The sequence below is a fragment of the Rhodococcus sp. IEGM 1307 genome (assembly GCF_030056915.1).
In the GTDB taxonomy this organism is placed as follows: Bacteria; Actinomycetota; Actinomycetes; order Mycobacteriales; family Mycobacteriaceae; genus Rhodococcus_F; species Rhodococcus_F opacus_D.
In genome coordinates this window covers 57,672-115,342 of record NZ_JASHKW010000016.1, presented here as the reverse complement: position 1 = coordinate 115,342, position 57,671 = coordinate 57,672, and the positions used below count along the sequence as shown (strand labels likewise).

Below are 57,671 nucleotides of genomic sequence, written 5' to 3'. Positions count from 1 at the left end.
TCTCATCGATATACCTCAGAAGGTAGTCCGACATCTCGCTGAGGCGCCTTCCCGCGTCAGTCGGCCTCACCCCCTCGGGAACCCGGATGAGAAGCTCGACGCCCAGCTCATGTTCGAGGGCCTGGATCTGCTTGCTCAGCGCTGGCTGGCTGATGTGGAGCCGGCGCGCCGCGCGACTGATGCCACCCTCGCGGACGATCGCCGCGAAGTACTCAAACTGTCTTATTTCCATGGTCGGCAATCTGCTCGGAGTTCAACGACGTTGATTGGAAAGCGCAAGCTGGCCACCGATCTCCCTAAAATATATGTGCTTGCGTTCGATCGGCCATGACCTCATGAGGATCCGCCACGCTCGACGCACATTAGATTGTCCCCGGAAATTCAGCAAAAGCGAATCCTCCAGCCATACACCCGAAGAATGCCGAACATACGAAAACGGCATTAGCGTGACCCGGGCCACGCTAGTAGGTTTCGAAGCTGTTAAGCGCGGCAGATGGCGTGGTTCCGATGCCCCGGGCGACCGTCTCACCGCAGCCACACCGAGAGGACCACATCTTTCATGACGGCTGACGTAACCCGCGGTACCACCCGGGCGATCCGGAGTCTCCCATCGCTCCTCGACCAGCACTCGTCGACCGCTCGGGGTACCGATCCCGAGCAGCAGATCCTGCTGCAGGGTGGAACCATCTTGTCGATGGACGATACTGTCGGCGACTTCGCGACTGGCGACGTGCTGATCGTTGGTGACCGCATCGCCGAAATCAGCCGCTCCATCTCTGCGCCCCAAGCTACCGTTATCGACGCCACGGGCCGGATCGTGATGCCCGGCTTCTGCGACCCACACATTCACTGCTGGGAAGGCACACTCGGGAGGCTCATTCCCGAGAATATTCCGCAAACGACCGACGACCCGATCAGCGGAGCTCCGACGTCGAGTCGCAGCTACATGCACGCGGCCCACCGTCTACTCGCTCCAGCACATCGCCCGGAGGACATCTACGCCGGGACCCTGATCTCGATGCTGAGCGCGCTCGATGGCGGCATCACGACAGTAGTCGACAACATGCACAACGCCCGCTCGCCTGAGCACTCCGATGCTGCCGTCGAGGCGATGTTCGCATCAGGTGTGCGAGGGGTGCACGCTCTGGGACGCCCCCGGTCGGGCGTTTGGGCCGAGCAGCTGCCGAGTGATGCGTTTCGGCTGCGTGACACCTACTTCAGCAGTGACGAACAACTCCACACGATGCGCCTGTACGGCGTCGGACTCGACGATTTGACCGAGCTCCTCGCTGTGCGAAAGGAACTGGACGTCTGGATTTCCTTCGATAGCGGCGTCGAGCGTCAACCGGTCGAGCAGTTCTATCGTGATGGCTTGTTCGACGGCCGCGAGGCGTTCAATCATGCCAACTTCATGTCCCGCGATCAACGCCGGTCGATCATCGATAACGGGGGACAAGTCAACGTCTGCCCGCGCATCGAGACCCAGTTCCGCTATGGCGAGATTCCATACACCGAGTGGGTAGATCAAGGTCTGCGTCCCGGGATCAGCAACGACAACCCAATGACGTTCGGGATCGACATGTTCAGCGAGATGAAGTCGCTCTACATGACGCAGCGCATTGACGAGCACCGAGGCGGACCAAAAGCCGCCTCCCTTCGTGACGTTCTGCGATCCGCGACTCAGAAAGGCGCGGACAATTCCGGACTGTCCGATGTTGTGGGGTCTCTGACTCCGAACAAGAAGGCCGACATCGTGTTGTTGAATGCTGGCAACGTGCGACTCTTCCCGCTCAACAACGTGGTTTCCTCCATCGTGCAGGGTGCCGACATCGGTTCGGTCGAATCGGTGATCGTCAATGGGCGAATCCGAAAGTGGGCGGGACAGCTGCTTGGGGTCGATATCGAAAGTGTTCGTCGCCAAGTCGAGAAGTCCCGCGACTACCTGCTGGATCAGGTCGCCTGGCCGCACGATCGCATCGACTTCGATGACTGACCGCCTTCGCCATTATGGATAACACGACCCCCGTCACTGCCGTCGACATTCACGCGCACTTTGTCTCCATTGACCCGCTGCCGGACGACGGCACTGCGCCACTCTGCGTCGTGGACCCAGCGGGCGGGCGAGTCGTCCGCGGCGGATCGGTGCTGCGAGCTTTGACATCGGCGGCGTGGGACGTAGGCGATCGGCTTCGAATCATGGATAACGCTCTCGTATCCCATCAAGTGATCTCCACGCTCCCAGTCATGATGGAGCACGCGTGGCAAGCTGACCCGGCTTATGCGCGAGCGCTCAACGACTCGTTAGCCGCTGCCTGCAATTCGGGTGGAGGACGCTTGTGGGGCCTGGGCTGTCTTGCGGCCGCCGCCCCACTGTCGGAGTTGGAGCGCTGCCTCGAGCTCGGATTGCGCGGCATAATGGTGGGTACACGCATGGGGTCATCGGATCTCGACGATCCCGAACTCCAGAACCTTTGGGCTGCATGTGACGAGGCCGGTGCCTGCGTCTTCGTTCATCCTGTCGATGGTGGACGCCGTGTTCTAAGGCGAGCCGCCGCGCCGCTCGACACAGGTCTAGGGATGATTACCGACACCGCTATGGCGGCGTATGCGCTGGTCTTCGGCGGGGTGCTCCAGAACCACCCGACTTTGCGTGTGGCCCTCGCTCACGGATGCGGCACCTTCGCATGGGCGGCGCCCCGCCTGCACCACGTCGTCGCAGCAGCAGGCGACGACCGCGTCCGGAACGGGGACTGGGAGACACTGACTCGCCGGTTGTACGCCGACACGCTGGTTCTTGACCCTTCACTCCTGGCGCTGCTGGAGCGACGGCTTGGGCCCAACCGGCTCCTCCTGGGCAGCGACAGTCCTTTGTTGCCGCTCGATGACGCTGTCCGAGTCCTTGACCGCGCCTTCAACTCAGGTGACCTGTCCACTACGTCCAGACGCGACCTCATGGCGAGCAATGCGTTGGAATTTCTGGGGTTGACAACCGAGCGCGGCGCCGCGGCCGATGCAGCGTTGATAAGTACTAGGAGAGGCACATGACCGAATTTTCCATTATTTTGGAGGACGCATGTTTCCTTGAGGGCTCTCGGTGGGTCGACGGCCGACTCTGGGTGAGTGACTGTTACACCCAGCGCGTCATCAGTGTCGCTGAGGACGGGTCCGACCCGCGTGTCGAAGCCATGATCCGTGGACAGCCGTCAGGGCTCGGCTTTCTGCCCGATGGCCGCCTGCTCGCCGTGTCGATGCGGGACCAGCACATCAAGCGGCGTGAGTCCGACGGAAGCATTGTGACCCACGCCGATCTCCGTGGAATCGCCAACAGTCAGATCAACGACATGGCCGTCGATCCCCAGGGCCGATGCTGGGTCGGCTGCTTCGGCTTCGACATCGCCGCGGGCGAACCCATGAAACCGGCAGTTCTGGTGCGCGTGGATCCTGACGGGTCGGCGGAGGTCGTCGCCGAGGACGTGTGGTTCCCGAACGGTGCCGTGTGCGACGGCAGGACGTTGATCGTGGCTGAGACATTTATGAACCGTGTGACCGCCTTCGACGTGGACGCCGACGGCTCACTGCTCGACCGCAGGGACTGGGCACGCTTCGGCGACCAGCCAGGCGCGCTCAAACTCGATGAGGTCATTCCGCTTCTCGACATGGCGGCAGACGGAATGTCCGAGCCTGACGCCGAAGGGGCGATCTGGGTCGCTGACGCGTTCCATGGACGTGCCCTGCGGGTTCGGGAAGGCGGCGAGGTCCTCCAGGAGATCGACCTGCCCGAGGGTCAGATCTACGACGTGACCCTCGGCGGCGCCGACGGGCGGACTCTTTTCCTCGCGACCTCGCTTAACGGCCCGGTCGAGGCCGAACGAGACGATACCCGCTTGGCGACACTCTTCTCGACGCGCGTAGACGTTGCCCTCGGTTGAATCCATCCACATCGGTGCGAAGCCAGGTGAAGGGCCGATCGGTGGCTACGCGCCCAATTGTCACAGGCTGTGTGCCGATCGCTCCGCAGGGTTCCGCCTACTGCACCGCCAACCACATCTGAAATCCCCATGACCCCGATGGCGGAGCCCTCTCCCCTCAGCCAACTAAGGAGTAAGCAACCATGGAGTTTCCACTCACGGTAAAGGACTTTCTGGATCGGGCGGTGACCGTCTATCCCGATCGGGTAGCAATCGTTGATGAGCCGGACCAACCCGCTCCGTCATGGGGCACCCTCACCTACACAGAGGTCGATCGGCTTGCGCGGGCACAGGCCGCCAACATCGAGCGGCTGGGAGTACCCGTTGGTGGCCGCGTCGCGATCATGTCGCAGAACAGCGCCCGTCTGCTCGTGTCGTTCTTTGGCGTCTCGGGATACGGCCGAATCCTCGTGCCCATCAACTTTCGACTCGCAAGTGAAGAGGTCCAGTACATCGTCGATCACAGCGGTGCCGAGATCTTGATGCTGGACCCCTCTCTCAAGCACCTCGCCAATGAGCTGACCGGTACGCGCGTCTTCGTGATTGGCGAGGACGACGATGAAATCTGGGCCAACGCCGATGCGCCCACCGAGTGGGTGGCAGACGAGTCCGCCACGGCAACCATCAACTTCACGTCCGGCACGACTGCGCGACCCAAGGGCGTGGAGCTGACTCATCGCAATCTGTGGCTGAATGCCACGACGTTCGGTTGGCAGGCTGGGGTCAACGATGATGACGTTTACCTCCACACGCTCGCGACATTCCACTGCAACGGCTGGGGCATGCCTTACGCGATCACCGGCATGGGGGGTAAGCACGTAATCCTTCGTCAGGTCGATGGCCGAGAGATCCTTGAGCGAGTTCGCCAGCGTGGCGTGACGTTCATGTGCGCTGCCCCTGCGGTCATGCACATGGTTCTCGATGCGCTCGCGGACTGGGAAGGTCCTATCCCCGGACGGGACATCGTCCGCGTGGTCGTGGCGGGCGCACCACCGCCGACACGGACCATCGAAAGAATCCGTGACGAGCTGGGGTGGGAATTCATTCAAATCTATGGCATGACCGAAACGTCGCCGCTCCTGACAATGTCGCGGATGCGAAGCGAATGGCGGGATTCGTCCTCGATGGAACAGGCACAACTTCTTAGTCGCGCGGGAGCACCGGCTCTGGGCGTGCGAGTGCGGATCGACAATGAAGGCGAAATTCTGGCTCGGTCCAATCATGTGCTGGCCCGCTACTGGGACGACCCGGAAGGAACGGCGCGTGTTCAGGTCGACGGGTGGATGCACACGGGAGATGGCGGAATGATTGAGCACGGGTACTTGACGATCGTGGACAGGAAGAAGGACGTCATCGTCTCGGGCGGTGAAAATGTGTCGTCCATCGAGGTCGAAGATGCCCTGATCTCGCACCCGGGAGTTCGCGAGGCAGCAGTCATTGGCACCCCCGACGCTACATGGGGGGAGGCGGTGACCGCACTGGTGGTCCTCGCCGACGCCACCGTCACCGAGGCGGACTTAATCGCCCACTGCCGCACGCGATTGGCTGGTTACAAGTGCCCCAAGAAAATCGAGCTACGTCAGGCACTAGAGCGGACGTCAACTGGGAAGCTCCAAAAGTTCAAGCTTCGCGAGCCCTACTGGCGAGGCAGCAGTCGCGCCGTCAACTGATGGCGTCCGGGCCGGGGCGATGCATATTCCTACGTGATAGACACACGGATCGAGAATCGCTGATCCGGAATCGGAGAAACTTGGCCTGACGGATACCGCCTGCCCTATAGCGCAATCCCAACGTTGATCTATCGTGATGCGTTACCAAAGTTATTGACTGCCAAACTGAGTCGCATTCTTCCTGCCTCAAGCCTGGGTGCGTCGCGAGTGGGGCTCCAGGCAGATCGTGTCGGCATGCCCATATCGGCGATGGGTTGGGAACGTTGAAATGGCGGTTCGTTTGGGTTTTCTGATTACCGGGAGTGCCCGCCTGCCGTTACTGTGTGCGTCGACGGTTGCCCGGCGACGAAGGAGACACATGGTGGTATCACCGAGGGGTTCAGACGGTTCGGCGAAGAAAACGACCAGGGAGATTCGTGAGTGGGCGATCGGGAAGGGGCTGGAGGTGTCCTTACGTGGCCGGATTTCGGCCGAGATCGAGCAAGCCTTCCACGACGCTCAGCCGAAGAAGACTCAGGCTAAAGCGACGCCGGTGAGGAAGACGGCCGCGACGAAGAACGCCGCGACAAAGACGGCCGTAAGGAAGACCGTAAAGAAGACCGTCGTTAAGAAGCCGGTCACGGCGAAGCCGTCTGCGGAAAAGCAGGTCGCGGCGACAGCGAGCAAGGTTCCGGCGAAGACGTCGTCCAGAGAGATCCGTGAGTGGGCGATCGAGGAGGGGTTGGAGGTGTCCTTACGCGGCCGGATTTCGGCCGAGATCGAACAAGCCTTCCACGACGCTCACGCGAAGGAGGCTCAGGCTAAACCGGCGCCGGTAAAGAAGATGGCCGCAGAGAAGACAGCTGCGAAGAATGCGGCGGCGGCTCCGGTCAAGCGGGTAGCGACGAGCAACGCTCCGGCGGAGAAGAAGGACACGAAGAAGGCGGCTGCGCAGAAGACACCGGTAAGGAAGGAATCCGCGACGAAGACGGCCGCGACGAAGAAGGCTGTGGAGACGTATTCGGTGACGAGTGCGCCGGTGAGTAAGGCTCCGGCGAAGAAGACGACCAGGGAGATTCGTGAGTGGGCGATCGGAGAGGGTCACGTAGTGTCCTCCCGCGGCCGAATTTCCGCAGATCTCGAGCGGGCCTTCCATGACGCTCAAGCAGCGAAGGTTCGGACAAAGACCGCGAAGGCCAGGAAAGCTTCTGCGACGAAAGCGGCCGGGAAGAAGACGTCCGCGTCGACGTCTCCGGTGAAGAAGTCGGCGGCGAGCAAAGCCCCGGCAACGAAGGCCGCCGCGAAAAAGACGCCTGCGGAGAAACTTCGGTGAAGAGTGCATCAGCAAGTAAGGCCTCGGCGACGAGGACGTCCAGGGAGATTCGTGAATGGGCGATCGGGGAGGGCTTGGAGGTGTCCTCGCGCGGCCGGATTCCGGCTGAGATCGAGCGAGCCTTCCATGACGCTCACGCTGATATGCCGGTTGCGTGAATTATCACGCTACCCAGATGGATTCGGCGGTCTACGTGCCGCGAAGGCTATGAGCCTGTGGGCATCCCGATCTTCGGGGCCATGCGCTGGGGTGGTTGGCCGGCGCCAGTGGTGCCGGCTCTGGGTCCGAGGTTCCCCTGGCGGCACCTGAGGTGAGGACTCCGGCGCGGGAGTGGAGTGGGTGCAGGAGTTCCGGTCCAGGGCAAGCCTGAGAGTGGTGTGCGTCGCGCTTCGGGTGTGCGGCGGAAAACTTGTATGCCGTGGTGGGTGTGACCGGGCGCCGGCACATGCGGGACAATCGCGCACACTGACGGGTCGCCGGGTCGTCTCGGACAACTGCCGAGGTGATCGCCGATCCTCGCTCTGGGGAACCGCCGGTGGCCGCGGTTGCCGCCATTTTGAGCGGCGACCGATGACACGATGGGCGGGTGGGGAGACAGAGCGGGATCTTCGGGGTCGTGGGCACTTGATCGTCGGGCTGGTGGCGGCGGTGGTGTTCGCCGCGTTTACATCCCGGCCGTACACAATGGCGACGTCGTTCCAGTCGGCGTGGACCGATCCATCGATTGTGGTGGCGATCGTGCTCGGCGGCGCGCGGCGGCCGGGGCCGGTTGTGGGATGGTCCTGTGGCTATTCAGGCCCGTCTCGAAGGCGCCGCCAATGAGGAGTGCTTGCCAAAGACGTGGATCGAGGTCACTCCAACGCTTCGTGGTCATGGGATCATCGTTCGCCTGATCCCCGACCAGGAGCAAGGCCGAAGGCCGGTCGCTGCGCGTCTAGTTCAATGCCCACCTGAGGGGTTTCTTCTGGCAGCGGTTACGGCCGAGCGGTCCCCTGTGCGCACTGGCAGGGTGGTGACCATGCAGACTGCCGACAAGGATGTGCTGGACCTGCTCGACCACGCTTGGGAACGGTTGTGGAACCGTATGGCCGGCCTGACCGATGGGGAGTGGTCGTGGCGGCCGGTTGACGCGGACGACAAGATCACCATTCGGTGGCGGTTGTTTCACATCGCTGAAGTCCTGACCCAATTACGCAATTGGACGTGGCTCGCAGTCACGCCGCCGGAGGCAAAGGTCGATAGCGGCGGCGCGGACTGCGCGCAGGATGCCCTGGCCTCGATGGACTTGGCGTACGCCGCCTTCCGCGAGCTCGTCACCTTCGAATCCGTCGACCTGACCGCGGCGATCGGTCCGGCCGCCGGGCCATACGGTTCGGCAACCCGAAGGTCGTTTGTCCTGCGCATCGCGGACGAACTGATCCATCATGGCGCCGAGGCCGCGCTCTTGCGCGATCTTTATGCCAGCCGTACGTGTCACTGACTGAGCGACCCGAATTGGAGCGCTTTGATTCAGATCAGCGTGGGTGTCACGCAACGGTCAGTCAGTACACCCCGCCGCCCCCGCCCCCGTATACACCGCTCAACCTCTGCTGAATCGGTCACACGCCCGCTCCTCAGCGCGCACCCTCCGGGTGCTGGGGCGCACCGCATTTCGCAGCCACCGGCTCGCCCGGGCGCGCAGTGACCGATTGTGGTGGCGACCGGTGCCGTGGGGTGCGAATCGAGGTCCCCGGCCCTACCGGAACAATGGCCGGTGATGAGCGAGACAAACATGGGCCGCGTACCAGTGGGGGATCCGATCCCGCTCCGGTTCGACCCGACCACCAAACAACGCCTCGAGGAGTTGGCCGCCGACATCGGCCCGCGCCGCTTCGGGGCACTGGTGCGGGTGGCCGCGCGGCGACTGCTCGCCGACCCCGACCGGGTGCCGCAGGCACTGGTCCAGGCCAGGCGCGCCTCCGCCGACGCCCGCCGCATCCCCTGGGCGGAGCGACCCCTCGACCTCGACCCCGCCACCAGCACTCGCCTCCACCAACTCGCCCACGAGTTCCACACCGACCGCAGCGCGATCGTCCGCGTCGCTCTGCACCGCTTTCTCACCGCGGCGGGCCGATTCCGCCACCCGGTGCTCCGCGAAGACGCCCGCACCGATCTGACCTGCCGCACCCGCGTGTACCTCAACCGCTCCGCGCTGGTCCGCCTCGAGAAGCTGCTTAGCCGCAACGGCGACGCCCCCACCGCCGCGGCCATTCGGGTCGCGGTCCACCGACTCCTCGACGACCCCGGAGACCTCACCGCCGACCTGGCCACGATCGGCGCCGCCCGCGACCTGACCCCGGAAACCCTCGGCCCGCGCACAAATGTGCACTTCGACGACGACCTGCGCGACCAGCTCGACGCCCTCGCCGAACGGCTCGACTCCGACCGCGCCGAACTCATGCGCCTGGCCGCCCGCCAGCTCCTGGCGAACCCGCGGGACCTCGATCAGGCGGTAACCGAGGAGATCTACCGCGGCGACGCCAACCGGGACCTGCTGATCGCCCGGAACACCCGCCGCCGGCAGACCGCGGACCAGGCCACCGCCGTGCCCCCTGTCCGCAAGGCGCCGAGCCCGCAAGGGAACCCGTTCGGGAAACGGCATGTCTTCCGGTTCGATGAGGACACCAAACGCCGCCTGGAGGAGCTGGCGGACGAGTACGGTCCCCGCCGGATGTCCGCGCTGCTGCGGGTTGGGATTCGCAGACTTATCGAGAACCCGTCGGCCGATGAGGCCCTGGCGCAGGCGCGCCGCGTCGCCACCCCGCCGCGCACAGCCCGGGTCGACGTCGCCCTCGACGACGAACTCCTCGCGCACCTCGACGCCCTCGCCGAACGGCTCGGCTCGAACCGTCAGGAGTTGGTGCATCTGGCGGCCACACGCATCCTCCGCTTCCATCACAACATCGAGAACCGGATGCTCGACGAGATGTTCCGCGCCCAGAACAACCGGAAACACCTGCTCGCCAAGCATGCCCGCCGTGAGCGGATTCGTCGGACAGGCCGCGGCAGCGGCACCTGACCTGCGAGAATGGGCGGTGGGTCGGGCCCCGCACCACCGGAGGACCCATGTCTTTCGTTTCTGCGCCTCGCCCTCGTCGCGTCCACCGCGGCCGCCGCCCTGTCCCTGACCGCGGCGCCCGCACACGCCGCCCCAGCTCCGAGTGGGTGCGACATGCAGTTCTTCGCGGTCGGTGCCATGTCGACCTGTGCACCCGGATCGGTGAATACCCACCAATTGGAACTGGTGTGCGTCCCGTTTACCAATCTGACTTATCCCATCAACACCATCACCGTGTGGGGGCCAGAGGTGCCCACCTTCCTGCCCTCCATCGCACTGTGTCCGCCGCCCATCTACTTCGCGCTCGTCCCCCTGAGGGACACACGGGTGCACACCCGATAGGACCAGCCCCCGGCTACTCGTGCGCCGTACAACCGGCAAGTGACCTGCGGATATGACACGTCCCCGGGGTCGGTTGCCCCGATCGGCCGCCGCCGCCAGTAGGGTTCTGCCTGCTGTATCGAGAAGACGTGAGAGATCGGGGAACTGTGGCGCGCAAGGTAGTTGTCGAACTCGTCGACGACATCGACGGAACCGTCTTCGGCGAGGACGGGGAGAGCATCACCTTTTCCGTCAACGGGGTGGACTACGAAATCGATCTGAAAGACAAGCACGCCAGCAAGTTTCACAAGCAGATCGGATTCTTCATCGAACACGCCACCCGGGTCGGTGGCCGCAAACGACGTTCCGATCGCCCCGTCGCCCCGGACGCCCCGGTGCGGCGGCGCGGGAACTCCAAGGAGATCCGCGCCTGGGCGGCCCAACAGGGCTACGAAATCTCCTCGCACGGGCGCATTCCCACCGAGGTGGAGCAGGCATACCAGGACGCCCACTGAACGCGAAGGAGCGTTGATGCGATCGCTGCGTAATCCCTGGTACCGGGCCTCGGTGCGCCGAGCGGCGAGCGAGCATTGGCTGACCACCGGCAGCCGCGGTTTACGTGGCATGACCGGTGAGCCGGTGGAACTCAGCGACACCGAGGCGGCCACCCTCCTCGCTGCCCTGGTCGAAACCACCGGTGGTCGGTGGCCGGCCCACCCCGCGCGTATCGCCCGCACGCTCCGCCGGCTCGGCATCGACGGCAACACCGAGCAGATGGCCACTGCCATCACCGCTCTGGTCAGCGACCCGGACTGGCCCCACCGCGCCCGCGAGATCACGTCCAGCGCATCGGACTGGTAAGCCGGATTGGCTCATTCACCTGGGGAGATGACACGTCCCCATCGACCGCAGTCCGGGCCCGGCTATTGCACAGGGAAGCTCTCTAGTCAGGCGTCCTCGCTCTGCTTGTTCGCCACTTCGCTCACTGCACTCTTGAGCCACCACCGGAGATTCCGCCTTCCGACCAATCGCGCGCCATCCCCGAACCGGCTTCGCTCCTGCGAAATGAACGGAACCGAATTGCCCTCGACCACAGGCTCTTGTGTCCAACGGTGCGGCGACCCGTAGATCGCATTGAGGGCGTCGCGGTCATGTCCCAGCTCTACCAGCTCATCTTCGGAGATTTCATGATGATGGAGCGGATCGGGAGCACCATCATTTCCTACTCGACGATTGAGCTCCTCGTAGAGCCTGACCAGCTCGCCAGCAGCCTCTCCCACCTCGGAATGTCCGCGCAGACGTTCGATAAGGAAGGGCAGTACAGGAATGAGGGCCCTTCCTTCTGCGCGGTCGATCCAATCATCTTCCCAACCGAGGGTTCCATCGGGGCCTGTCCTTGGCTCCCCGAAGAGCTGACGTGCTCCATCGACCGTATATCCCTGGTCGTACAGTTCTTGGGCAGCGATCCACGACTGCTCAGGCATTTCATCCACTCCTGTTCACTCTTGTTACGAGCTTCTCAGTCGGACAGTTGCGCGGTGCTTGGCGCGAAGACAGTGAATCCGCTAGGTGACGGTTTCTCCAAGGACCCCCGCACGCGCTCGGGCGTGTCGCTTGAGGTTCCCCCCCGAACGGTGGACAAGGGGGTTACCTGCTTCAGGCGACTGCCGCCCGAAGTGGACTTCTCGTAGCTGTCGGGGCTTTGCATTCCCACTGCCGAGTGTCGGCGAACAGTGTTGTAGAAGATGATCCAGCTGTCAACTGCGGCAACGAGATCAGACTTCGTCGCAAAGACGTGCCGATAGTATTCCTCGTGCTTGAAGGTCGACCAGAACGATTCGGAAGGACTGTTGTCCCAGCAGATCCCGGTCGCACCCATCGACCGACGCAACCCGTGCCGGAAACAGGCGGCCGCGGTCAGGTGAGCCGTGTATTCCCCACCCCGGTCCGAGTGCAGGATCGTCTGACGACACCACCCACCGCGCGCAGCCACGGCGCGGTCGATGGCTGTCGTGACCATCTCGGCACCGATGTGATCAGTAATGCTGTATCCCAACACTTTCCGCGAATGGCCGTCCCGGATTGCACACAAGAACATGTCACCTTCACCGGAGGTGAGATAGGTGACGTCGGTGAGCCAGACGGCATCGAGTCGGCCCTGGTCGAAGTGCCGCTCGATCAGATCCGGCGGGAACGACGCCTGCGGATCGGCCACCGTCGTCTTGACCTTGAACGTGCGCGGACTGATGCCCTCCATGCCTATCGAGGCCATGATCTTGGCCACCGTCTTCTTGTTCACCACCTCGCCGTGAGCACGCAACTCGGCCGTGACCCGCGGAGACCCGTAGGTTCCCTTCGAATCTTTGTGGATCTCGACGATCTTGACTTCGAGGTCGGAGCGACGATGCTGCCTCGGCGTCAGCACCGTGGTAGCTCTACGTTTGATGTACTGGTAGTAGCCAGATGTGGACACTGTCAGCAGTCGCGCCATCCGCGTGATCGAAAAGCGCTCACCTTCCGGTGCGGTGGTACCGGCGGTCGCCGCAATGTCGTCGGGGCCGGCGTACTTCACCATCAGATCGAACCGGGTCGATTCTTCTGCATCGCAGCAAAGTACGCATGGATATGCTGGTGATCCGCACGACCCGCCTCGAGGTCTCCGACGTCGAAGGGCATGCACTCACACGAAAGGCTTCGATGCCTCCGTTCACCCCGACCATCACCCGACTCGACCTCGGCGACACCGCCGTCGCAGTCGCAGCAACTCGGCGCGTTCGGCCGTGTCCAGAGGTTTTTCTCCATGGACCTCGGCGGCAGCGATCCTGCGGCGTTCGACTTTGACCCACTCACCCAACAGGCTCTCGTTCAGGCCCAGCTCCCGGGCCACTTCTGCGATGGTACGGCCGGAATCGATCACACGATGGGCGGCCTCGACCTTGTACTCGGCCGTGAACGACCGACGCTTGCGAGGAGGCATGCGGACATCCTTCCAGCGGGACTGGAGTCCCGCTAACTCGGTGTCCACTTTTCGGGGGGAACCTCAGCTCAGCCGGCGACGGACGGGCGGTGACGGCCGTGTGGTTGTCGCGATTCTGAAAATCGGCGACGAGTTCGGCAGAATTGGGTTTGACCTGCGATGACGACAGGTCTCCGAGGAAGGATGAGCGTTTACCGGAGTGTGAGCGGGTTCATTCAGATCGCTGGATGAGGGTAAGGGTCGATTCCAGCTGGTCGTGGCGTTGCGCCGAGCCGCACACCATTGTTCCGATTTCTCTCGAAACTGATGGATTCCACGAGTTACGCGTGCAATCCGCGAGTTGCTAGCGGATTTCGATACTCGCCTGTCGGAACCCCGCGCTTCCCGGTTCAGCTGCACCCGAGTCGGTCCGGGACTGTCTATTTCCACTGCAGGAGACGTTGGGCGTTGGCGGGAAGGGTGGCGGTGAAGGTTGCTTCCCCGAGCTGCTTCCGGGCCCATGCCGTTAGTGCACTGGTGGAGCAGTTGGTCTCGTGGCCGGTGAAGGGCCAGTCGCTGCCGAAGAGCATGCGCGCGGGACCGGTTGTGTCGAGTAGTTCCGCGAGTGCCCGTTCCGGTACTTCACTGCGATAGGGGGCGGAGACTTTCACCCAGACATGTTCGAGCGCCGCCAGCGTGGCCACGGTCTTCCTCGCCTGGAAGTCGTTGCGGGCTGGTAGGCCGAGGTGATCGATAACCACGGATGACGACCACCGGGTGAGGCTGTCGGTGAGTTCGTCCCACTGTCGCCCTCGTGCCTGGACCTCGAGATGCCAACCCAGTTCGCCCATCCGTTTTTCCAGAGCCCGCCAGACCCGACTGTCCAGATCCGGCGGGGTGACGCCGATGAGATTGAGCCGGATGCCCCGGACTCCCTGTGCGTTCAGCTTTTCGAGATCGTGATCCTCCCGGGGATCGAGGACCACGACGCCCCGGAGTCGTTCCGGATGCTGCGCGAGCGCACCGAGGAGATAGCTGTTGTCGGTTCCCAGAAAACTCGGCTGGATCAATACACCCCGTGCGACACCATGGCGGTCGAGTTGGGCCAGGTAGTCGGACGTGTCGGCGTCGTAGGTCGGGGTATACCGCCTGCTGTCCGACAGCGCCAATCCGCGGTGGAAGACGTGCGCGTGGGTGTCGATGGACGGAGACAGCTGGCGGAGAGTCACAGGCCAACCGTAAAAGATTCCTTCAAACCTGTAAAGGACTAGATATTTAGTTGTCTATATGGCAGCCTGTGAGGCATGACACAGCAGACCGACAGCCGGTTACCGCTGCACGCCCGGCTGAAAGACGATCTGAGTCGGCGGATCAGCACCGGCGAATGGGGACCGGAGAGGGCGTTGCCTTCCGAAGCGGAGCTCGCAACCGCGTACGACGTTTCCGTGGGGACGATGCGCCGTGTGCTCGGTGAGTTCGTCGCTGAAGGCATCCTGGTGCGCCGCCAGGGGCGCGGGACATTCGTCCGGCGGCCCAGCTTCGACAACGCGCTCTTTCGCTTCTTCCGGGCGCGCGGCGACGACAACCGTGTGCCCAACGCCCGCATCCTCGGCCGGGACCCGGAACAGCCGACAGCCCAGGTCGCGCAGGCGCTGGGTAAGCCGGCGCAGGTTCTGCATCTGCAGCGCCTGAGATTGTGGGACTCGACTCCCTTCCTCGTCGAAGACATCTGGGTGCCGTTGCCGCAATTCGACCCCCTCGCCGACATCGACATCGACGACATCGGGGCTTTGCTCTACCCGGCATACGAACGTCTCACCGGACTGGTCGTCGGGGCCGCCAGCGAGGAGCTGTCCGTGGACGCGGCCGATCCTGCCACCGCGGCGCTACTCGGATGCGAACCCGGGGAGGCGTTGATGCGGATCGAACGACTGGCCCGCACCTACGCGGGCGAGGTCATCGAGTACCGCGTCTCGCACGGTGTCGCCTCCGCATTCCGCTATCGATTGGAACTTCAGTGATCACTCCCGAACTCGTCGCCGTCGCGGGGCTGGTCGCAATCTTCGCAATCGCGATGTGGCGCTCGCTGAACATGGGCGCCGTCGCCCTGGTGGCCGCCTTCGTCATCGGCGTGGGCTACTTCCACGTCGGGCCAGCCGAGATCGCCGAGGGATTCCCGGGCAGTCTCTTCGTCACCCTGCTCGGGGTGACGTACCTCTTCGGTATCGCCCGCGCGAATGGCACCGTCGACGCTATCGTGGGCAGCGCCGTGGGACTGGTGCGAGGACGCGTCGCCCTGATCCCCTGGATCTTCTTCCTGTTGGCGGCCATCATCACCGGCGCCGGCGCACTCAGTGCTGCCACCAACGCAATTCTGATCCCCGTCGCCCTCGCCTTCGCCTACCGTTACCGCATCAATCCCTTGCTCGTTGGACTGTGTGTGCTCAACGGGACGAACGCCGGCGGTTTCTCACCGATCTCCGTCTACTTCAATATCGTCGACAACGTCTTCGCCCAGAGCGGAGTGTCGATCCCGCCGGCACCAATTTTCCTGTTCACTTTCCTCGCCAACCTCGCTCTCAACACCGCAGCATTCTTCCTCCTGGGCGGCCGAGAACTTCTTCGCCGCGGTGCAGCCGACGACGAGACGGGCCAACCGGACCCGTATCCGGATACTCCCGGCGAACCATCGGGCGCTGGTGGGACGGCACTGGCTACGAAAGCGACGACGTGGACAACCGCCAATATCCTGACCATCGCCCTGCTCGTGGGGATCGTCGTCATCGCACTCGGATTCTCCATGGACGTCGGCTTCCTGGCCCTCTCGGCAGCAGTCGTGCTGGCGGCTCTCTACCCGCAGGACTCCAAGCGCGGGTTCGAGCAGATCGGCTGGGGTGTCATCCTCCTGATCGGCGGCATCGTCACCTACATCTCCGTGCTCCAGGGTGCCGGCGTGATCGACGACCTCGCCCACTCCGTCAGCACCATCGGCTCCCCGATGATCGCAGCGCTGACCATCCTCTTCGTCGCCGGTATCGTCTCGGCCTTCGCGTCGACGAACGCGATGTTCGTCGTCCTCGTCCCGCTCGCCGCTCCACTCGTCCTCACCGGAGACGTGAGCACCGTCGGATTCGTCACGGCTCTGTGCGTCGCGGCCTCGGCCGTCGACTCCAGCCCCTTCTCCACCGGCGGCGCACTGATCATCGCCAACACCGAAGAACACCTGCGCGACAAAACCTTCCGCGGACTCCTGATCTGGGGAATGTCGATGATCGTCGTCGCCCCGGTACTCGCCTGGCTGATCTTCGTCCTTCCCACCTAACCGCACCTGCCCCCAATCATGTGCGTGAAGGGCGACAGGCCCGTTCCAGAATAGCGGCGTCTTGTACACCGAACCATGGGTCTGGCCTTCTACACCCGCTCGTTGTGGCCGACGATCATGACGCACGGCATCTACGACCTGTTCGTCTTCTGGGTGATGATTCGGATGTGACGGCCGGGGCCCTGGCCTGCGTGGGCCACCACTCTCGGACGGGTTGTGCCATGCTGGGGGCACAGTGTCGAAGTCGCGGGGGTGACATGACTGTTCATACGTTGGTGCGATCCACAGGCAGGCGTGGATGGACGGTGCGGTGCGATCTGTGTGAGCACACCTTCGCCGCTGCCGTCGCCGGCCGGCCCGAGGCGATGGCCTTCGCCGAGACGAACGGGTGGATCGTCGGCGAGCGCACGTGGTGCCCGATGTGCGCGGCGGCCCACACCTCCCGCCGCACAGCCTGAAATCGCCGATCCACAGCCCTGACCCGGAACTCCGGGGCGGTTGTTGGGCTGTGAGGATGGACTCGAAGGTTTCGTCTTGCATTGAAGGGAACAGGGTCTGATGGGGGAGCTGGCCGCGGCGAGCAAGGTACATGTGATGGTGTCGTACTGGTGGAGCCGCGGCGACGGTCTCGCCAACCACCAGCTCGGCCAGATCCTCACCCGCGCAGCAGGTGTGGGTGAGGTTGATCTCACCGATCCGCAGTCGCTCGACCGGGCCTTACGTGTCGCGGTCGCCGATCCCGCGGTGCTGGCCGAGCTGGACCAGTGGTGGCAGATGGTCGAAACCCGCAGGGCCGGAAACGGCACCCGCAACCCGGGTCTGGGCCTGGATCAGTCGATTCGGTACCTCACCGACCGGCTCGACGCCGTCACCGTCACACCGGAGGCGCTCGGCGAGTGCCGCCGGCAGGTCGCCGCGGTCGATCAGACGATCATCAGCGCGAAGAACCTCCCCGAACTCGCGCACCCGGACGCCGAGATGCTCGACCTCCTCGGCCGCTACCTGGAGGCACGTTCCCGAGTGCTGGCCCTGACATGACGACCCCACCGGGGTGAGCCGACGCCAAGGCGCGGGCCACAGGGTTGGACGGCGAGCCGCCACCCCCGGAAGCGACCTGCCAGCATTGCCATTAATGCTTGCATTGCCTGGCGATGCTGGCGATTCGGTGACTAGTGGGGACGTGTCGTTCCCTCTGGTCATGCCGCGTATTGGCCGCGGTGGTTCAGAGGTTCCAGAGTTGGAGCGGAGCGGTCCGCAGGCTGGGGGAGGCGATCCGGTGATCGGACCGGAGCCGGGGGCCCGGGTGCCCGAGGTCGGCGAGGGTCTGCTCGGCCTCCGAAACTGGGATCGGGTGCAGGTCCGCTCGGCTTCGCAGGAGGTGACCGACGGCGCCGCGGCTGTGGAGGATCGCGATCGCCTCGGAATCCACGACCGCTGGGGGGTAAATCCACTCGTTGTCGGCGGTGACGAAGATCAGGACGTCACCGCGCTCTAGGCGGGTGTCGGACTTGTCGTGGTGGAACCATTCGAGATGGTACTTCGCTGCCGGCCCGGCAGGGCCGCGATGCCGGCGCGCCTGCGTTGCCCACGTGTGCTGCTCGGTAGGACCGGGCGTGTAGTCGACGGTGTGCCGCAGAAACATCCGGGGGATCGTTGCGGGCAGGAACCCGGGGTCGGCGCGCCCGCGGCTCGTGACCCCGGGCAGTGGTACCGCCCGACCGATCTGCCACTGCGCGGTGGCGTTGTCGAGGAACGCCTGATCGACCTCGGTGATCTCCTCGATCCCGTCGATGAACGCCCGCACGGCGGCGACAATGTCGGGGTCGTCGGTGATGACGACGGCCTCCTCGGCGAGGGTGGAGCTGTGGGAGGCGTTGGCGGAGCCGATGACCGCCCGCCGATCGGTGGCGATGACATTGGCGTGCAGGTTCGGTGACGACAGCACCCGCACCCCCGCGTCCACGTAATGGGCGAGCGCGACCGGGGAGGTCGCATGGGCGCGCACCGCGGCGCGGGAGGCGTTGACGACAAGAACATCCCCGGCCCGCAGCGGCAGCAAGGTGGGCGCGTCCTGGCCGAGGTGCGCGATCGCAGCACGGCGGGGACCGCGCGTGCGGATCGCGCGGGTGATGTGCGGCCACGGACTCGGCCCATGGAAGCTGGTCCCCATAGTCAAAACGGTAGCGGGGGCGAACACCCGGTTGGGTGGATCCGCGATCGGCGGGCTCACAGACAGAACAGTGGATTCAGGCCGCTGACCTGTGAAGATGACACGTCCCCTTTCCCGCGGGGACCGATTCGCACAGCCCGCTACTGGTGTGAGGCGGTCGCCGTCACGGGCGCGGCCATCGGTTGATTCGGTGCGGCTGCTCGGTACCACCGATGCATGCCGAGGCCGAATACGTCGAGGTTGACCTGTGTCGGGGTGGGGGTGCGTCCACGCCTGGGGTGGGTGAACGGGCCCCCTGGGGTTGCTTCAGTTCGGGCGCTGGAGTGGGCAGAGTTGTCTCTGTCACCGACGCACTTCCCCGACATCCTCAGGAGCGAATGAATGATCAACGCCCGCCGAACCTTTACCGCCATCGCCTTCACTGCCTTGACGGTCCTGAGTGCGGCCGGGGCAGCGTCCGTCGCTCAGGCCGAGCCGATCGGCCCGAACGGTCCCACCGGTGGTCCGTGCCCGATCGTGAACACGGACTCGAACGGAAATGAGACGGTGACATACGGCAAGCCCGGCGACCGCAATGGTGCCCTGGTGTGTGGTGCGGACGGCGAGTGGGCGGTCGGCAAGACCAAGGCCAACCCCGGGCAGATCCAGATCCAGCCCGGTCTCTCCCGCGGGTAACCGACAGCAGCCTCCGCCATCCCCTACTCGAGGGTGAGTGCCCCGCATCGATGCCGATGCGGGGCACGACCGGTTCCGGGCCGGTGCGTCAACAGTCTCGAACGATCACCGTGGGATGCGAGATGACTCCGCACGCGCACGGCCCAGCGGCCCGCGGCGGATCGTGCACGGTGGGTTAAGGGCTGTATTCCGACTTGCTTAGGTGGCATGAGCGACTGCTGTACGTGCTCGGGCGAAGTTAGGGCTTGATCCACGACTCAAGCCAACGGAACCCGTGCTGCGGATCAAGGACCACAGTCCAGTCCCCCGATCCTTCCGTCAGCCCCGTCGTCCTCCACAAGCGCGGCAGCCTTGGCGAACTGCTGCTTGATCGCATCATGTACCAGGTTCTCGTGGGTTGTCAGAAAGATCACCACACCTGATGTACTTCGTCGAGCACCACGACAATCTGTGGAATGAGCAACGTCTCACAGCGGATCAGCTGATTCCGATGGCCCTGCGGCTCTTCGTTCTTCTGTTCCTGTCTGCTGTCGGCTACGTGGTAGTCACTGCGATGTCGCCATCGGCATCACGTCGCTAGGAGAGGGCAGTATCAGGCCGTCGTCGGAATGGTGAATAGTGCGGGCAGGAGACGACCTGTCGAGGCACGGGATACTTCGCGTGCCGAGTCCTGTCCGATCCGTCATTCACCAGCGTTCCTCAGCCGGTCTCACGGCAACACCTCGAGACCCAGGGCCTGGGGCGGGCCTTCATCGACTACCTCGAAAACGACTGGGACGACTTCGTCGCTTGATTACACCCCGAGCCGCGGTGCCGGGCTGTCGATGCGGCCGGCCACCGTGGCCGAGGACGCCCGGACCACCAGGACGGGTTCGAGCGCGACACTCGAAACGTCCTCTCCTTCGATCAACGACACCAGCCGCTGTGCGGCGGTCCGACCCATCAACCCGAGGTCTGTCCGGACGCTGCTGAGGGGTGGCTCGAGATATGCAGCCTGCGGAATGTCGTTGTATCCCACCAACGCAACGTCGTGTCCGACTCGCATGCCGTGATCGCCGAGGGCGCGGCCCGCGCCTATCGCAGTGTGGTCGTTGGCGCAGAACAGGGCCGAAGGGCGTTCGCGCTGAGCGAGCAGGGACGTGACGTACCGGTGCCCGTCCTCAACGCCGAACCCCCCGGCTTCGGGGCTCGACAGCACGGTGACCTGCGGGTGCCCTGCCATGACCTCCATGAATCCGGCTACTCGATCGATCGAGGTACTTGCCGCGGCCGGACCCGGCACCACGGCCACCCGCTCGTGTCCCATTGTGACGAAGTGCTCTGCCACCAGAGAGCCGCCGCGTCGGTCGTCGGCTGTCACCGATACCGCATCGTCGGACCGGCGCATCGCGAAGACGTACGGCACCGAGCTCGATTCGAGCTGGTGTGGAACCTCACGCCCCACCTCGGTGTCGCACAGTACGAATCCGTCGACTTTCCTGCTGAGGAGATGATCGATAGCCTCGGACCGCACCTCCGGATCGCCGTGGGTGGCGATGACCGCTGACAGGTATCCGAGTTCTCGCGACGCTTCCTCGATGGCGGTCGCCAGTATTGCCATCACGATGTCGCTGAGGACCGGAACGACGACACCGAGCATGCGCGAGCGCCCGCTCCGCAAGCTGGACGCAACCGGGTTGGGAACGTATCCCGCCTCGCGAGCCAACTCTTGGACCCGTTTGATCGTGGACGCGGCCACTCGTCGGTTGTCACCGCGCAACGCACGGGACACGGTCGAGACGTCGACGCCGGCAAGTTCCGCCAGTTGCTTCATGTTCATGGTGGACAATCTTGTTCCCTCCCCGTAGACCCATCGTCGCGGCATATCGTTGCGAAGACGAAAGACCGATTGGGCCCATCGAGCCGGGCCCGCAGCACTGCCTGAACGGTCCATCCTACGCCAATCGATTGTTATGCCGCATCGCCCACGCCGCCGAGATCGAGGTCGAACCGCGTGGGCGCTGTCGGTCTCGGTGCCCCTGAGTGCGTCGATGAACTCGGGGCAGCGGACTGGCAGCAGGTCGGGGCTCGTAGAGTCGGTGAGCCGATCTGTCTTAAATGGCGGCAGCGGTCATCGGCACGAAAATCGTCGCCTGGCTGTCTGGATTCCGGGTGCTGACATCAATGGGGAAACTAGAACTAGGCATCGTGACGGGTAACGGCTCGAGTCGCCGATGATCAATGGCTCAGGCTGGAGGTTTCCGCCAGGCTCATATTGCGGGTCTCCGGCGCCCAGATTGCCGAGATCACCAATCCGACGACAGTAATCGCGAAGGCCCCGTACATCGTCGTTGAGATGCCGAAATTCTCGAGGGAGATAGGCACCAGGAACGTGCCCACGGCCGCCCCGAATCGGCTCAGCGCGGTCACAATACCCATTGCAGATCCGCGTAGCTCGGTGGGAAAGAGTTCGTTGGGGTAGACAAACGACATGACTTCCATCCCCCCGCTGAACAGTGCATAGGCGGCGAAGAAGACAGCTGCCCAGATTGCGGGGGCGTCCGAGAAGATAGCGAGGAGCAGCATCGGGATGGCCGCCCAAGCGAAGCTTTGAATCGTCATGGTACGGCGTCCCACGCGGTTGACCAGGAGGAGCGCGATGACGCAGCCAACCGCGAAGAAGAGCTCAATGGCGGCCGAGCCCAGAGTGCTCGCGCGTCCCTCCAAGTGCATTGCGCCCACCAACTGAGGTCCGAAGGCGAAGATCGCATACACCGGAATGATGAGACAGATCCATATCGCGGTGACGAACAGCAGCCGACCAACGTACCCGGCTTTCACGACTGCGAAGAGGCCCCCGCCTGCGCGCGCTTCTGCCGGCGATTCATCGACTCTGACGCCGGGTCCGAACACCTTGGCCATGACCGAGTTGGCCTCCTCGACTCGCCCATTCCGTGCCAGCCACAGGGGGGACTCCGGAGTGCCGATCCGCATGACGGCGATGATGACAGCGGGGACGGCAGTACTTGCTAGCATCCATCGCCACGCTCCGTCCCCGATCGTGGACAACATGATTTCCCCTGTGACGTAGGCGGCCGCGCCTCCGACGAAGAAGAGAGAGATCAGTACACCCAGCAACGGGCCCCGCAAACGCTTGGGACTGAATTCGGTTAGCAGTGCCGGCGCGATCGGGTAATCGATGCCGACCGCCAAACCAACCAGCAACCTCATGATGATCAAACTGAATGCGCCCTCTACGAAGAACGAGGCGATCGACAACGCCGAGATAGCTGCGAGATCCCATTTGTAGATGCGCTGCCGTCCGAATCTATCTGTCAGGTAGCCGCCGATGAACCCGCCGAAGAAGACCCCGAGCAGCACCATCGCTGCAACGGCACCCTTGGCTGCGGCAGACAAAGCGAATTCGGGACCAATCTGCACCATCGCCACACCGAAGATCGCGAGAACGTATCCATCGATGAAGGCCCCCCCACTTGCACAGGCGGCAAGCCGGATATGGAACAGACTTATGGGTACGTCATCGAGGAGGCTTGGCATTGTGGTCTCCGCTAGGTCTGACGGCATACCGTCAGACTTCGTCGTTTCGATATTGATCATTACTCTCTCCTGCCGGACGAGCGCTCGCCACATATGCCAAACGTTTGGTAAGACGATACGAGCGACTTCCCTGCAACACAAGAGCGGGAACGGAAATATGCACATCTGGTTGCGGCCGCGGGAGAGCTGGACGGCAAGAGCAACAGATCTGCGGTTGCCAAACGATTGGCAGGCAGTCGATTTATTGCTACCGTGCTTGCAGTCACATCGGCTCTATTGGGCTCGGACACACGTCCTTGGTAGGGCCGGTGCGATGACGACTTCCGGCAACCCCTGCGGCAAAGCCGCCGACCCGTCTACTGATCCGATCCGACAGGACTTCCGTGCCTGACACCGCTGACGACTCAAGGAATCGCCATGAACGTGAACCACGCACCGCCGGCAGGTGGTCGGGTGACCTCCCATCCGACCACCGCAGACTCGGTGCGTCATGATGTGGACGCATACCGCACGCAGCGTCGCCGCCAGCTCAACGAACTGAATCGCCGCAACAACGCCCGCCAAGTTCGGACCGAAACAGACGTAATAGTCCACTTCGCCCGGATCTGGGCCCCGTACGGCGGAGCACCAACAGAGGAGGTCTTCCAAACATTCGGCATCTCCCGCCAGCAGTTCAACGACAAACTTTGGCAGACGGTTGAGGGTGTTGAATTCGACGCGTCGATCGTCCGCGAACTTGCACGCGTCTACACGCGACAGCACCCCTAACGGCCAAGTTGCCTCCAGAAAAAAATCTCCATTCAAGGAATGGAGATGCTCGAGACGGCCATGAGGCAGTTCATGGGTCCACGAGTCTCACCATATGAGGTCCGTCGACCGTGGGCCGACCAGTTCCTTCCGGCAAAGGTGCTCGAGTGGGTTGGACCGCGGATTCACTCGTACTTGCTGCGACATGCACCCACACCAAATTGAACCAATGCATCAGCATCTCGAAGGAGAGAGCGTAGTGACACGTGTGGAGAATCCAATGTCGTTGGAACGCGGCCCCGACTGGTCCAACCGGTTGGTCCTGGCACCCCTGACAAATCAACAGAGTCATGTAGATGGCAGTCTGCACGAAGACGAACTGCAGTGGCTGCGGACACGCGCCGCAGGCGGGTTCGGGATGGTGTTGACGTGCGCTGCGCACGTGTCGCGCGGAGGGCAGGGATTCCCCGGGCAGCTCGCAGTATGGAGTGACCGATTCTTGCCTGGTCTGGCCAGGCTCGCCACAGTACTGCGCGAGCAGGGAACTCCATCGGCCGTCCAGCTGCACCACGGTGGCATGCGTGCGCGGCCGGAGCTTTCGGGAGTCCCTCCGATTGCCCCGTGGGATGATCCCTCCAGGGGAGTTCGTGCGATGACGACGGACGAGATCCACTGCTTGATCGACGATTTCGCCAGTGCTGCTCGACGGGTCGAGCGAGCCGGTTTCGCAGGCGTGGAGGTCCACGGTGCTCACGGTTACCTGCTGTGCCAATTCCTGGACGCGCGCCGCAACAACCGTACCGATGGCTACGGCGGTACGTTCGACAATCGGTCACGAGTGATCTTTGAGGTACTGGAGGCCGTACGAGCAGCGACGGGGCCGTCGTTTCAGGTGGGTGTGCGCCTGAGTCCCGAGCGTTACGGCATAACGATTTCCGAGAGCCGTCTTTTGGCTGAAGAGGTGATGACGTCGGGGCTCGTCGACTACCTCGATATGTCACTGTGGGACGTGTCAAAACGGCCACATGGGGACGATTCCGGCAGCACGCTCATCGACGCCTTCGCTTCCCTGTCGAGAGGAAAGGCAAAGCTCGGGGTCGCTGGCAAGATACTGTCGGGAACCGTTGCGCAGTCGTGCCTTGACCGTGGTGCCGATTTCGTACTCATCGGCACTGCGGCCATCCTTCACCACGACTTCGCGGCCAGAGTGCTGGCCGACCCCGCGTTCACTAGCCTTTGCCAACCCGTTTCGCGGCGGCACCTGGAGACACAGCATTTGGGGGGCGCCTTCATTGATTACCTCGCGACCGACTGGGATGATTTTGTCGCGTGACAGACCCGATGCGCGATGGTGGGCTGTCGACCGAGTCGCCCGACTCAGAGGATGCCCGGACCGCAAGCGCTGGGCCCAACGCGACACCCGGGACGTCTCGTCCTTCCAGCACGGACACCAACCGTGTAGCTGCAACTTCGCCCATCGAATCGACTGCGAGATGCCGAGGAACCCAGCCAACCCAACATAATGTCCGACACCCAACTAACAGGAACTGGCCGCCGGTGTCCTTGAACAGCTCGAACTTCGCAGTTATCGCCACTCCCCAGCCATCGGCGGTGGCACACACTATTCCAGTGACTCTGTTCGATTGCGTGCACGGGCGTCTCTACCTACAAAGAGGTCCGAGTGCGGGCAGCAAGGTTCGACGTCGACGCCCTGATCAGGCTCGACTTCATTCTCGACGTCGACCTTCCTGGCTCTGTCAACTCGATCTGGCCCCACCTTGTCGGCTCGAGTTGGCCCCAGCCGACCCTTACTCGTGAGGGTGTGACGGCTTGAAGTGGCCCCACCCTGGTGCGGTGAGCTGGGTGTTCGGGGTTGGTCGAATGTCCGGGCTGGACGCCGCGACGTCGAGGGTGTTGTCCGTCGCCGGCATGGGCTGGGGTCAGCTCGCGGCTTGGGCTGCTGCCCTGGTTTGAGCGAGCCGGTAGCTGTCGGTGCCGGTTTCGATGATCGCGCCGCCGAAGGTGAGTCGGTCGACGATGGCCGCGCAGAGTCTCGGGTCGGTGAACGTCCGGGTCCAACCTGAAAATGACTGGTTGGACGCGATCGCCACGGAGTTCTTCTCCTCGCGTTCGGTCAAAACCTGGAACAACAACTCGGCGCCGCGTTTGTCGAGTTCCATGTAGCCGAGCTCGTCAATGCAGAGCAGATCCACCCGCCCGTAGCGGGCGATGGTCTTGGCGAGCAGTTTCTCGTCGGCGGCCTCGACGAGTTCGTTGACCAGTTTCGTCGCCAGGGTGTAGCGGACCCGGAAGCCGGCCTCGGCGGCGGCGGTGCCCAAACCGATCAGCAGGTGCGATTTGCCGGTGCCGGAATCGCCGATCAAACACAATGGTTCGCCCTTGCGGACCCAGACGCAGCTGGCGAGGCTGTTGATGGTGGCCGGGTTGACGTTGGGGTTGGCGTCGAAGTCGAAGTCCGCCAACCATTTCTGGCGTGGGAATCCGGCGGCCTTGACCCGGCGGATGCTGCGGCGGCGGGCGCGGTCGTCGCATTCGGCGAGCAGCAGGTCGGCGAGGAAGCCCTCGTAGGTCAGTTGCTCCTTGTGGGCGACGGTGAGCATGTCCTCGAACCGGGTGCGCACCGTCGGCAGCCGCAGATCGCGGCAGGCCTGCTCGATCGCGGTGGCGGCGGCTTCGGGGGTGAGTCCGCGCCGGCGCCGTGCGGCGGCCGGTGAGGTGGGGGTCGGCCCGGTCATGATGATGCTCCTTCACGTGCAGAGACGGCGTCCGAGGAGGGTGGCGGTCGCCGCCGCAGCAACTCGTCGTAGGCGGGCGACGGTGGGAAGCGGCCGCGAATCCGGTGGCAGGCCGGCGATCACCGCCTCCGGGTCGGTCAACCTGCGTGCGGTCATCGACACCACCTTCGACGGTGCCGCCGCAACTGGGGTGACCGCGTCGTCGGGACGGTCGGCGGCGGCCTTGCGGGCCTCGACGGCCACCACGTCCGCGCAGGCGGCGCCGACAGCGACCGCGGCGCGGAGCCCGGCGGTCACATCGGCGTGTGCCATGTTCCGGTGCAGCAGCAGCACTTCGACGAGGGCGCGGGTGCCGTCGGCGTCCCCGTGCACCGATCGTGCCAGCGCCCAGAACGCCTCGTGGTCGGCGGTGAACGTCCCCGCCGCCCGTGCCTGGGACAGCGCGGTCGACCCCGGTAGCGCGCCGGGTTTGCGGGCGAGGACCTCGAGGTAGTGATCGAGCACCAAGGCCTGCGCGCCCTTGCGGGCGAGGCGGAGATGGCGGGCGACCTCCCGCCGGCCGTCGAAGATCACCACCTCACTGGCCCGCAGTGAGACCCGCACTTGCCGTCCGATCAGGTAGATCGGCACCGAATAGTGGCACTGGCGCATCGTGACCCGCGCATATCGGTCCACCCGTGGCGTCAACCACAGGCCGGGCTCGAACTCTTCGGCCGGGAGCGGCCGCAACAAGGGCCGTTCGGTGGCGAAGTCCTCCCCGACGGTCCGGATCCGGGTATCGATCCGCCGGTCGTCGTCCGCCCGATCCGCCGCCGCGAGGCGCGCGTTGAGCTCGTCCAGGGTGTCGACCTTCGGCACCGGGACCAGGTGGTTACGGCGGAAGCGCCCCACCTCACCCTCCACACCGCCCTTCTCGTGGGCGCCCTCGAGGCCGGAGAGGCAGTAGAAGGAATCGAAGCCGTAGTGTGACCGGAACAGAATCCACCGATCCGACTCGGACCGGTTGCGCCCGAACAACACCCGACGCACCGCAGATCGCAGATTGTCGTACCGGATCTTGCCGGTCGGGACACCACCGATCGTGGCGAAGGCGATCACGTGGCCCTCGATGAACGCCTCCTGCCCCTGTGAGGCGAATACTCGGTGCACCGCCTTGCCCGAGTGCGACAGCCGGAGGGTGAACAGGAAACACTTCGTCCGCACCCCGGCCAGATCGATCCACACATCTCCGAAATCGACCTCCGCCTCCGCACCGGGAAGATGGTCTTGCAGCACGAAGGCCGTCTCGGTTCCCCTCCCGGACTCGGCGACGATCTCCGGGCGTCGGCGGGCGACGTAGTCCCGCACCGAGGAGTACGAGGCCTCGCAGCCGTGTTCGTCGATCAACCTTGTCCAGATCCGTTTGGTCGTGTGCCTCTGCTTCCGCGGCGCGGTCAGGTCCGTGACCAGCATGTCATCGATCAATGTCTTGAACCGTTCGAGCTTCGCCGCGATCCGCACCGGCCTCTTGCGGGGAGGCGGAATCGGAGACTCCAAGGCCGCGCGCACCGTCCGGCGATGCACACCATGGCGGTCCGCCAGCGCGCGGATCGACAGGCCCTCACACCGCGCATCGCGGCGGATGTCCTCGAACAGTTGCACCCGAGACTCCAACCCGAACCCCTCACGGCCGGCGGTGTGGTCGGTCTCGATCATCGCGCCCACACCCGTCACCGGGATTCACACCGACGAAAACAGCCACCCCGGGCGTGTCGCGGTGGGGCCACTTCGAGCCGTCACACCCTCACCGGATAAGGGTCGGCTGGGTCCAACTCGAGCCGCCCGACCGGGGCCACTTCAGGCTGCCAGAGCCAACCTTCCCGACCCGCCCGACGTCACCACCGTGTAGCAAAGGATTGCCTGGTCGAACGGTCGGTCCCGTTATCTCCCGGCCCACCGTCGGGGCGCTCGTGGTCTCTCCCCTGGAAGTTATGAATGTTGTTGCTGCTCTGCGATCCATGCGGCGATCTGCGCCCGCGTATGGAACCCGAGTTTGGTGAGAATGTGCTCGACGTGTCCCTGGGCGGTGCGAGGGGAAATCACCAACTGGTCAGCGATTGCTTTATTGGTCAGGCCCTCGGCTATCAGTTCAGCGACCTGCCGCTCTCTTTTGGTCAGTGTGACTGTTGTGTCGCCGGTTGACGGCGACGGAGCCGCCGGGACTCGCTCGCCGACAGCGTAGGCGACGGCAGCCTCGAGCCCGAGTTGCCTACCTTCCTCAACGGCAGTCATGAAGGTCTTGTCGGTTAGCGTCCGCCGACAGGTTTGCACGCACTCTTCATGGTGCACGAGGAGGCCTGGAAGCAAGACCGGCGACGTTCCGACGACATGAGCGAGGGACTCGGCGGCTCCCATCAGGACAGCGGCGCGGTGTGCCTCGCGGGCATCACCGGCGATCCATGCGAGCGCGTCGAGGCACGCCGCTGAACCCACCGGGTCCTGCACACGTCTCGCGATCCGTATTAGTGCTTGCTGAAGAAGGTCCGTGGCCCGTGCGCGATCACCTTGCTGCCACACCGCAACGGCCATGCCCCATCGCGCAAAAGCCGAGTTGACGGATTCACCTTGTGTGTCGGTGATGTCGAGGGCTTCCTGATAATAGGCCATCGACTGTGCGGTCTCTCCGCATAATACGTTCGAGAGCCCCAACATGATCAAGGCCTCGACTTGAAAGTAGATGCGGTTCTGTTCGCGAAACACTTCGAGGGCCTCCGCCAGAAGCGTGGGGGCACGGGTGTAGTCACCAGCGAAGACTTTGAGGACTCCGTCGGCGTGGACGGCCAGTGCACGCGGCAGCGGATCGGTCATCTGCTCGGCGAGCACGCGTGCCTCCGCTACGGCCGCTGCTGCAGAGCTGAGGTCGCCCTGCCAGTCAGCGAGGGCACTGACAGAATAGAGTGCTTTGACCCGATCGATGGTTGGTTGCCCGCTCTGGCGGGCCAGAAAGTGATCGAGCCAATACCGCCCTTCGCTGCACAGTCCTCGGGAGCTCCAGAAGAGGTGCATGGCGTTGGAGATTCGGAGGCCGGTGTCCGGATCTTCGGACAGGTAGTAGTTCAGTGTCTCCCGCAGGTTGGATTGCTCCCGCTCGAGGCGTGCGATCCATTCGAGCTGCCGCGGGCCGATCCATTCGGCCTCGGCGTTCAGCGCCAACTGCAGATACCAGTCACTGTGCCGACGAATCAGTTCCGGTAGTTCCTCGGTTTGCTCAGACCTCGTCCGGCCGTACTCGCGCAGGGTCTCCAGCAGTCGGAAGCGCACGACGTCGTCGCGTTCCTCGCGGATCAGAATCGATTTCTCGACGAGAGAGGTGATCGCGTCGAGGAGGGCTTCCGCTGTCAGGTTCATCCCGCAGACGGATTCTGCGGCGTCGAGTTCGACTCCGCCAGCAAACACCGAGAGACGTGCCCACACAAGTTGTTCCAGTGGTGTGCACAGTTCGTGGCTCCAATCGATACACAATCGCAGCGTCTGTTGCCGTGTCGGTGCAGTTCTGCTACCACGGGTAAGCAATGCGTAGCGGTCGGTGAGCCGCTGCAGAATCTGTTCCGGTGACATGGCCTGCAGTCGAGCCGCGGCCAGTTCGAGAGGGAGAGGTAACCCGTCCAGGTGCTGACAGATTCGGGTGACCGCCATTCGATTGTCGTCGGTGAGCTCGAAACCTGGTAGCGCAGTCGCGGCGCGGTCAGCGAACAATGTCACCGCGTCGTAGCTGGGCAGACCTTGAAGAGACGGATCACGGTCGGGATCGGGGACGCTGAGCGGGGGAACACGTAGTGCAACTTCGCCGCCGATGCCGAGCGGCTCACGGCTCGTGGTGAGAATTCGGACCCCGGGGCAGGTTCGAAGCAGCGACTCAGCTAACTCGGCCACCCCACCCACCAACTGCTCGCAGTTATCGAGCACGAGCATCAACTCGCGCGAGGAGAGGAACTCAATCAAGGCTTCCTGGCGTGGAATCGCCATCTGATCTCGAATACCCAGCGCCCCTGATACCACATCGACCAGTAGGGATTCTTCGCGGAGTTCTCCCAACTCGACGAACCAGACACCATCGGCAAACGCACGGTGCACGTTGTTGGCAACCTTCAGCGCGAGGCGCGTCTTACCGACACCGCCGATGCCCGTCAATGTGACCAGGCGAGAGGATCGCAGAAGGGTTTTTGCTTCGGTTAGCTCTCTTCGTCGCCCGACGAAACTGGTCAGCTCGAGGGGGATGTTCCCTTTGGTGCCCCGGCCGGATTGCGCGGAATGTGCGTGCGACATCGGCACCGGGCCGTGCGGCTCGGAAACTGGTTCGGCACGAAGTGCCATGTCGTCGACCTGGTGCCCGTGGCGGAGCTGGGTGCCACGAAGCTCGTTACCGAGTTGCTTCGCCGATGGGCGTTCGTGCGGATCACGGGACATGGCCCGCGCGATCGTTTTCGATATGTCGTCGGAGATGCCGTGGCCGCTCAAATCAGGGATGGGGTTGGTCGCGATGCGTAGGAACTGCGCGACGATTTGCTCGCCGCTGCGGCGTTCGAACGCGGCATGGCCGGTAAGTACGCAGAACAAAGTGGCGCCGACGGAATAGACATCCGACGACGGGGTCGGCGGATCTCCCCGGAGAACCTCGGGGGCTGTAAAGGCGGGTGACCCGGTGACCGAGCCGGTGGCGGTCTCGAACCCTCCCGAGATATGAGCGATCCCGAAATCTGACAGTGCCGGCTCCTGATAGTCGGTGAGCAGAATGTTCCCGGGTTTGATATCCCGATGAAGAATGCCCAGCCGGTGTGCGGACTCCACAGCACCTGCGATCTTCACTCCGAGGCGCAATGCTTCGTTCAATGCCAGTGGGCCTTGGCGGCGGATCCGCGCCTCGAGAGACCCTTGCGGGTGATATGGCATCACAATGTATGGGCGACCGTTGTCGGTGGACCCGACCTGAAGGACTGTGACGATGTTCGGGTGCCCCGTCAACCTGGCCATTGCGCGCTGCTCGCGGAAGAATCTCGCCCGGTTCTCTGCATCCAGGTCGGCGGTCAGAATTTTCACAGCGACCGTGCGGTCGAGCTCGTTTTGTACGCATCGGTACACGACACCGAAACCGCCTCGCCCAATTTCTTGGGCGTTCCCGAATCCGGCAGCTTCCAGCTCGAACGTGATTGTCGACCCCATGCTGCGCTGGGTCCGCAGAGGATCATCTTCGGACATCGGGCACCCGCGATTCATCTGGTTTCGGCACCAATGCGATGCCGCACCCTACTCAACCTGCCAATGCTGTGCCTCAAGAGTAACTTGTGCGCATTACCAGCCTCGGTGCGAGGCTTCGGAGCGGGCACGGTTGTTGTCGCACGCAGGGCGCGACGGTCGTGGAGGCGTCGTGCGCCGCCGAGGTGACCGCGCCCACCGCGCGCCGGGGATCTCGACTCCGGCGATCATGGGCGAAGTCAACCGGTCGGTATCGGCACCCACGTCGAACGCAGGCTGCACCTGCCCGACGGGCACTCCGCGGAGAACGTGCGCGAGATCCTCACACGCAACCGTCTCGCTGCGTGGCAGGGATGTTTGTGGGGCCTCCAGTGCCCGAGCGGTCTAGTCGCACCAAGCCCATTCTGCAACGTATCTCGTTCGGCCGTAATTAGTTCCAGCTCTGACGGTGTCGATCCAAGATCATCACATGACGATGAATGAATCCAAGCCCGGGGACATTAGGGCAGGCCGGTTCCTATCCTGCGGGCTGCCTCACCGACGGACGCCCCGAAGTCGGCGCCGAGATCGTCGTTCAGTCGACTGATCGGTAGGGCCAAGGTAACGGCACCTACGACGCCGTCGTTTCGGTGCACGACGGCGGCGGCGATGCCGACGGAGCCGTCCCCTGATTCTTCTCGATTGAACGCATACCCGTTGCGCCGGATCTGATCGAGTTCTTCTTCGAGTTCGAGGCGGGTTTGAACCGATCGCGGCGTCACGGCCGGCAAGGTTTCACTGGGATACAAACGGCGGAAATCGAACGGGTTCAACGCAGCAAGTATGGCCTTGCCCGCCGCTGTGAGGTGCGCAGGAGCTCGGTCTCCGAGTCGCTCGACCACCCGCAACCGATGGCTTCCCGGAACGAAGTCGACAACGACGACGTCACGCCCCTCGAGTACAAGCAATCCGCTCGATTCCGACGTCACGTCGCTCAAGCGCTCGAGCTGCGGCCGAGCGACCGACTTCAGATCGAGATCCGCGAGGACCCTCAGTCCTACTTCGAGGAGAACGGGCCCCGCCTCGTATGCCTTGCTCTTGACCTGTTGCGTCACGAAGCGGTGATGCTCCAGCGTCGCGAGCAGTCGGTGTGCCGTGGATCGAGCGACCCCGAGCTCACGAGCAACATCGGCGACTCGCACAGCCGGAACAGTGCCGAACATCAGCAAGATCTTCAACGCATTGCCGACCGAACCGGTCACTCCTGAACCGCTGGTGTTCTCTCCTGCCGGGGAGTCGCCAAGACTACTATCGCGCATCCGCCGAACCACTCCCTTGCTGCAAAGCGAACCTGATTCCGCCACGCGGAATCTAGTAGCACCTTACAGCCCTTCGTTAAGGCGAACGGAAGGGCAAACCCTGCTAACCATCCCTTCCCTCAGCATTCGTGTTCTGCTAGGTTGAATGTCATTCCTATCAACGGAACGGTCGAAAGCCGCTCTTTACAGATTGCTCGCGGCAGCGCCTATTGGCTCCTATACAGAGGAGGCCGCGGCCGGCAGCTCAGGAGACAACATGTCAGAAAAGCCCGAATCCACGATTGGTGAACTCGGCAAACAGGGGATGGGTCGCTTCACGGGCGTGCAGACGTTCATGCGCGCCCCTTACCAACCCGATCTCGAGGGTGTGGACATCGCACTCGCGGGAATCCCGTTCGACTTCCAGGGCGGACGAGGCTCCGCGAAGCAGGGGCCGTCGCAGGTACGGCAGATGTCCGGCCTCATCCGACGGGTGAGCTTCGACGGCGTCTCGCCTTTCGATCTATGTCGAGTCGCCGATATCGGTGACGCCGTCCTCAATCCCATGAGCCCTCGCGTAAGCCAAGACCTCGCTGCAGAGTTCGTGGGCAGGGTGGCGGACCGCGGTGGAGCCCTCGTGGCTGTTGGAGGTGACCACGGGACCACCTATCCGATCCTCAAGGGCCTCGTCCGGAACGGCCCGGTCGGCCTGATCCACTTCGATGCCCACCCGGACACCTACGACGATCCGTACGGTGGCTACATCCATCACGGCAACGCGATCCGGGCCGCGATCGAAGAAGGATTGGTCGACCCGAAACGCACCATCAGCCTGGGCATTCGTGGAACTCGCTTCATGTCCACCGACCGTGATTACCACGCACAACATGGAATGCGCCTGCTCACGATCAACGACGTGATCGAACTCGGAATCACAGAAACCGTCGCCGAGATTCGCCGTGTGGTCGGTGACGGCCCGACATACATCACCTTCGACATCGACGCGCTGGATCCGCCCTATGCCATCGGTACGGGGGCACCCGAACCCGATGGGTTGTCGATGCGCGAGGCATTGGCAATCCTGCGAGGACTGAAGGGGTTGGACATTATCGGCGGAGACGTCATGGAGGTGGCGCCGCCACTCGACCCGAGCGGTCACACGGCGCTGAATGCCGCAAACATCATGTTCGAGATCATTTGCGCTATCGCGCTCGCTCGCGTCTCCAAGTGCGGAATCGCAGGCAACGGAGCGCGACATGAAGTATGAGGAATTCGAGAACCTGAGCTTCGAGCGCCGCCCCAACGGTGTGCTCCTGGTCCACATCGATCGTATCGCGGCCGACGCGCGAACTCATGACGAGTTCGCGGAGGTGTGGCGCACGATCGGGCGCGACGATGACACGCGAGTCGCGGTTATCACCGGACGGGGGAAGGTGTTCTCGGCCGGCGGGGATCTCAAGGAGCACGGCACCCCTGCGGCTAGCTTGCGCTCCGACCGAGTACTGAGGTCGGGCAAGGTCGCCCTCGACATCGTCTACAACATGCTGGACCTCGACAAACCCATTATCTCCGCGATCAATGGGGTCGCGGTCGGGGCCGGACTTGCCGTCGCACTGACCGCAGATATCAGCATCATCGCCGAGGACGTGCGGATCACCGACGGTCACAGCAGGATCGGCGTGGCGTCCGGTGACCATGCCGTAATGCTCTGGCCGTGGATGTGCGGGATGGCCAAAGCCAAGTACTACCTCCTCACCGCTGACTTCCTGACTGGGGCAGAGGCGGAGCGCATTGGTCTCGTCAGCAAGGCGGCGCCGGCGGAAGCGGTGCTGGATGAAGCGCTCGCCGTTGCCGACCGACTCGGGCGAGGGCCGCAGCGGGCACTGCGATCAACCAAGCGTTCACTCAACCATGTGTTGCGCAGCGCTGCGCCGGCCTTTGAACTATCGGTGGCGCTCGAAACCATCGATTTCTACCAGGAGGACGCACTGGAAGGACTCACCGCCTTCCAGGAGAAGCGGGAACCGCAATTCCCTTCGGCCTCGGGTAGCGCGACTGCCTAGGGCAGGGCGAGAGGGTCCCCGGCTTCTAGGACAACGGCGTTCTGCTGCCAGCGACCCTCAGGATGACGACGAGTCCCATCCGGACTCGTCGTCATCCGCATTCTCGATTGATCGTCGTAGTCATCAGGCAGTCTCCTGGTGGGGGCGTGCGCCTGTCTCGCAATCCCGCTGTTCTCGTGAGGTAGTCGCGTACGGTGCGCTAGCTCGCAGGAAGTCGGATTCTGCTTGACCAGTGAGCTTCCGGAGGAAGTGCGTTGACGACGCGCAGGCGGGAGATCGTGAACGATCGCGCTGAGAGTTGCGTGCGCTCGATCAGGTTCCCCGGAACGATTGCACCCACACCGCACCATTCCTCTCACGCAATTCGATCAGCATCTCTTGTGCTGCAGTATCGAACAAACGTAGAGTACGACCGGTTACCAAACGATTGGCAACCGGCAGGACGTGCTGGCGCTGCTGCTGCCGGTGTTCAGTCTCGTGAACGAGCTCCGAGGCGATGCCACGGCTGACGCCGGCTCTCGGTAGGGCCGCAGTCGACGACGAGGGCCACGAGCGCCACCCTGGATGCCAAACGTTTGGCATATTGGATGGTGCCTCCACAACGGAATCGGACACACCGAAGGACTTGTCATGACGACCGACCTGAACGCCGGGAGATCCCCTCTCGACCTCGAATCGCCACATTCGATCCCTGTCACTGCCACCGCAACCCCCGGCGGGGACGCTCCCGATGTTGACACTGGCCCACTGGCGTACGCCAGGGCGCAACTTTCGGACGCGATCGCGGTACTCGACCTGGATCAGGGCGTCTACTCCATGCTCGCCAATCCGAGGCGCGAAATGACCGTCAGTATTCCACTGCGGCGAGACAACGGAGATGTCGAGGTGCTGACCGGTCACAGGGTGCAGCACAACGTCTCTCGCGGCCCCGGCAAGGGCGGGCTGAGGTACAGCAAGGATGTCACTCTCGACGAGGTCCGCGCCCTTGCCATGTGGATGACGTGGAAATGCGCGCTCGTCGACGTGCCCTACGGCGGGGCGAAGGGTGGGGTTCGCTTCGACCCGAAGCGGTACTCCCGAGAGGAGGTCCAACGAGTCACACGCCGGTACACCAGCGAGATCATTCCCATCATCGGACCCACCCAGGACATTCCGGCGCCGGACATCGGCACCGATGAGCAGGTCATGGCATGGATGATGGACACCTACTCCGCCAGCCAGGGGTACACGGTGCTGGGCGTCACCACCGGAAAGCCGCTCGCGCTCGGCGGATCCCTCGGTAGGCCCACCGCGACCTCGCTGGGAGTGGCACACGTGGCCTTGGCGGCCCTGAGCCATCTCCGGAGGCGACCGACCGCGACAGCCGCCGCAGTTCAGGGCTTCGGAAAGGTCGGACGGGGCGCCGCGCGGTACCTCTGGGAAGCCGGAGTCAAGGTGGTCGCCGTCAGTGACGAATACGGTGCCATCTTCAATGCCGGCGGTCTCTCCGTACCGGATCTCGAAGCATACGTAGCGACATCCGGCACGGTTCTCGGGTTCGATGATTCCGAGGATCTCAACGACAGAGACGCACTGCTGTACCTCGAGGTGGACCTGCTCATCCCGGCGGCGATCGAAGGGGTTCTACACGGCGAGAATGCCGACCGCGTCCACGCTTCACTCATCGTGGAGGGCGCGAACGGCCCGACGACACCGGCCGCCGACGAGATCTTCCGTGCGAATGGGCAACTGGTGGTTCCCGACATCCTCGCCAACGCGGGGGGCGTCATCGTGTCCTACTTCGAATGGGTGCAGGCGAACCAGGCCTATTGGTGGAGTCAAACCGATGTCGAAAATCGCCTTCGCGAACGAATGGAGCGGGCATGGCATCGCGTCCTCGAATATGCTGCGACCCATCGTGTCTCGCTTCGCCTGGCAGCTACCGTGCTTGCTGTGGACACGGTGACAACCGCACATCTGACCCGTGGTCTTTATCCGTGACGACCCGTCGACCACGAATCCTGACGGGCAGGGTCGTACTCGCTGCTGCCGCTGCCGTTGGGACGACCGGCCGATTCACCGCACATGATGCTGAGACGAAAACGAATGGGGCAACAGACCATGGATGACAAGCGGGTCAGTGTCGACATCGACAGCGCCGGAGTCGCGACTGTGACCATGACACGAGGAACGCACCACAACGCCCTCGACGGTCCCATGATCGCCGCACTGCTGGCGAGCGCGGAGCAGCTTCATCGAGATTCACGGGTCCGCGCGGTTGTTCTCCGTGGGGACGGCGAAAGCTTCTGCGCTGGGTTGGATGTGAAGCACTTCCTTCAGACGCCGGACAATATCGACGATCTGCTGGTTCGCGCGCCCGGGGAAGTTGCGAACCTGGCTCAGCGTGTGTCCTACGACTGGCACCGACTTCCGGTGCCGGTCATCGCTGCGATCACCGGCAATTGCTTCGGCGGGGGATTGCAGATAGCGCTCGGAGCTGACATCCGAGTCGCCGCACCGGATGCCCGCCTGTCGATCATGGAGGTTCAATGGGGTCTTGTACCTGACATGGGAATTACCCAGTCGATATCAAAGGTGGTCGGCATCGACGTGGCCAAGGAGCTGACCTTCACGGGCCGCATCCTGTCCGGCAGCGAGGCCAAGGATCTGCACTTGATCACCCACGCTGTCGACGACCCATACGCTTACGCGCAGCAGCTTGCGCACGACATCGCGAGTCGCCCGCCGAAGGCCGTGCGCGCCGCGAAAAGGCTCTTCAATGAGGCGTGGACCGCCGATCCTGCCACCGGGCTAGCCATGGAGACCGATCTTCAACGGGATCTCCTGGTCGACCTCGAGTCCCGATGAAGAGCGCAGTGAGCCTGGCGCCCTTGTGCGGCAGGAAGGCCCACCGTATGGTGTGTGCCAAACGTTTGGCAGACCACGTTGTGCTCCGACACCACTAGAGAGGTTGCGGGCTCAGCAGCGGATCAGCTGATTTCGGCAGACCGTGCATCGAAAGCTAGAGGGGATTACCGACCAAGATGGCGCATTACAAGAGCAACGTCCGTGACCTGGAGTTCAACCTGTTCGAGGTCCTGGAACTCGGCAGGGTGCTCGACACGGGCGTCTACGGGGACCTCGATCGTGAACTCGTCACCGACATTCTGCAGGAAGTCAGCCGCTTGGCCGAAGGACCGGTTGCGGAGTCGTTCGAGGTAGCGGATCGCGCACCGACGACGTTCGACGTGGACAGCAATTCTGTGGTCGTACCGGATGCGCTGGCGAAGACCGTTCGCATCGTCGCGGAGTCAGGGTGGGCACAGCTGGGGCTCCCCGCCGACATGGGCGGCTCGGCGGTCCCGTCCGTCCTGGTCTGGGCGGTCAACGAGATGTTGTCTTCGGCAAATGCGCCACTGACGTTCTTCAACTTCTCGTCGACCATCGCTCGGGTCGTGTTCGAGTTCGGGACCGCACAGCAAAAGCAGTGGGCGAAAGCCGGCTTGGAGAGGGGCTGGGCGGGAACCATGGTGTTGACCGAGCCCGATGCCGGTTCCGATGTCGGCGCGGGGCGGACCAAAGCGATCGCTCAGCCGGATGGAACCTGGCACCTACAGGGTGTCAAGCGTTTCATCACGAACGGCGACGTCGGCGACACGGCGGAGAACATCTTCCACCTCGTCCTGGCCCGACCTGAGGGTGCGCAGCAGGGAACCAAAGGTCTGAGCCTGTTCTATGTACCCAAATGGCACTTCGATCCGGTGACCATGGAGCTCGGGGCGCGTAACGGCGTTTTCGTCACCGGCCTCGAGAAGAAGATGGGCATCAAGTCCTCGCCGACGTGTGAGCTGACCTTCGGGGGTACCGACGTTCCCGCAGTGGGGTGGCTCGTCGGCGACGTGCACGACGGCATCGCCCAGATGTTCCGGGTCATCGAAAGCGCGCGGATGACAGTGGGCACCAAAGCCATCGGCACTCTCTCCACCGGCTACCTCAATGCCCGCGACTACGCGAAAGAACGCATTCAGGGTGTCGACATGACCGAGATGAGAAACCCGGCCGCGCCGCGGGTTCCGATCGGCCACCACCCGGCCGTCCGCCACAGCCTCGTCTTGCAGAAGGCGTACGCCGAGGGTCTGCGCGCCGTCTACCTCTATACCGCGGCGCATCAGGATCGCGAGGTCGCACTCGAGGTGTCCGGTGCGAACGCGGACTTGGCGCAGCGAGTCAACGATCTCCTCCTGCCGATCGTCAAGGGCGTCGGTTCGGAACGTGCATGCGAGCTGCTCACCCGTAGCCTCCAAATCTTCGGCGGCTCGGGATACCTTCAGGACTACCCGCTAGAGCAGTACCTCCGCGACAGCATCATCGACACGCTCTACGAAGGCACCACAGCGATTCAGGCCCAAGACTTTCTGTTCCGCAAGGTACTGCGCGACAACGGTGTCGCCCTCTCGCACGTCACGGAGCAGATCGAGCGGTTCATCGGATCGGCACCTGCTGAGTTGAGAGCCGAGTGCACACTGCTTCACGTGGCACTCGGCGACATCGGTGAGATGGTCGCAGCTTTCGGATGCTATGCGGCAGGCACGAACGACGGGCGAGAGATTTACAAGGCAGGCCTCGGGGCCGTTCGGCTGCTCGAAGCGGTGGGAGATCTGCTCATCGGATGGCGGCTCCTCGTGCAGGCGACTGTCTCACTGACTGCCTTGGCCAGTGACCCGGAAGTCAAGGATGCGCCCTTCTATAAGGGAAAGATCACGACGGCGTCCTACTTCGCAAAGACCGTACTCCCCGGCATCACGGCAACGAAGCAATCCGTCCTCGACCTCGATCTCGCGATCATGGAGCTCGACGAGAACGCCTTCTGACTCGGTGAGAAAGATGCAACACGTCGTGGCCTCGCCCGACTTCGGCGAGGTCCACGACGCACGGCCGGCGGGGCCGATTCCACCCGTGTTCATGGCGCCCACCGAAAATGTATAGTCATCCATCGTGGGCAACTTGGACTCGACGGCGACGGTCGAATCACCGCGCGGGGGTTCCCCCTCCTACCCGATCGGATCGGTCGGCAATGCACTGCAGATGCTTCTTATGCTCCGGAAATCACCAGCACTTCGTGTGACCGAGGTATCGCACGACTTGAACATTGCGCCTTCCAGCGCGCATCGGATACTTGCTGTGCTGCAGCAGTTCGACTTCGTCGAGCAAGACGTGACGACCCGCGCATACGCCCAAGGTCCGGCGCTGCTCGATATCGGATTGGCCGCCGTCAGTCATCTGCCTGTCCGCCAAGCCGCTCACCAGTTGATCCGGAACCTGCGCGACGTCACAGGTGAGACGACCGAGCTGTGTATTCTCGACGGGCCCGACGTCATCGTCGTCGACGTCGCCGAAGGATTGCTACCGCTGCGAGTAGTCGATGATCTCGGCGACCGGATGCCGGCCCACCTCACAGCAGCGGGAAAAGCAATGCTTTCCCACATGACCACCGCTGACCTTCGAGAACTCTTCCCAGACCCGGAGGAGAAGCTCCACACCGTGACTGAACGATCCATCGGCACCCGTGCCCTACTCGACCAGCACCTGGCCACCGCCCGCGAACTGGGCTATACGACCAATCTCGGGGAGGCAGGCCCGGAATTCGTCGGCGTGGCCGCCGCCATCGTCGACGAGACCGGGACAGTCCACGGCGCCGTCACGCTGGCACTGCCGTGGGCGCGAGCTGCCGACGGCTTTGCCAGCCACCTCGGCCCCCAAGTCAGACGCACCGCAGAGACCATCGGCACAGTCCTGTAACCGGTTCACACCTTCCCATCGTTGGTCGCGTTGACATGACCGGAAGATCGCCGGCCTTATCGCGAGCGGGATACAGCACGGCGCTCGACGGTATTGAGTGCTGGGTCCTCGCTCACATGTGAACGAGTGTTTGCCGACAGCAAATGTCGTCTCGGCCGGTAAGTCACGAGATGCGGGAGACCACACTGATTAGTCAGTGTAAGAATGTCGAGTTCGACGTGAGCGGTGATTTGACGGCCTCGGCGGCCAGAAAGTGACTTCGAAGCACTCGTGATGCCGGGCACGCAACCGCTCCACCTCGACGGCGATCTTCGACATGGGCCAGAAGTGCCCCGGAGCAACATCCGGGGCACTTCTGCGTATCTGCTCTTGAGCCGCTCACCCTGGCAGCGCACTGGTCCCTGACCACCCATTGTTCAGGCGACGGGTGGTCGCCGAATTCGGCCTCAGGTCCGCTACACGCTTCAGTGGTGCGTTTCAAACCAGCGGCGACGGACTCAGCCGTACTGGGACCGCGTCGGTCCTCGCCGCCCACAGTAACGTCCTTGAATCCGACTCGGCCGCAGTCGGGTCGGTAAAAGGCTGTTGCACAACAGTTATGAACTATTAACCCGCCAGCACAGGAGTTCCCTCAGATCGCACGGTCGATCCCCGCCTCCGCGTTCGGCTTCCTCGCCTCGAATCTCGGCGAGTCTCTGGCGCTCGACCGTGGACGAGGGTCAGAGTAAGGGCTTCGCAGCCACCTCGGCCCTCAGGCGAGGCGAACCGCAGAGACTGTCGGCGCGGTTCTATTCGCGACTGGCCGGCACTTCGCGCATCACCTGCCGATGCTGCTGACTGCGGTTCTGCCGTGCGGCGAGAGGGAGTGCCACGGTCAGTGCAATGATCACTGCAGACGAGAGATGAGCGATACCGAACCCGGAGTGATCGGCGACCGCGCCCGTCATCGTCGCTCCCAGGCCGATTCCGGCGTCCATGCTGATGTTCCATGCGGCACTGGCGAATCCGACTCGGTGCGGGGGTACTGACACTAATGTCCTCATCAACGTCACGTTCTGGATCCAGCCAAGGCCAAACCCGAAGGCCATCGCCCCGGCCAGAGCGACCGGGAATGCGGCATTCGCCGATGTGACGGCGACCGAGAAGCACATGGTTCCCGCGATCGCTGCGACGACTCCGATCTGTGCCGTCGACCGACGGTCGAGAATCCGGTGACTATAGTGTCCCGCGACGAACCGGCCCGCGACGACGGTGCCGCCTACCGTCGCCAGGATCACTCCGGCATGTGTGGACTGGGGATAGCCGACGAGCGGAACCAGCGCTGAAAGACCACCATACGCAGCAGCGATGCCAACAACGGCCAGGCTGGCCAAGGCGATAGGCCGTTTGAGGACACCACGCGTGGACTCGGAATCCGAATGCGCACCGATAGCGCCATACATGGCCCGCGGGAGACCAAGCGCCGCCAGCGCTGCTGTTACGGCCATTGCAGTCGCGACTACGGACACTGCCACCACACCCCCGGCTCGGAAGAGTTGCATTCCGATCAACAGAAAGACGGTCTGAGAGGCAGCATTGGCCATGCCCTGTGCGGCGACGGCCCGACCGAGCCGATCGCTGGTGGACAGGTGAGGAGGCAGCGCAGAGCAGGCCACTGTCACCAGGCCGAATCCGAGTCCTCGGACCGCGCTGATCACCATCAAAGCGGTGATGTCGTGTGACCACTGTACGAGAGCGATGCACGGCAACCCGAGAAGCAGACATCCGGACACCACAACTGGACGAAAGTCGTAGCGACGCAGCAATGTAGGGGTGGCGAGTTGGGCCGCGATAGTGGCGGTCATAAACACCCCGGTTGTTCCCCCCGCGGCGAAACCTGAGCCTCCAACGGCACTGACGAGGAGCGGAGTCACGGGGAAGATCAACGCCCAGGACCCGAATACGTTGGAAACGATGAAGATCACTCCACCCAACGTGGCCATCCGAGGTCTGCGAGTCACCACCATGAACGCCCTTTCGTACTCGTGAGTGGAAGCCCGGTTCGCGCAGGCCAGAGATAGAGATGGTGCCAATGGCAAATCCTCTTCGAGCGCAGCCCGCATGCATCTGAGGCGAACTGGAACGTCGATAATTCTGCTATGCAGAATTGAAATCCACCCTGAGGTCCGTTGCCGGCATCCGCATGAAGTCAAAGTCAGGATATATAACCGAATCCTGTATACCAGGTCTCGCCGAAGGTAACACTACGGAAATCACGCTATTCTTATCTATGGATAGCCGTTCTATTAGGCAGAACTTGCATCAGCGTCGTCCCCGGCTGCGGCAACGAAGGCAGGCTGCTCCGGTGGAGGTGGAAACCGTCATGCGTGCCCAGTTCCGCGGTCGGGCGACGTGCGCAGGCCGCGCCATTTCACGGAAGGGGGTGCCCAGCCGGGCCACCACAGGCTCCGGCCAGGCTGCTCTCCGGTCAGGTGTCTTGTGCTCACGGGCTGGCAAACGTAGAGTGATACCAAACGTTTGGCAACCGCCCATGCAGCTTCCGGAAAAGCGGGAGTGACCTGCGGTGGGCTGCCGCTCCTCGCTTCTCTAGTAAACAACGGCCACTAACAGGAAGGTCAGGCGCAGTGTCCACACGTGACGGCCTCGGGAACCATCAAGAGCAGTTCTATTCGAAGTCCTCGATTCCTCGACCGCATATCACCCGTTCCGAGGGTATTCGCTTCTACGGCGCTGATGGCACGGCGTATATCGATGCGAATGCTGGTGCGGCAGTAGCGAATATCGGTCCCGGTAACGAACGCGTCCTTCAGGCGATGGTCGACCAGGGCCGACGCATGACGTTCTCGTACGTTCGTTTCTCCCGACACGACCCCAACATCGAGCTGACGGCGCGGATCGCCGAGCTCGCCGGACCCGGATTTGAGCGCATCCACCTTGCGAACGACGGGTCCGAGGCCAACGAGATGGCCATCAAACTTCTCCGGGTCGCGGCCTACCAGGCAGGAAAGCCGGCGAAGCGGAAGGTCATCTCACTCACGCCGTCCTACCACGGCGGAACGCTCGGAACGATGGGGTGGACCGGGGACAGTGAGTACACCGCCTACTACGGCGACATGATGGTGCCCTCGACGAAGGTTCCCGCGCCGTTGACGTACCGCCGCCCCGACGGAATCAGCATCGAGGAGGCGGGATCGCTCGCCGCCGAGCACCTCGAACGCGCGATCCTCGAACTTGGTCCGGACAACGTCCTCGCTTTCATCATGGAGCCTGTTGGCGGAACAGCAACCGGCGCGAACGTTGCACCGGAATCCTATCTGCGCGCCGTTCGCGAGATCTGCACCCGCCACGATGTCTTTCTCGTCTTCGACGAGGTCATGTCCGCGACCCGGACCGGAAAATTCCTGGCTGCCCAGCACACCCCCGACGCACGCCCCGACGCGATCGTGATCGCCAAGGGCCTGGGCGCCGGATACGTCCCGCTCGCTGCGACTGCGGTCTCGGCGGAACTGCTCGAGCGCCTCACCTCGAACGGTGGCTTCGATCTGTCGCACACGTACAACGCGAACCCCATCTCCTGCGCGGCAGGCTGTGCGGTTCTCGACGAGATGACCGAGCGAGGCCTGATCGAGAACGGCGCGGTCATGGGTCGAGAGCTGACCAAGCAGTTGCAGGGTCTGGCGGAGAAATGGCCGCTGATCGGTGATGTCCGCGGCCGCGGGCTGATGGTCGGCGTCGAGATCGTCGCGGACCGCGCCACGAAAGCCTCCCTTCCCGGTGCTGCCAACGCGACGGGCGAGATCCGTCGTGTTGCCATGGAGAACGGATTGCTCATCGGTGGTCGTCGACTCAACGGGGGAGCCTTCGGTGAATTCCTCATGCTCACGCCCGCATTGATCATCACCGAGGCCGAAGTCACCGAGATCGTCGAGCGGCTGGATACGACCCTCGCGACGGTGACGAAGCGGCTGCAGGCCGCCGGATATCTCTCGGCCTGAGAAACGGAGACCGCATGTCTGTTCTCGACCCCCTCACCATTGCCGATCCGGGGCAACTCACTGCCGACCTGGTCCACCTGTCGACCATCGTCGACTCCACCGTTCCTGGCTGGACCAGGCAGGCGTTGACCGAGGCCGATGTCGTCGGCCGGCACTGGGTCAGAGCTCGAATGGCGGAGGCCGGCCTCGACGCTCACATCGACGGCGCAGGCAACGTCATCGGTGTGCTCCGCGGGACCGCGCCTGGCAACAGCGCAATCATGACCGGATCACATACCGACACCGTCGAGGGAGGTGGGCGATACGACGGCAACGTCGGTGTCGCATCCGCCCTCGAGGTGGTGCGGACCCTCCGCGCCAACGAAGTTCGACTCCGCCACGACCTCATCGTCGTCGACTTCTTCAGTGAGGAGCCCAACCGGTTCGGAATCAGCTGCATCGGCTCGCGGGCGCTGACGGGGTTCATCACCGCTGAGGATCTCGACCGGGTGGACTCGGACGGTGTCCGGTTCGCCGACGAGTTGGTGCGCATCGACATCGACCCCAGTGCGCTGCTGTCCTCACGGATGGACACCAGCCGCATCAAGGCGTTCGTCGAGCTGCACATCGAGCAGGGGCCGTATCTCGAGGAGCAGGGCAGCGATATCGGCCTCGTCACTTCCATCACTGGGATCAAGCGATTCCGGGTCGCGTTCAGGGGCCGTCCGGATCACGCCGGAACGACGCCGATGAACCGGCGGCACGACGCGGGATGTGCCGCCGCAGGATCGGTCCTGGCCATCGAACAGATCGCCTCCGCGAACGTCGACGGTAGAGGAACTACCGGGTTGGTCACCTTCACACCGGATGCAGTGAACATCGTCACCGAATCCGCCGAACTCTGGGGCGAGTTCCGCAGCCCCGATCTGCGCTGGCTGGACGACGCCGGAACCGAGTTTCACAGCGCGGTGCAGCGCGAGGGCGCCAGCCGTTCGGTGGAAGCCCAGCTGGACTGGCTCCCGTCGGAGCAGCCCGCCGGCATGGATGATCGGTTCATCGAGGTCACCGCGCGGGAGGCAGACCGACTCGGACTCAAACAATCCCGCCTCTACAGCGGCGCCGAACACGATGCGGCGATTATTGCGAAGAAGATCCCGACAGCCATGATCTTCGTGCCGTCGAAGGACGGCCGCAGCCACTGCCCGGACGAGTTCACCGCCGACAAGGACATCCACTCGGGCGCGAACGTACTTCTCAACACGATCATCACCCTTGATCGCGAGCTCGACTTCGCCTGACCGCGCCGTCTTCGCGACTGGTTCGGACTTCGCACTCTGGAGAACAACATGGATTTGTCACACCTTCTGTACCGAAGCGCGTTGCGTTATCCCGACAACCCGCTGTGGGTCTCGCTCGACCGTGCGCCCGTCACCTACGCGGAAGGCGCAGCCCGCGTTAGCTCCCTAGCCAACGCCATCCTGACCCGCGCTCCTCAGCGGGCGCGGGTCGCGATTCTGTCGACGAACCGCTACGAGGGGCTCGAAGGCTTCCTGGCCACCATCACGGCCGGCTGCGCCGCGGTCACCCTCAACCCGCGAGGCCATCAAGAGGACTACCGCCACGCTCTCTCGGACTCCAGGGCCACCATCGTCCTGTGTGATGCAACGCTCGCCGACCGACTGACTCCCCTTCACGAGGATCTTTCGCAAATCGAGCACTGGGTCAGTTTCGGCGGGGACGTCCCCGGTTTCGAACGGCTGGACGACTGGCTGAAGTCGCCGAGCGAACGTCCGGACATTGTGATCGAGCCCGATGATCCCGCGTGGCTGTTCTACACATCGGGAACCACAGGCAAGCCCAAGGGAGCTGTGGAGACCCACCGGAACCTGCTCGCGATGACGCGCCACTTCATGCTCGAACTCGGATCCGATCTCGGGTCCAACGACGTGATGCTGCACCTCGCTCCGATCTCGCACGGATCGTGCAGCGTCGCGATGCCACACCTCGCGGTGGGCGCGGCGAACGCGTTTCCGAGCTCGCTCAGTTTCGACCCCTCCGCAGTGCTCGAAACGATTGATCGCCTGAACGTCACTGCAACGATGCTCGCCCCCACGATGATTCGGATGCTGCTCGACGCTCCTGATGTGGAGAAGCACGATCTGTCAAGCCTGAAATCGGTCGTGTACGGGGCTGCTCCCATGCCGGTCGCCGACCTGAAGCGCGCGCTCGAGGTCTTCGGCCCCGTGTTCGTGCAGTTCTACGGACAGGCAGAGGCAGCCGCGACCATCACCTGTTTGCCGAAGGCCGAGCACCGTCTGGACGACGAGGACTGCGTCCGACGACTCGCCTCGGCCGGCCGCGAGACCTTCTCGACTCGCATTCGAATCGTCGACCCCGAGGGACGGGAAGTCCCCGCCGGCACCGTCGGAGAAATCACCGTCCGCGGTGAGCTGGTGATGTCCGGCTACTGGGAACGCCCGGACGCGACAGCCGAAACGATCAAGGACGGCTGGCTGCACACCGGCGATGCCGGCTACCTCGACGAAGGGGGATACCTCTTCATCACAGACCGCATCAAGGACATGATCATCAGCGGAGGATCCAACATCTATGCCCGCGAGGTAGAAGAGGTCCTCGGCCAGCATCCGGACATCGCGCAGGCCGCGGTAATCGGCATCCCCGATGAGAAGTGGGGTGAAGTCGTCGCAGCTGTGGTTGTCGCGCAGGAGGGCACAGATCTGACTCCCGAGTCCGTCATCGATTTCGCACGAAAGTCGATGGCCTCGTACAAGAAGCCACACCAGGTCTGGATCGTGGACGAACTGCCAACCAGTGCCTACGGCAAGATACTGAAGCGTGAACTGCGTAAGCAGTACCAGACCGCGCGGCAATAGCGGAGTGATCGAGTATCCGTCGCCCCGCCCTCGAATCGCGTGCTCCACGAAACGCAGGATTCGGTTTGGTAATGACGTGCGCAGCGCATGTGTCCCGGGCTGGCCAGGCATTCCCCGGACAGTTGGCCGTATGGAACGATCGTTTCTTGCCCGGCCTGACACGACTGGCCTCCGCACTGGCCGAGCGGGACGCGCCCTCGGCAGTCCAGCTCCATCACGGTGGTGCGCGCGCACGCCACGAATTTGCAGGACTTGAGCCGGTCGCCCCCTAGGATGATGCATCCAGAAGTATCCCCGTACTGATCATCGAAATCTGTTACATAGTACGAGATTTCGCTTCTACTGCACAACGGGTCGAGCGCGGGATTCGATGGCGTCGAGATTTCTGGAGCGCACGGTTACCGCCTGTGCCAGTTCCTGGACTCGCGACCCAACACCAGGACCGACGGCTACGGTGGCACGCTGGAGAATCGTTCCCGGATGGTTCTCGAGGTTCTCGATGCGGTGAGAGCGGCGACCGGACCCTCGTTCCAGGTCGGTCTGCGTCTGCGCCCCGAGCGCTACGGTGTCCTTCTTCCGAGAGCTGTCACGTGGCAGAATGCACCATGACATCGGACCTTGTCGACTATCTCGATGTGGGATGTAGAGAAGCGCCCACACCGTGAAACCAGCCCGAACCGGCTCTCACGCGACCTGGCCGCTGGTGCCACACTGCTGGATGTCTTCGCATCGCTTCCGCGAGGGAGCGCACGGCTCGGCGTGGCGGGCAAGATCCCGTCCGGCGCCGTGGCCCAGTCGTGTCTCGATCGGGGAGCGGACTTCGTTCTAGTCGGAACGGCGGCGATTCTTCAGCACGACTTTGCTCGCCGAGTGTTGATCGATCCGTCTTTCAGCAGCATCGATCAGCCGGTGTCGTGAATATCTCGCGTCGCAGGGACTGGGCCGCACCTTCATCGACTATCTCGCGAATGATTGGGACGATTTCGTCGCGTGATGATCACGCCCCTGGCAGAGGTGCCGGTCCTACCAGGCAAGGCGCCGCGCACCTCGGACGAGGAGGCACGGACGATCAGAGCGGGCTCCAAGGCGGCGCTTGCCGCATCTCGTCCCTCGATCAACGACACCAGCTTGCGCGCTGCCGTCCGCCCCATCGCGCCCAGATCCGTGCGGACGCTGCTGAGGGGTGTTTCGAGGTATGCGGCCTGCGGAATGTCGTTGTACCCGACGAGCGCGACGTCCTCGCCGACCCGCAGACCGCGGTCGGCGAGCGCCCGGCCTGCTCCAATCGCAGCGTGGTCGTTCGCGCAAAACAGGGCAGTGGGGGGTTCCTGGTGCTCCGCGAGAAGCTCCGTGACGTAGCGATGCCCGTCGTTGACACCGAATCCCCCGAGACTGGAAGCGGACACGACGGTGATCTGCGGGTGTTGCGCTATCACTTCGGCAAATCCGGCCACTCGGTCGAGCGACGTACTCGCTGCGGCCGGTCCGGGGACCACTGCCACCCGTTCGTGTCCCATGGCGACGAAATGCTCAGCCACGAGCGAACCGCCACGGCGATCGTCGGCAGTCACCGAAACCGCGCAATCCGACCGGCGCATGGCAAAAATGAACGGCACAGATTCCGATTCGAGTTGAGAGGGAATTGCACGCCCCACCTCCGTGTCGCACAGTACGAAACCGTCCACCTTCCGGCTGAGGAGATGATCGATCGCGGCGGAGCGCACATCGGGGTCGCCGTGTGTCGCGATGACGGCCGAAAGGTAGCCCAATTCTCGGGACGCTTCCTCGATGGCTGTTGCGAGTATGGCCATGACGATGTCGCTGAGGACGGGGACGACCACGCCGAGCACGCGCGAGCGCCCTCCGCGCAGACTGGACGCAACGGGATCGAGAACATAGCCCGCGTCGAAAGCCAGCGTCTGGATGCGTTCGATCGTGGACGCGGCCACGCGTCGGCTGTCACCTCGCAATGCGCGTGACACAGTGGACACGTCGACACCGGCCAGCGCTGCCAACTGCTTCATATTCATCGCGGTCAAGTCGTCCCCCTTCGAGTTAGTTGCGGTCGTGAGGCAAAGGATAGGAACCCGGCGTCGGGCTGTTAGAGCCACCAGTCCAGTGTGCGCACAGCAATCTACGCCAAACGATTGTCATCTGCGTCATACTCTCGTTTGATTTTGAAACCGTGCTCTCCCGAGATCTCGCCCCTTGCGTTCACTCGACGCGGTCGATTATCGTCACACCAAACGTTTGGCAAGGCCTAGGTCACATGAGGGCTGCAGACGAACGAGAGCGGTACGGGTGTCCACCTGCCGCGGACCTCGACGTCGTCAGCCGATCGCGACCGGGCAGCCGGAGAGTCGGAACGGTGAAGCAACACGCCGTCGTGACAGCCTCAGCGCCATGGGGGTCCGGGTAATCAGGCCGGCCAGACCAGACGTACCGTCACACCAGGCCCCGCGCACCGGCCACATCCAGCCACGAAACCCGAAGAGACATATCGACATGGGTATACGGCAAGCGCGCGAGTCCACCCAGAACAGGAGCGTCACATGTCCGAGATCGCGGGCACCGCGTACCCATCCACATCACCGTCCCCGCCTAACGGCGATGCTTCGCTCGACAATGAAAGACTGAGTCTGTTCCAGATCCGGCTTGCCGCGTGCGCGGGCGGTTCGGGGTTCATCGACGGTTACGTCCTGTCGATTTTCGGTGTTGCGCTGATCCAGATCGGGCCGGAGTTCGCTCTCTCGTCCGCCGCCAAGGGCGCCATCGCCGCGACGATTCTCATCGGTGTCTTCTTCGGAGGCATCGTCGGTGGCTACCTATCGGACAAGTTCGGCCGGCAGCGGATCTACAAATGGGATCTCTTCGCCATCGCCGTACTCTCCATTGCGTCGTTCTGGATCGATGGGCCACTCGCTCTGCTCATCATGCGGCTGCTCATCGGTTTCGCCGTCGGAGTCGACTATCCCATTGGTTCGGCCCTACTCACCGAGTTCAGTCCGAAGCGATTCCGTGGGCCGCTCTTGGGAGTGCTCATCTCGCTGTTCTTCCTGGGCGGTGCCGTTGCCTATGGCGTCGGCCAGGTGCTGTTGTCCACGGTCGGGGACGACGCCTGGCGATGGATGCTGGTCAGCGCTGCCGTCCCCGCGCTGCTCATCGGGGTGCTGCGCGTCGGAACCCCCGAATCTCCGTACTGGCTCACCCGAAACGGGCGCATCGAAGAGGCGAACACCGTTATGGAGCGCGTGTTCGGTCCCGGGGTTACGGTCGACGAGGTCCCCGCTGAAGGGGAGCGGACCGTCGGGCTCCGCGGAATCATCCGCTCCGGCTATCTCGGGCGCCTCGCCTTCGTGATCGCCAGCTGGACCAGCGCGATAATCCCCGTGTACGCGATCTTCTCGTTCGGCCCTCAACTCATCGGCGCGCTGCATCTCGAAGGTAATGCTGCTACCTACGGGTCCGCCGTCATCGAGCTGTTCTTCGCTGTTGGCTGCTTGCTCGCACTCGGGATCGTCAACAAGGTTGGCCGTAGAACCCTGACCATCCGGAGTTTTGCCCTCAAGTCCGTTCCGTTGCTGCTGCTTGCCGTGTTCTCCGATGCGCCGGCCATCTGGATCGCCGTATTCTTCATCGCGTTCGCCCTCTTCAGCGGAGGTCTGGAGGTGATGAACTTCGTGTACCCCAACGAGCTGTTCCCCACCGACCTTCGCAGTTCTGCCATGGGGCTGGTCACCGCGTTCACGCGATTTGGTGCGGCCGCAGGAACTTTTCTCGTACCGGTTGTACTCGAGCAGTACGGCATCTCCGCCACCATGTACGCCGCCTGCGCCATCACGTTGGTCGGTCTGCTCGTATCCATCGTGTGGGCTCCCGAGACCCAGGGGATGAAGCTCAGCGAGTCGTCCAGTCTCCACCACTGAGATATGTTACCTGCAGTGTTCCTGCCAGGTCCGACTGCACGGATCGGGTTGGACGACGAAAGTGCGGGTGGGGGAGTGGCTCTCGTACTTCAATCGACGTCGCCTCACTCCGCCCTCGGACACCTCACCCCAGAGGAGTTCGATCAACGACTGATCGCGTCGTCTGCGCTGTCAGTCGCCGCATGAAATCGGGTGTCCACTCCCGGGGGACGACCTCAGACCTGGCTGCCGTCGCCGCGGCCCTCGCCAAGGTGCCGGAGCTCGACCCGGCCAAGGTCGACGACCTCGACCTCGACGAGGACAAGATCAACATCTCCGGCGGGGCGATCGCGCTCGGTGACCCGTTCGGCATGACCGGTGCCCGCATCACCAACGCCCTGCTGAACAACCTACTTGAGCAGGACAAGGCCTTCGGCGTCGAGACCATGTGCGTCGGCGGCAGCCAGGGCATGGCGATGATGCGCGAACGCCTCAGCTGACTAACAGTCACTGCAAGACAATAGGATTCGCTATGAAGATCGAGTATGACACGGGCTTCCACGAGGTGGCCGACGGCGTCTGGATGGCTCGCTACGCGTGGCACGACGTCAACGTCACACTGGTGGAGGGCGGCGGCGGTGTTCTCCTCGTCGACACTCATTCCTCGGCCGAGGCGGCACGCGCGGTGCTGGCGGACGTTCGGCGACTCGGCCGCGGCGACGTCCTCGCAATCGTGAACACTCACGAGCACTTCGACCACGTCTTTGGAAACGCAACCGCGAAAGCCGTGTGCGGCGACAACATCCCGATCTACGCAACTCGTCGTGCGGCCGAGCGCACTCCTGTGTCCGCGGAGTTGTTCAAAGACCGGTACCGGCGGGAGCATGCGGCGGACCCGACCAAGGATCCGCGGACGTCCGAGATCCTCGGAACGCCCGTCCTTCCCGCCGACCACCTTTTCGACGATCGGATGACCGTCGACATCGGTGGTCGCCGGGTCGAGCTTGTTCATCCAGGGCGCGGCCACACGGCCGGGGACCTCGTGGTGTGGGTGCCTGATGCCAACGTCATGCAGTTCGGTGATTTGCTGGAAGCGACAGGCCCACCGGTCTACATCGATGACTGCTATCCGCTGGAGTGGGCGAGCGCCCTCGATTCTGCACTCGCACTCTTGGATGCGCGGTCGGTTGTGCTTGCGGGACACGGGCAACCCGCCGATCTGACCTGGGCGCGAGGTCAGCAACTGGAGATCGCCAGCGCTGCTGACTCGATCCGCCGGCTGGTCGACGAGGGTGCGCCGATGGCCCTCGCCCGCGAAGCAGCATCGTGGCCGTGGCCACTGGACTGGAGATTCTCGGGAGCGCTGCAGGCAGGCTACGCCCAGCTTGGTGTGCGGGCGTCGTCAGCCGGCGGCAGGAGCTGAGTCTGGCGCGAGCCTTGCGCACCCCGTATCCATCGCATACGTTGGGCAAGCATGCCAAACGATTGGCGTTAGCAGTCGATCTGCTTCCGTTCGCACTGGTCAGCGCCCTCGTCAGTCACCTGCAACAAACCTTCCGACGACAGAATGGTGATCAAACCCATGGTGCATACCGGCACGGCCTACCCGTTCATTGACGGCAAGAATTACGTCCCGACCTCAGAGGACGTCGACCGCATCGTCGATCCCTCGACAACCGAGGAGTTCGCAGTCGTCCCGCGCTGCTCGCCCTCGGATGTGGATCATGCCGTGCGAAGCGCCGATCGCGCGTTCGGGACATGGCGACGTGTGTCGCCGAGTCAGCGTTCCACCGCGCTGCTGAGGATCGCCCAAGCGGTGGAAACCAGGGCCGAGGAGTTCGCGCAGCTCGAGTCCCGTAATGCAGGTAAGCCGATCACCGCAGCACGCGGAGAGATCGAGACCGTCGTTGATCATCTCCGCTTCTTCGCGGGGGCGGCGCGAACCCTCAGCGGCGCGACCGCGGGGGAGTACCTCGCTGGCACGACCTCCTACCTACGTCGTGATCCGCTCGGCGTCGTCGGCCAGGTCACCCCGTGGAACTACCCGCTGATGATGGCGGTGTGGAAGTGCGGCCCCGCGCTGGCCGCGGGTAACACTGTCGTGCTCAAGCCGGCGGAGTCCACCCCTCTGACCACCCTGCTTCTGGCCGAGGTGGCCGCGGAGTTCCTCCCAGCCGGAGTTCTGAACGTCGTCACCGGCGCAGCCGACTGCGGTGAGGCGATCGTCGGGCACCCGCTGGTGAAGATGGTGTCGATCACGGGATCGACGGCGGCAGGTCGTCGTGTTGCCGAGCTCAGCGCGCGGGGCCTCAAGCACTCCCATCTGGAGCTTGGCGGGAAAGCACCTGTCGTCGTGTTCGATGACGTCGATCCCGCGGCGGCCGCCCAATTCATCGCTCTCGCGTCTTTCTGGAATGCGGGGCAAGACTGCACCGCGGCTGCGCGAATGATCGTCCACGAGTCGATTTTCGACAGCTTCCTCCACGAACTCCGTGCCGCCGCGTCAAGCATGACAATGGGTCTCACCAGTGACGCCGCAACCCGATTGGGCCCCGTCAACAATGTTCGGCAACACGAACGCGTGCTTGGCTTTCTCGACCGTTGCCCGGACCACGTCGACGTGCTGCGGGGTGACGCTGCGAGGGCGCTGCCCGGTTACTACGTGGATCCGACCATCTTGGTCGGAGTCCAACAGGACGACGAGGTCGTGCAGAACGAGATCTTCGGACCAGTGGTCACGGCGCAGTCCTTCAAGACCGCGGAGGAGGCGTTGCAGCTCGCGAACGGCACCCCATATGCCCTGGCCTCATCGGTGTGGACCCGCGACATCGACCGAGCACTCCGCTTCACTCGCGAGCTGGAATTCGGCTGCGTCTGGGTCAATCACCACCTCAGCGTGACTCCCGAGTTCCCGCACGGTGGAGGGAAGGCCTCCGGCGGCGGCAAAGACCTGTCGACGTCGATCGTCCACGAGTACACAGAGGCGCGGCACGTGATGTTCGGGTCGCTGCCCGAGTAAGACGCGTCCCGGCCACCAAACCCTCTCAAGGAGATCTGCATCAATGTCTCTCACCACTGCCCTTTCCCGCCAAGTGCTCGAGCGCGGCGTCCTCCTCGGTGGCGAGGAGATCTCCACCTCGAGTCGGGCGCATGTCACAAACCCGTACGACGGCGAAGCAGTCGGGAGTGTCGGCCAAGCGACCGCCGCGCAGGCCACCGCGGCGGTCGGCTTAGCCCATGCCGCGCTCGACGCTCCAATCCCCGCACACGAGCGGGCCACAGTTCTCGACCGGGTGGCCGAGGAGTTGCTGCGCCGGCGTGAGGAGCTGGCACTGCTGATCTCGTCCGAAGTGGGTAAGCCGATCGCCCTGGCACGATCCGAGGTTGACCGGGCAGCAAGCACGTACCGGGTGTCGGCCGCTGTTGCGCGAACACGCACTGGAAATATGGTCGCAATGGACGCCACGGCTGCGGGGGCGAACAAGTTGGCCTACACCGTAAACCGCCCGATTGGGGTCGTCACCGCAATCACGCCGTTCAACTTCCCACTCAATCTGGTTGCTCACAAGCTGGCTCCGGCGTTGGCTGCAGGATGCCCGGTCGTATTGAAGCCTGCCCCGCAGTCCCCGCTCACCGCGTTCGTGCTCGCCGACATCTGTACTGCCGCAGGTCTCCCGGCTGGGTACCTCTCGGTGGTTCCAGGGGAGCCGGCAGAGATCAGCGCCTCGATCGTCCAGGATCCGCGAGTCGCGGCGATCAGCTTCACCGGGTCGACCGAGGTCGGCTGGCACATCGCGGCAAGCGCCCCCCGCAAGAAGGTCCTCCTCGAGTTGGGAAACGCGAGTCCGGCCATCATCGAGCCCGACGCCGACCTCGAACGAGCAGCGAATCTCCTCGCTCCGAACGCGTTCGTCTTCGCCGGGCAGACCTGCGTCTCGGTCCAGCGGATCTACGTCGATCGCGCCGTACACGGCGAGTTCCTCGACCTGCTCGTCGCACGAACCGGTGAAATCGTCTCCGGCGACCCACGGGACGAGCAGGTCGTGTGCGGCCCACTGATCGACAACCGGGTGGCCGAACGCGCCCTTGCAGCAATACGTTCCGCAACCGAGCAAGGAGCGGAAGTCGTTTCCGGCGGCGAACGCCGATCCGACGGGGTTGTACCCCCGACCGTGGTGAACAACGCTGCGCAGTCCAGCGATCTCATTCAGAAGGAAGCCTTCGCCCCGGTGGTCAGTGTCGTCGGAGTAGAGAGTTTCGACCAAGCGATCGACATGGCGAACGACTCACAGTACGGCCTGCAGGCCGCCGTCTTCACCCAGAACCTCGACAAGGCCCTGGCGGCCACCGACAGACTCGATTTCGGCGCGGTTCTGGTGAACGAGGCACCGTCGTTCCGCGCCGACAACATGCCCTACGGAGGACTCCGGAACTCCGGAAACACCAAGGAGGGGCCCGAGTCGACCGCCTCCGCACTCACCGTGGAGCGACTCTGTGTCTTCTCCCGATGACTGCGGACGCGGACCGGACAAGATGATCTCCTCGGTGACGCACCCCGCACCCGCCGCGGTTGTCGAGGCAGTGATGGCGCTACGGCGTCAGGGAGTCGAGGTCGACGACAGTGCACTGACCAAATCGCTGTACTCCTCGGATGCCTCGGTTTACCGGGTACCACCGAGCGCTGTGGTGTTCCCGCGGGCCATCGACGAAATCGACGCCATCATGTCGGTCTCCACCGCACACGGCATCCCGATTACCAGCCGCGGCGCCGGCACATCGATCGCAGGCAACGCCATCGGCACCGGACTCGTGGTTGATCACAGGAGACACCTCAACGGCGTGCTTGGCGTGGACTTCGAGAGCAACCGGGCTCGAGTACAGGCGGGCGCCGCACACGCGACGCTGCAGCGAGCCGCAGCCCCGTACGGTCTGCGTTTCGGTCCAGATCCGTCCTCCCACTCTCGATGCACGATCGGCGGAATGATCGGAAACAACGCATGCGGTTCGCGGGCTCTGGGGTACGGACGCACCAGCGACAACGTGTACGGCCTGCATGTGGTGACCGGTACGGGTGAGCACCTCCGCCTCGGAAGCCTCGCAGACGGATCCAGCGACGGGTCATCTGTTCTGCGGGGATTGCAAACCACCACGATGAACTCGCTAGCCACCATCCGCACCGAGTTCGGCCGGTTCGGGCGGCAAGTCTCGGGCTACGCGCTTGAAAACCTGCTTCCTGAGAACGGCTTCGACGTCACGAAAATGTTGGTGGGCAGCGAAGGAACGCTGGCAACGGTAGTGGAGGCCGATATCCGTCTCGTTGCCGACGCTGCGCACAAAGTCATGGTCGTGCTTGGATTCCCCGACATGATCGCCGCTGCCGCCGCGGTCCCGGCGATCCTTCCATTTTCTCCGGTTGCCTGCGAAGGCCTCGACCGTCGCATCACGAACGCAGTCGCGGACAGGTCGGCTGCAGTACGCGACCTTCCAGAGGGCGCCGGATGGCTGTTCGTCGAAGTGGTCGGCGAAGAGAAGTCTGCCCTCGCCGCTGTGGCCGACGCTGTGGCCGACGCCAGCCGGGCCTTGGACCATCGGGTCGTGACCTCGTCGGCGCAAATGGCTGCCCTGTGGAAGATCCGTGAAGACGGGTCTGGTCTGGTCGCACGTACGTCCACAGGCCGCCCCGCCCACGCAGGATGGGAAGACGCGGCAGTGCCTCCGCAGCACCTCGCGGATTATCTGACTCGTTTCGAAGAGTTGCTCACCGGCCACGGGTTCACGGGTGTCCCATACGGTCACTTCGGGGACGGGTGTGTACACGTACGCATCGACTTCGACCTCGACGACAGTGGGGGTCGCCGGCGCTATCGGGACTTCCTCGACGATGCAGCGACACTCGTGGCCAAATACGGGGGATCAATGTCGGGTGAACATGGTGACGGTCGAGCGCGCGGCGAGCTGCTCGCGCACATGTACTCGGCTGCAGCCATCGACGTCTTCCGGAAGGTCAAGGCGCACTT

44 protein-coding genes and 5 pseudogenes (2 of these 49 cut by a window edge) are annotated in these 57,671 nt (G+C 63.6%); 35 read left to right on the top strand and 14 right to left on the bottom strand.

The genetic code is table 11. The features are described 5' to 3' along the window. Positions 1-232, bottom strand: partial view of a LysR family transcriptional regulator gene (locus QM841_RS27895; protein WP_283334568.1) — the 5' end (the start) only. The gene continues 662 nt to the left of window position 1, outside the view; only the first 232 of its 894 coding nucleotides appear in the window; it begins with the start codon at positions 230-232; its stop codon lies beyond the left edge, outside the window. 327 nt (positions 233-559) lie between these two features. Between QM841_RS27895 and QM841_RS27890 the strand changes: the two genes are divergently transcribed. From QM841_RS27890 to QM841_RS27845, 10 genes and pseudogenes are all read left to right on the top strand, one after another. Continuing rightward, positions 560-1,993, top strand: coding sequence for an amidohydrolase family protein (locus QM841_RS27890; RefSeq protein WP_283334567.1), 1,434 nt, complete (start codon positions 560-562; stop codon positions 1,991-1,993). A gap of 14 nt (positions 1,994-2,007) precedes the next feature. Next, a complete protein-coding gene (locus tag QM841_RS27885; RefSeq protein ID WP_283334566.1) occupies positions 2,008-3,045 on the top strand; it encodes an amidohydrolase family protein in 1,038 nt (345 codons plus the stop codon). Beyond that, positions 3,042-3,929, top strand: coding sequence for an SMP-30/gluconolactonase/LRE family protein (locus tag QM841_RS27880; RefSeq protein WP_283334565.1), 888 nt, complete (start codon positions 3,042-3,044; stop codon positions 3,927-3,929). The genes QM841_RS27885 and QM841_RS27880 overlap by 4 nt, the downstream gene beginning before the upstream one ends. Positions 3,930-4,111: 182 nt before the next feature. Next, positions 4,112-5,638, top strand: coding sequence for an AMP-binding protein (locus QM841_RS27875; RefSeq protein ID WP_283334564.1), 1,527 nt, complete (start codon positions 4,112-4,114; stop codon positions 5,636-5,638). A 358-nt stretch (positions 5,639-5,996) separates the two neighbouring features. After that, positions 5,997-7,108, top strand: a pseudogene (locus QM841_RS27870) (Lsr2 family DNA-binding protein). A gap of 860 nt (positions 7,109-7,968) precedes the next feature. Next, positions 7,969-8,430: a DinB family protein gene (locus QM841_RS27865; RefSeq protein WP_283334563.1), complete on the top strand. Its 462-nt coding sequence runs from the start codon at positions 7,969-7,971 to the stop codon at positions 8,428-8,430. Between the two features lie 276 nt (positions 8,431-8,706). Continuing rightward, a complete protein-coding gene (locus tag QM841_RS27860; protein ID WP_283334562.1) occupies positions 8,707-10,008 on the top strand; it encodes a ribbon-helix-helix protein, CopG family in 1,302 nt (433 codons plus the stop codon). Between the two features lie 9 nt (positions 10,009-10,017). Continuing rightward, positions 10,018-10,389, top strand: coding sequence for a hypothetical protein (locus QM841_RS27855; RefSeq protein WP_283334561.1), 372 nt, complete (start codon positions 10,018-10,020; stop codon positions 10,387-10,389). A gap of 146 nt (positions 10,390-10,535) precedes the next feature. After that, positions 10,536-10,883 carry a histone-like nucleoid-structuring protein Lsr2 gene (locus QM841_RS27850; protein WP_283334611.1) on the top strand — a complete coding sequence of 116 codons (348 nt, stop codon included), beginning with the start codon at positions 10,536-10,538 and terminating at the stop codon, positions 10,881-10,883. A gap of 16 nt (positions 10,884-10,899) precedes the next feature. Further along, positions 10,900-11,229: a hypothetical protein gene (locus tag QM841_RS27845; protein WP_283334560.1), complete on the top strand. Its 330-nt coding sequence runs from the start codon at positions 10,900-10,902 to the stop codon at positions 11,227-11,229. An 86-nt stretch (positions 11,230-11,315) separates the two neighbouring features. Here the strand turns inward: QM841_RS27845 and QM841_RS27840 are convergent, their stop codons facing one another. From QM841_RS27840 to QM841_RS27825, 4 genes and pseudogenes are all read right to left on the bottom strand, one after another. Beyond that, complete coding sequence (locus tag QM841_RS27840; protein ID WP_283334559.1) at positions 11,316-11,852, bottom strand: hypothetical protein; 537 nt, start codon at positions 11,850-11,852, stop codon at positions 11,316-11,318. Between the two features lie 35 nt (positions 11,853-11,887). Next, complete coding sequence (locus tag QM841_RS27835; protein WP_283334558.1) at positions 11,888-12,943, bottom strand: IS3 family transposase; 1,056 nt, start codon at positions 12,941-12,943, stop codon at positions 11,888-11,890. A 171-nt stretch (positions 12,944-13,114) separates the two neighbouring features. Then, a pseudogene (locus QM841_RS27830) lies at positions 13,115-13,345 on the bottom strand (transposase); the annotation flags it as partial. 419 nt (positions 13,346-13,764) lie between these two features. Continuing rightward, on the bottom strand, positions 13,765-14,553 hold the full coding sequence (locus QM841_RS27825; RefSeq protein WP_283334556.1) for an amidohydrolase family protein: 789 nt from the start codon (positions 14,551-14,553) through the stop codon (positions 13,765-13,767). Positions 14,554-14,628: 75 nt separating this feature from the next. On the opposite strand from QM841_RS27825, the gene QM841_RS27820 reads away from it, so the two are divergent. From QM841_RS27820 to QM841_RS27805, 4 genes are all read left to right on the top strand, one after another. Further along, positions 14,629-15,345: a GntR family transcriptional regulator gene (locus QM841_RS27820; protein WP_206016454.1), complete on the top strand. Its 717-nt coding sequence runs from the start codon at positions 14,629-14,631 to the stop codon at positions 15,343-15,345. Then, positions 15,342-16,646, top strand: a complete 1,305-nt coding sequence (locus QM841_RS27815; protein ID WP_283334555.1) for an SLC13 family permease — start codon at positions 15,342-15,344, stop codon at positions 16,644-16,646. The genes QM841_RS27820 and QM841_RS27815 overlap by 4 nt, the downstream gene beginning before the upstream one ends. A 257-nt stretch (positions 16,647-16,903) precedes the next feature. After that, the gene (locus QM841_RS27810) at positions 16,904-17,104 is read left to right on the top strand and encodes a hypothetical protein (RefSeq protein ID WP_283334554.1); all 201 of its coding nucleotides are present in this window, start codon (positions 16,904-16,906) and stop codon (positions 17,102-17,104) included. 100 nt (positions 17,105-17,204) lie between these two features. After that, the gene (locus QM841_RS27805) at positions 17,205-17,684 is read left to right on the top strand and encodes a hypothetical protein (protein WP_283334553.1); all 480 of its coding nucleotides are present in this window, start codon (positions 17,205-17,207) and stop codon (positions 17,682-17,684) included. 184 nt (positions 17,685-17,868) lie between these two features. On the opposite strand, the gene QM841_RS27800 is transcribed toward QM841_RS27805, so the two are convergent. Further along, positions 17,869-18,816, bottom strand: a complete 948-nt coding sequence (locus QM841_RS27800) for a phospholipase D-like domain-containing protein (RefSeq protein WP_283334552.1) — start codon at positions 18,814-18,816, stop codon at positions 17,869-17,871. Positions 18,817-19,197: 381 nt separating this feature from the next. Between QM841_RS27800 and QM841_RS27795 the strand changes: the two genes are divergently transcribed. Then, a complete protein-coding gene (locus QM841_RS27795) occupies positions 19,198-19,491 on the top strand; it encodes a hypothetical protein (RefSeq protein ID WP_164060187.1) in 294 nt (97 codons plus the stop codon). Positions 19,492-20,284: 793 nt separating this feature from the next. Here QM841_RS27795 and QM841_RS27790 read toward each other — a convergent pair. After that, complete coding sequence (locus QM841_RS27790) at positions 20,285-21,310, bottom strand: LacI family DNA-binding transcriptional regulator (protein ID WP_164060186.1); 1,026 nt, start codon at positions 21,308-21,310, stop codon at positions 20,285-20,287. A 398-nt stretch (positions 21,311-21,708) separates the two neighbouring features. Then, a complete protein-coding gene (locus tag QM841_RS27785) occupies positions 21,709-23,088 on the bottom strand; it encodes an MFS transporter (protein ID WP_283334551.1) in 1,380 nt (459 codons plus the stop codon). Positions 23,089-23,445: 357 nt separating this feature from the next. On the opposite strand from QM841_RS27785, the gene QM841_RS27780 reads away from it, so the two are divergent. Beyond that, positions 23,446-23,796: a hypothetical protein gene (locus QM841_RS27780; RefSeq protein WP_283334550.1), complete on the top strand. Its 351-nt coding sequence runs from the start codon at positions 23,446-23,448 to the stop codon at positions 23,794-23,796. A 94-nt stretch (positions 23,797-23,890) separates the two neighbouring features. After that, positions 23,891-25,108, top strand: a complete 1,218-nt coding sequence (locus tag QM841_RS27775) for an NADH:flavin oxidoreductase (RefSeq protein WP_346842844.1) — start codon at positions 23,891-23,893, stop codon at positions 25,106-25,108. A 607-nt stretch (positions 25,109-25,715) separates the two neighbouring features. Here the strand turns inward: QM841_RS27775 and istB are convergent. The 4 genes and pseudogenes from istB to QM841_RS27755 form a co-directional block, all read right to left on the bottom strand. Beyond that, a complete protein-coding gene (gene istB, locus QM841_RS27770) occupies positions 25,716-26,531 on the bottom strand; it encodes an IS21-like element helper ATPase IstB (protein ID WP_005245467.1) in 816 nt (271 codons plus the stop codon). Further along, a pseudogene (gene istA, locus QM841_RS27765) lies at positions 26,528-28,184 on the bottom strand (IS21 family transposase). Before istA ends, istB begins: the two are co-directional and overlap by 4 nt. A 315-nt stretch (positions 28,185-28,499) precedes the next feature. Beyond that, on the bottom strand, positions 28,500-31,766 hold the full coding sequence (locus tag QM841_RS27760) for a protein kinase domain-containing protein (protein ID WP_283334549.1): 3,267 nt from the start codon (positions 31,764-31,766) through the stop codon (positions 28,500-28,502). A gap of 497 nt (positions 31,767-32,263) precedes the next feature. Continuing rightward, positions 32,264-33,004 carry an IclR family transcriptional regulator gene (locus QM841_RS27755; protein ID WP_164060184.1) on the bottom strand — a complete coding sequence of 247 codons (741 nt, stop codon included), beginning with the start codon at positions 33,002-33,004 and terminating at the stop codon, positions 32,264-32,266. 313 nt (positions 33,005-33,317) lie between these two features. Here QM841_RS27755 and QM841_RS27750 point away from each other — a divergent pair, with 313 nt between their 5' ends. The 6 genes from QM841_RS27750 to QM841_RS27725 all read left to right on the top strand — a co-directional run bounded on the left by QM841_RS27750 (position 33,318) and on the right by QM841_RS27725 (position 40,881). Next, positions 33,318-34,307, top strand: a complete 990-nt coding sequence (locus QM841_RS27750; RefSeq protein WP_283334548.1) for an agmatinase — start codon at positions 33,318-33,320, stop codon at positions 34,305-34,307. Further along, a complete protein-coding gene (locus QM841_RS27745; protein WP_095870025.1) occupies positions 34,297-35,103 on the top strand; it encodes an enoyl-CoA hydratase/isomerase family protein in 807 nt (268 codons plus the stop codon). The genes QM841_RS27750 and QM841_RS27745 overlap by 11 nt, the downstream gene beginning before the upstream one ends. 630 nt (positions 35,104-35,733) lie before the next feature. Further along, positions 35,734-37,083 (top strand): Glu/Leu/Phe/Val family dehydrogenase, encoded by a 1,350-nt coding sequence (locus QM841_RS27740; RefSeq protein ID WP_095870026.1) that lies wholly within the window; start codon positions 35,734-35,736, stop codon positions 37,081-37,083. Between the two features lie 120 nt (positions 37,084-37,203). Beyond that, entirely contained in the window at positions 37,204-37,950 is a 747-nt protein-coding gene (locus tag QM841_RS27735; RefSeq protein ID WP_283334610.1) for a crotonase/enoyl-CoA hydratase family protein, read from the top strand. Between the two features lie 176 nt (positions 37,951-38,126). Beyond that, complete coding sequence (locus QM841_RS27730) at positions 38,127-39,953, top strand: acyl-CoA dehydrogenase (RefSeq protein ID WP_095870027.1); 1,827 nt, start codon at positions 38,127-38,129, stop codon at positions 39,951-39,953. 133 nt (positions 39,954-40,086) lie between these two features. Next, a complete protein-coding gene (locus QM841_RS27725) occupies positions 40,087-40,881 on the top strand; it encodes an IclR family transcriptional regulator (RefSeq protein ID WP_283334547.1) in 795 nt (264 codons plus the stop codon). 788 nt (positions 40,882-41,669) lie between these two features. On the opposite strand, the gene QM841_RS27720 is transcribed toward QM841_RS27725, so the two are convergent. Beyond that, a complete protein-coding gene (locus QM841_RS27720; RefSeq protein ID WP_164060181.1) occupies positions 41,670-42,845 on the bottom strand; it encodes an MFS transporter in 1,176 nt (391 codons plus the stop codon). Between the two features lie 660 nt (positions 42,846-43,505). Here QM841_RS27720 and QM841_RS27715 point away from each other — a divergent pair. Genes QM841_RS27715 through QM841_RS43495 form a run of 5 tightly spaced genes read left to right on the top strand, consistent with a single transcriptional unit; the run spans position 43,506 to position 48,358 of the window. Then, positions 43,506-44,876: an aminotransferase family protein gene (locus tag QM841_RS27715; RefSeq protein ID WP_164060180.1), complete on the top strand. Its 1,371-nt coding sequence runs from the start codon at positions 43,506-43,508 to the stop codon at positions 44,874-44,876. A 14-nt stretch (positions 44,877-44,890) separates the two neighbouring features. Further along, complete coding sequence (locus tag QM841_RS27710) at positions 44,891-46,153, top strand: M20 family metallo-hydrolase (protein ID WP_095870031.1); 1,263 nt, start codon at positions 44,891-44,893, stop codon at positions 46,151-46,153. Between the two features lie 48 nt (positions 46,154-46,201). Further along, entirely contained in the window at positions 46,202-47,749 is a 1,548-nt protein-coding gene (locus QM841_RS27705) for a class I adenylate-forming enzyme family protein (protein ID WP_283334546.1), read from the top strand. A 14-nt stretch (positions 47,750-47,763) separates the two neighbouring features. Then, a complete protein-coding gene (locus tag QM841_RS43500) occupies positions 47,764-48,021 on the top strand; it encodes an oxidoreductase (protein ID WP_502943293.1) in 258 nt (85 codons plus the stop codon). Between the two features lie 58 nt (positions 48,022-48,079). Next, positions 48,080-48,358: an oxidoreductase gene (locus tag QM841_RS43495; protein WP_502943292.1), complete on the top strand. Its 279-nt coding sequence runs from the start codon at positions 48,080-48,082 to the stop codon at positions 48,356-48,358. A gap of 341 nt (positions 48,359-48,699) precedes the next feature. Here QM841_RS43495 and QM841_RS27700 read toward each other — a convergent pair whose 3' ends face one another. Continuing rightward, positions 48,700-49,779 carry a LacI family DNA-binding transcriptional regulator gene (locus tag QM841_RS27700; RefSeq protein ID WP_283334609.1) on the bottom strand — a complete coding sequence of 360 codons (1,080 nt, stop codon included), beginning with the start codon at positions 49,777-49,779 and terminating at the stop codon, positions 48,700-48,702. A 522-nt stretch (positions 49,780-50,301) separates the two neighbouring features. Here QM841_RS27700 and QM841_RS27695 point away from each other — a divergent pair. The 7 genes and pseudogenes from QM841_RS27695 to QM841_RS27665 form a co-directional block, all read left to right on the top strand. Continuing rightward, positions 50,302-51,675: an MFS transporter gene (locus tag QM841_RS27695; protein WP_095870035.1), complete on the top strand. Its 1,374-nt coding sequence runs from the start codon at positions 50,302-50,304 to the stop codon at positions 51,673-51,675. A gap of 34 nt (positions 51,676-51,709) precedes the next feature. Next, positions 51,710-51,861 (top strand): annotated as a pseudogene (locus QM841_RS27690) (IS3-like element ISRhosp1 family transposase); the annotation flags it as partial. Between the two features lie 95 nt (positions 51,862-51,956). Next, positions 51,957-52,154: pseudogene (locus tag QM841_RS27685) on the top strand (acetyl-CoA C-acyltransferase); the annotation flags it as partial. 32 nt (positions 52,155-52,186) lie between these two features. Further along, positions 52,187-53,077 carry an MBL fold metallo-hydrolase gene (locus QM841_RS27680; protein WP_095870036.1) on the top strand — a complete coding sequence of 297 codons (891 nt, stop codon included), beginning with the start codon at positions 52,187-52,189 and terminating at the stop codon, positions 53,075-53,077. Positions 53,078-53,221: 144 nt separating this feature from the next. After that, entirely contained in the window at positions 53,222-54,673 is a 1,452-nt protein-coding gene (locus QM841_RS27675) for an aminobutyraldehyde dehydrogenase (protein WP_283334545.1), read from the top strand. 43 nt (positions 54,674-54,716) lie between these two features. Continuing rightward, positions 54,717-56,165 carry an aldehyde dehydrogenase family protein gene (locus QM841_RS27670; RefSeq protein WP_164060178.1) on the top strand — a complete coding sequence of 483 codons (1,449 nt, stop codon included), beginning with the start codon at positions 54,717-54,719 and terminating at the stop codon, positions 56,163-56,165. A 22-nt stretch (positions 56,166-56,187) separates the two neighbouring features. Further along, a protein-coding gene (locus QM841_RS27665; protein ID WP_179443382.1) for an FAD-binding and (Fe-S)-binding domain-containing protein crosses the window boundary here: on the top strand, positions 56,188-57,671 show its 5' portion. 1,375 nt of this gene lie beyond the right edge of the window; 1,484 of the gene's 2,859 nt are visible here — the first part of the coding sequence; the start codon lies at positions 56,188-56,190; the stop codon falls past the right edge of the window.

Coding starts and splice junctions, on each gene's coding strand:
- QM841_RS27890 (WP_283334567.1), top strand. CDS start 560: ATGACGGCTGACGTAACCCGCGGTACCACCCGGGCGATCCGGAGTCTC.
- QM841_RS27885 (WP_283334566.1), top strand. CDS start 2,008: ATGGATAACACGACCCCCGTCACTGCCGTCGACATTCACGCGCACTTT.
- QM841_RS27880 (WP_283334565.1), top strand. CDS start 3,042: ATGACCGAATTTTCCATTATTTTGGAGGACGCATGTTTCCTTGAGGGC.
- QM841_RS27875 (WP_283334564.1), top strand. CDS start 4,112: ATGGAGTTTCCACTCACGGTAAAGGACTTTCTGGATCGGGCGGTGACC.
- QM841_RS27865 (WP_283334563.1), top strand. CDS start 7,969: ATGCAGACTGCCGACAAGGATGTGCTGGACCTGCTCGACCACGCTTGG.
- QM841_RS27860 (WP_283334562.1), top strand. CDS start 8,707: ATGAGCGAGACAAACATGGGCCGCGTACCAGTGGGGGATCCGATCCCG.
- QM841_RS27855 (WP_283334561.1), top strand. CDS start 10,018: ATGGGCGGTGGGTCGGGCCCCGCACCACCGGAGGACCCATGTCTTTCG.
- QM841_RS27845 (WP_283334560.1), top strand. CDS start 10,900: ATGCGATCGCTGCGTAATCCCTGGTACCGGGCCTCGGTGCGCCGAGCG.
- QM841_RS27840 (WP_283334559.1), bottom strand. CDS start 11,852: ATGCCTGAGCAGTCGTGGATCGCTGCCCAAGAACTGTACGACCAGGGA.
- QM841_RS27835 (WP_283334558.1), bottom strand. CDS start 12,943: ATGGTGAAGTACGCCGGCCCCGACGACATTGCGGCGACCGCCGGTACC.
- QM841_RS27820 (WP_206016454.1), top strand. CDS start 14,629: ATGACACAGCAGACCGACAGCCGGTTACCGCTGCACGCCCGGCTGAAA.
- QM841_RS27810 (WP_283334554.1), top strand. CDS start 16,904: ATGACTGTTCATACGTTGGTGCGATCCACAGGCAGGCGTGGATGGACG.
- QM841_RS27805 (WP_283334553.1), top strand. CDS start 17,205: ATGGGGGAGCTGGCCGCGGCGAGCAAGGTACATGTGATGGTGTCGTAC.
- QM841_RS27800 (WP_283334552.1), bottom strand. CDS start 18,816: ATGGGGACCAGCTTCCATGGGCCGAGTCCGTGGCCGCACATCACCCGC.
- QM841_RS27795 (WP_164060187.1), top strand. CDS start 19,198: ATGATCAACGCCCGCCGAACCTTTACCGCCATCGCCTTCACTGCCTTG.
- QM841_RS27790 (WP_164060186.1), bottom strand. CDS start 21,310: ATGAACATGAAGCAACTGGCGGAACTTGCCGGCGTCGACGTCTCGACC.
- QM841_RS27785 (WP_283334551.1), bottom strand. CDS start 23,088: ATGATCAATATCGAAACGACGAAGTCTGACGGTATGCCGTCAGACCTA.
- QM841_RS27780 (WP_283334550.1), top strand. CDS start 23,446: ATGAACGTGAACCACGCACCGCCGGCAGGTGGTCGGGTGACCTCCCAT.
- QM841_RS27775 (WP_346842844.1), top strand. CDS start 23,891: ATGAGGTCCGTCGACCGTGGGCCGACCAGTTCCTTCCGGCAAAGGTGC.
- istB (WP_005245467.1), bottom strand. CDS start 26,531: ATGACCGGGCCGACCCCCACCTCACCGGCCGCCGCACGGCGCCGGCGC.
- QM841_RS27760 (WP_283334549.1), bottom strand. CDS start 31,766: ATGTCCGAAGATGATCCTCTGCGGACCCAGCGCAGCATGGGGTCGACA.
- QM841_RS27750 (WP_283334548.1), top strand. CDS start 33,318: ATGTCAGAAAAGCCCGAATCCACGATTGGTGAACTCGGCAAACAGGGG.
- QM841_RS27745 (WP_095870025.1), top strand. CDS start 34,297: ATGAAGTATGAGGAATTCGAGAACCTGAGCTTCGAGCGCCGCCCCAAC.
- QM841_RS27740 (WP_095870026.1), top strand. CDS start 35,734: ATGACGACCGACCTGAACGCCGGGAGATCCCCTCTCGACCTCGAATCG.
- QM841_RS27735 (WP_283334610.1), top strand. CDS start 37,204: ATGGATGACAAGCGGGTCAGTGTCGACATCGACAGCGCCGGAGTCGCG.
- QM841_RS27730 (WP_095870027.1), top strand. CDS start 38,127: ATGGCGCATTACAAGAGCAACGTCCGTGACCTGGAGTTCAACCTGTTC.
- QM841_RS27710 (WP_095870031.1), top strand. CDS start 44,891: ATGTCTGTTCTCGACCCCCTCACCATTGCCGATCCGGGGCAACTCACT.
- QM841_RS27705 (WP_283334546.1), top strand. CDS start 46,202: ATGGATTTGTCACACCTTCTGTACCGAAGCGCGTTGCGTTATCCCGAC.
- QM841_RS27700 (WP_283334609.1), bottom strand. CDS start 49,779: ATGAATATGAAGCAGTTGGCAGCGCTGGCCGGTGTCGACGTGTCCACT.
- QM841_RS27695 (WP_095870035.1), top strand. CDS start 50,302: ATGTCCGAGATCGCGGGCACCGCGTACCCATCCACATCACCGTCCCCG.
- QM841_RS27680 (WP_095870036.1), top strand. CDS start 52,187: ATGAAGATCGAGTATGACACGGGCTTCCACGAGGTGGCCGACGGCGTC.
- QM841_RS27675 (WP_283334545.1), top strand. CDS start 53,222: ATGGTGATCAAACCCATGGTGCATACCGGCACGGCCTACCCGTTCATT.
- QM841_RS27670 (WP_164060178.1), top strand. CDS start 54,717: ATGTCTCTCACCACTGCCCTTTCCCGCCAAGTGCTCGAGCGCGGCGTC.